This window comes from Acetobacterium sp. UBA5834, from assembly GCF_002435675.1.
Lineage (GTDB): Bacteria > Bacillota > Clostridia > Eubacteriales > Eubacteriaceae > Acetobacterium > Acetobacterium wieringae.
On sequence record NZ_DJGY01000018.1, the window covers coordinates 1 to 57,184 of the forward strand.

A 57,184-nucleotide genomic window follows, 5' to 3' on the forward strand; every position below is an offset into this window, starting at 1 on the left:
TGTGGCGTTTTGCAAACGCCTAATAATCTCGAAAATACGGAGGAAAAAATCCCCTTGTTTGAAGAGGTGCTAAGCATGGTTGATGGACAGGTTCCATTGATTGTCGAACTGAAAAACACCAAGAATCTCAACGAGCTGTGCTCAAAAACGGCCGAGTATCTGGATCAGTATGAGGGCTTATATTGTGTTGAATCTTTTCAGCCGTTGATTGTCCGGTGGTTTTATAAAAACCGGCCCGATGTGGTCAGAGGTCAGCTATCGGTGGGGCGCAAAAGTCTCAAGGGATTGGATGTCAAATTGTGGCAATGGTTGCTAATCATTTCATTTGCAACCAATTTTATCACCCGACCACATTTTATGGCCTTCCACCATGGCGATGCCCGGCGTAAACTGGGGCTTAGTCTATTTCATCTGCTGACTGGCAGATTGGTTGGATGGACAGTCCAGGATACCGATGACATTGAGTATTGCAAGAAAAAATTTGATGCAATCATTTTTGAATATTTTGAGCCATGAGTTTTAGTAAAGGTCTGTGCATCTCAAGAAGAGCTGCGGGGCCTTTTTTCAGGTTAATGCAGAAGAAAGAGGAGATTTTAAAAGAATCGCAGAGGATTTGCAAATGAAAATAGACCGACTCATTGGAATATTATCCATCCTGCTACAACAGCAACAGGTAACTGCCCCCTACCTGGCTGAAATATTTGAGGTCTCCCGTCGAACCATTAACCGGGATATTGAAGACATCTGCAAGGCCGGAATTCCGCTGACAACGACTCAGGGAGCGAATGGCGGTATTGCCATTATGGAAGGTTATAAGATCGATAAAACGCTGCTGTCATCAGCAGAACTACAGTCGATTCTGACCGGACTGAAAAGTCTGGACAGTGTGGCCGGAACCAATCAGTATCGGCAATTAATTGATAAACTGGCAGTGGATCGGGGAGCGGCCCGGCCGTCTAACCACATTGTCATTGATCTGTCCTCGCACTACAAAAATTCGTTGGCACCAAAATTTGAAATGATCAAACAAGCCATTGACCAGCGGCGGATGATTGCTTTTTATTACTACTCACCCAAAGGCGAAAGTGGCCGACAGATAGAACCATACTTGATTGTTTATCAATGGTCGTCCTGGTACATCTGGGGCTATTGTCGGGAGCGGTCCGATTATCGTCACTTTAAGCTTAACCGGCTCTGGGATTTGCAGGTGCTGGACGCAACCTATGAACCCCGGGATCTGCCGGAATATAACAGCCAGGAGCAATTGGCCATGCCCAGTCAGATTCAATTGGTGGCAGACTTTGACCCCGCAATGAAATGGCGGCTCATAGACGAATATGGGATAAATTGCTATCAGATAACCACAACGGGCAAACTTCGTTTCGAATTCTGTTTTTCCAGCCGGGAGAATCTTTTTAGTTGGCTGCTGAGTTTTGGTGATGGGGTCGAATTAATTAACCGGAAGCGCTGAGAAATGAATTTTTGATGATCACAAAAAAAATCAGTAAAAAATACCAATGATTGAGTTAAACATGACAGACAGGTGTCGTGATTGTGGAGCTATAATGATTAAAAAACGAGGAGGAAGTAGTTATGAAATTTGAAGCACCGATGCTGGTAGTGAATGATATTAATCATTCCCGGGCTTTTTATTGTGATGTTTTTGGTTTGGAAGTGGTGATGGATTTTGGTGAGAATATTACTTTTAATGCCGGGTTTTCGCTTCAGGATAAGGCCCTTTGGGCAAAATTTATCCATCGGGACGAAAAAGAGATTGTCTATCGGGGTAACGATATGGAACTTTATTTTGAGGAAGAGAATCTGGATGAGTTTTTAGCACATCTAAAAAATTTTCCGGAGATTGAATATTTGCACGATGTGGAGGAAGCGGCTTGGGGTCAGCGGTCCATTCGCTTCTATGATCCGGATTATCATATTATTGAAGTGGGTGAAAGCATGGCCATGGTGTGTCGGCGTTTTTATGACCAGGGGATGACCGAGGCGGAAATTGTCGAGCGAACCATGATGCCGGAGGAAGTGGTTAAGAGTTTTATAAAATAAAGTTGAAAACAAAATTCGGTTGAATAAAAATGTAGATTTTAAAAGTAGAGAAGCCCTTCATACACAAAATTTGAAGGGCTTCTTTTACGTTAGTTTTAATAATGATATAATAAATCAGTTAATATTGAGAAAAGAAGGTTATAAATATGAACACAGACATCACTATCCGTTGGGCAGAGCTAGACGATGCGCAAGCATTATTAAATATTTATGCGCCCTATGTCCGGGAAACGGCCATCACTTTTGAATATACCGTGCCGACGCTTTTAGAATTTAAGCAGCGCATGCAAAAAACCATGATGAAATATCCCTATCTGGTGGCCGTTCGGGGAGCTGAAATCCTCGGCTATGCCTATGCTTCCGAGTTTAAAAACCGGGCGGCCTACGACTGGGCGGTGGAAACCACCATCTATGTTAAACAGCACAGCCGTCAAAGTGGGGTGGGTAAAAAGCTCTATCAGGCGCTTGAGGCAGTTTTAAAAAAGCAGAACATCACGAATCTCTATGCTTGCATTGCCTATCCCAATCCCGGCAGTATCGGTTTTCATGAACACCTGGGCTATCAAACCATTGGTCATTTTTCTAAATGTGGCTACAAGCTGGAAACCTGGTATGACATGATCTGGATGGAAAAAATGATTGCGGCCCATGGCATTAAGCCAGAACCGTTTATCAGGATCGGTGATTTAACAAAAAATGAGAAGTGGAAGCCAGAAATTATAAAAAACAGCAAAAGCTAAAAAGTGCAGTGGTTTTAACAAAAAAGCAATAGACAAAACCGTAAAAAAAGAATACACTGTGAATAAAAAAATTACGAAAATGCGGATACAATACAAATAAAGTGAATAAATTGAACTGGAGGCACATAGTGAAAACGATCAACTTGAAACTGATGCTGATTCATCGAGGAACCCGAACGCATTCGATCACCCAAATTGAGCCGATTGGCCATATGTCACTGGCGGAAATGATGGCGAGTAAAGGGATTGAGGTGGCGGTTTTTTCAGGGGAGCTGTTAAAAGGGCTGGAGTTTTTGGCAGCGACTGGCTCAGATGGCAATACCGTGGTCGGTTTATACTGTGATTATGAGAATCAGTCGGCGGTTGAAAGTTTTTCCCGGGAGATCAAAAGGCGTTACAGCGCCACTGTCCTAGTCGGCGGCCCCCAGACCGTTGGTTTAGGGGAGGATTTTTTGCGTGCCAGCCAGGCTGACGCAATTATGCGGGGTGAAGGAGAATACTCGCTTTTTGAGGCCATCCACGCCCTGCAAAATGAAACGATCGAAAAGTGGGAGAGCATTCCGGGACTCTGTTCACTTAGAAGTGACGGCAGTTATTATGATAATGGCATTTATCCGGCCATTGAAAATCTCGATGCGCTGCCGATTATTACCGGGACAATTAAATCCGCCCAGCATCAGGGCATTAATCATATGGCAGTCATGTCAGGACGAGGGTGTCCTTTCCACTGCTCTTTTTGTTATGAGGGCGGAAACAGCAAAAATGTAAGACGTCGCAGTGTCGCAAATGTGATGCAGGAAATCCGCTGTCGGCTGAAACAAAACCCCAACGTGAAGTACATCTTTTTCGGCGATGATACCTTCACTCTGGATAAGGAACGGGTGCGAAGTTTTTGCGAACAATTAAAAGAACTGCGGAAGGAACATGATTTTGTCTGGTTTGCTGATGCCCATGTCAACATCGTCATTAAATACCCGGAAATTGTCAAAATGATGGTCGATGCCGGGCTGGTACGGATGCAGATCGGCATTGAAAGCTGTAATCAGCATATTATTGATATCTATAATAAAAAGATCAAACGGGAAGGCCTCTTTGAGGTCATTGAAATCTGTCAAGCTGCCGGACTGCCCCAGCTGGTCGGCAACATTATCATTGGCGGCGCTCTGGAAACCCGGGAAAGTCTGGACTATACCTTTGATACCGTCAATCAAATGATTAAAGCCGGTCGCGGGATGGTGGAGGTGGTCAGCACTTTCTATATGCCATTCCCGGAAACGGCGATGTCCAAAAATCCCCAAGCTTTTGGTATTTATGTCAAGGATGAAGGGGCTCTGACCTCAGTGGGGGATTTTCCGGTGATTGAAACCGCCACCCTGAGCATTGAAGAAATCTGTGCCGCCCGGAATGAATTTTTCGAAATGAACACCCGGCTGATGCGCAAGATGCTCAGTGACGGTGAAATTCCCGATGAAGTGATTCTAAAAAGCTATGCCCTCAGTGAAAAATATGGCCTCAGCGGCATGTGGCAGGGACTGGCTTACTCCCGCTACCCCTATTTTGATGCCCAGTACAAGGCCCGGATCCGGGGTGACAAGCTGACCAAAGACTATGACGAGGAGACGGTGTTTGCGACTCATCCCCAGCGGATTGCGCTACTGTCGCTAACCCCCGAGCTGGCGGCCGAGATTCCGGTATTAAATGGCTTTGTCTATTCCCCCTTTGAATTTGAAGTATTAAAATACAGTTCTGGCAAAGTGTCCATGCTGGAGATGGCCGAAATACTTTTCCCAGCCTATCAGCACAGTTTTGAAAACTTTGAAGCTTTTAAAGAGCATTTGTTGCAGACGATTAAAAAACTGGAGCAGGTCGGTATGTGCGTTTTATCGGGGGCACTGACCGCCCAGACAACCGATCAGCAGTGGCAGGTTCGGGAAACAACCGGGGAGAACATTGTGAAAAATAAGTTCATACTTTTTAAATTATCAACAATTGGGATGGAAATCGCTGGCTTCAGCCGAAATGGTGCCTTTCTGGGCATTTATGGCCTGGCCAGCTATCTTGATGCCAATGGCTATGATGCCATTGTCTGTGAATGCCGACCCGATCAGACCATCGATTACCTGAAACGCTACCCCTTTCATGAAATTTGTGGAATCGGCTTTTCGGTGGATTTTGAAAACAAGCACGTGGTTAGAAAAGTCAGTGCGGCCATTACCGAAACCTATCGGATTCCGGTGCTGATAGGCGGACCGGAAGCAATTTCTCTGGATGAAGACTATCTGCGCCAGTCACAAGCCACCGCCATTGTCAGGGGTGAAGGCGAGTTGGCGATGGTGGCGGTTTTGGAGGCCTTAAAAAAACAGCAAAGCCTGGCCGGGATTGCCGGAATCTTTTATCTCGCCGAAAACGGCGACTGTATCGATATGGGCGAAGGTCCGGTGGTGGAAAATCTTGATGAACTGACCTTTCCGGCCTATGACAAAAGCATCACCCCGATTGACTTTTCCAGTCTCTATCTGATGAGTAGCCGGGGCTGCCCCTACCACTGTGTTTTCTGCCATGAAGGGGCCTTAAAACGGCCGATGCGACAGCGCAGTGTGGCCAACGTCATCGCCGAAATGAAATATTTTCTGCAAAAATACCCGGAGCTGAGTTATTTTAAATTCTGTGATGATACCCTGGTCACTAATCCCCAATGGCTGGATGCGTTTTGCCGGGAAGCCAAAGCCTTGCAGGCAATCCGGCCCTTCCAGTTCTATTGTGAGGCTGATGTCGTGTCTTTAAGCCGCCGCCCGGAAGTATTAAAGGCGATGGTGGATGCCGGTCTTAACCGGCTGCAAATCGGTATTGAAACGGTGGATAAAGAGATGCTCAAAGTTTACCGCAAAAATATTTCCCCGGAAATGGTCGAAACCGTTGTGAAGGCGGCCTATGATGCCGGGGTGCAACAGGTCTTTGGGGCGCTGCTGGTGGGTGGGCCTTTTGAAAACCGGGAACATATTGAAAAGAATAAGGCTTTTGGAGCCAAGCTGTTGCGATTGGGCCCGGGGATGATGGAAATTGCCCCCAGTATCGTAATGCCTTATCCGATGACGGATATCGGCCTACACCCTGAAAAATACGGCCTGACAATTTATGACCGGCAGGGGCTGAGCAGCATTTCTGATTACCCGATGATGGACAGTGAAACCATGGATCGCCGGGAGATCATGGGGGCCTATCAGGAATATCTTCAGAGTTTTGTCGATGAAGTCAAAATCATGCTGAATGATGGGGAGCTCACACATGAAGATATTTTAAGATGCTACCAAACAGCGCTGGCGGTAAATGGCCCTAAATATTGGATTAATATTATATCGCATCATAAACCGACCTTAACGGCCTACTACACCATGCTGGCCCGGGAGGCTGCCAGTCGGATCGTCGATGTGGATCGCCAGGAACTGCCGCACTGGCGGCCCCAGCGGTTAATTGAGATGTGGCGGGATGTTGATTTCTCCCAGGGCTATCCGCTGTTGTGGGGGGAGGCACTATCACCCTTTGAATATGAAATCATGAAATACGCAACCGGCAAAAGCACCATTGCCACGATGACCGAGCTGCTTTATGAGCGTTTTGGTAAACCATTTGGCGAGGGGCAGGATGAATTAATGGAACGGATCATTGAAACCCTGAAAATTTTTGATAAAAAATACTGGCTTCTTGTTGTTCCGTTCTAGAAAAAGGGTAATAAAATGAAGATACTCCTTTGTAATGTGTCAAAGAAATATGAAACCCGGGCTCACGACTATCTGGGGCTCTTTTATCTGGCCGGAGCCCTGGAAGCGGCGGGCTTTGAACCCCTGGTTTTTCATGGAAAACCGGAAGATCTGATCGAGCAAGTCAAACAGAACCAGCCGGATGCCGTGGGCTTTTCCTGTGATTTTGATAATGTTTCGCTGATTGCTGATTTGTCCCGAAAAATTAAAAAAGGCTGGGAGATCCCTGTTATTGTCGGCGGCCCCCAGAGCATCGCACTGGATGGGCAATTTCTTAAAGAAAGCCAGGCCGATTATATTTTAAGAGGCGAGGCTGAAGTGTCACTGCCGCTGCTCTTGAAAGCGGTGTTAAAAGAAGAGGGCGAATTAAGTGAGATTAGCGGACTAGCGATGATCAGGGACGGGGTTTTTACGGTCACCCCGCCGGAAATTATCAAAGATCTGGATGCCCTCCCATTGCCAGCCTACCACGCTTCCCTGCATATTGACCACGCCTATGGCAAACTGATCTTTACCGGTCGGGGCTGTCCCTACCACTGCGCCTATTGCGCCCCCAGCCCCGGCAAACAGCAGGTGCGGTTGCGCAGCATCCCGCTGGTTCTGGAAGAAATTAAACTCAACTTAGAAAACAATCCGGAACTTAAATACATTATTATTATGGATGACGCCTTTACTCTCAGTCGGGAACGGATTGAAGAATTCTGCCGGGGGATGAGGGAAATCCGCAAAGACCGCGACCTGGTCTGGTATTGCGAATGCCATGTCGGCCGAATCAAAAACTGGATGGACATTCTGCCAACGATGATCGATGCCGGATTGGTTCGGCTGCAGATTGGGATTGAGTCGGGCGATCAGCAGGTTATTGATGCCTACAACAAGCACGTCAAGATTGATGACATCGTTGAATTTGTCACCTACGCCGCTGCTTGTGGGCTGACCCAGATTGCCACTAATTTTATTGTCGGCGGGCCAGCGGAAAGCCCGGGGGCAACCGCAACCCTGATAAAAACCCTGATCGATCGGGCTCCGGGTATTATTGATATCATCACTGGCTTTTTAAGAGCCTATCCGGGTACCGAAATCATGGATAATCCGGAGAAGTTTAATTTAGTACTGCATGATCAGTCGGGCCGCTTGTCCGGCGATGATTATCCCTTTGTCACCCCAGTAGGATGCAGCCAGGATCAGATCATGAACATGCGTCAGGAACTCAACAAGGTGATCCGCCAAAGTATGCAGAATAAAATCAAAAATCATGAGTTAAAAAATGAGGTGGTGCAAAAGCAATTTAATGCCGCCCTGAAATATGGCATCCGCAGCCGCTGGTTTGAGGAAATTGCCGCTAATCCCAGAGCCTATGAATACTATTATGTGCTGTATTTAAAGGAAGGGCAGGCCTTTGAAAGATCGATGGATTTTTCCAGCGATTATCCCCAACGCACCTTTGAATTATGGCGCACGATGACCTTTACCGAAGGCTTTCCCAAACTGGATGGGATGGCGCTATCACCGCTGGAGTATGAGCTGCTGCTGCGTTGTGCCGGGAAAAGAAGTCTGGCCGAGATCGAAGTCGAATTATATGAACATTTCGGTGGCCCGTATCACGATCCGGCTGAATTCCATGGAAAATTAGTTGATCTACTGGATCAATTTAATTTTAAATATTGGCTGACACATTTTGTGATTTAGCCAAAATCTTTTAAAAGGAGGAAGAAAATGAGTATTGATGGTGCAAAAGCATTGGCCGCAAAAGTATTAACCGATGAGGCTTTGGCAAAACAACTTGATGGTGCTAAAACTGAAGCAGAATTTGATGCAGTGGTTGCAAAATTGGGTTACAGCTGTACCGCAGCTGAATTTGATGCTGCTTTTAAAGAAGCACAGACAAAACAACCAATCAGCGATGATCAACTGGATCAGGCTGCTGGTGGCTTAAGTATTGTTGGCGTAGACTACGCATTCACAGCAACACAAACCGCTCGAGCTTAGTAAAAAGAAGGGGTTCTGCCCCTTCGAAGTGTTGACTTTATGCTTACAGTCAGCACTTCAAAGGGGGAAGAAAAAGTTATGGATATATTGCTTGTCAAATCACACCGCTATGTCAGCGGTTATATTCCCGGCAGTAATCTGGGGATGAATATACTGACCCAATTATTAAGACAAAAGGGCTATCAGGCCGAGATGTTTCAGGGGTATGCCAAAGAAGCCCTGGATTATGTGGTCGCATTGATGGAAACAGCGGAAAAACCCAAAATTATCGGCTTCTACTGTGATTTTAACAATATTCACTGGATCAAAACCTTTGCCCAGGAAGTTAAAAAGCGCTATCCCGAGGTGATTCTGTTGGCTGGGGGTCCGCAGACAGCCGGGATGGACGCTGAATTTTTAAGGGATACCGCCATCGCAGCAGCCTGTATCGGTGAAGGGGAAGAGACGATCCTGGAGCTGATGGATTATTTTATAAGCAGGAAGGGTTCGCTCGAAGCGATTCAGGGAATTGTGTTCCCTGATGAAACGGGCGCCCTGGTGGAAAATGAGCCGCGAAAGCCGCCGGAAGAACTTGATGCAATTCCCTGGCCCGACATCACCCTGACCAATGATTACAAGCATTTCGGCCTACTGCCGATTTTAACCGGTCGGGGCTGTCCGTTTGGTTGTACCTTCTGCTATGAAGGGGCCAATGCCAAACGGGTTCGCCGTCACTCTGTGCCATCCTTGATGGATGAAATCAGAGCCAACTTCAAACGCAACCCGGCCATTAATTATATTAACTTTCTCGATGATACCTTTACCCTTGATCATAAGCGGGTCGATCAGATTTGTGACGAAATAAGTGAAATCCGCACAGACTACGATTTTGTCTGGTTTGCCAGCGCTCACATTTCGACCATTGATAAGCATCGCGAGATGGCTAAGCATCTGGCTGATGCCGGTCTTGTCAAAATCTTTTTTGGGCTGGAATCCGGCAGTGACCAGGTGTTAAAAAGCTATAATAAAAAAATCACCCGGAAGATGGCGGTGGATGTTATCAATCACTGTGTTGAATCGGGGATTCACGGGATCTCCGGCAATATTATTCTGGGCGGCCCCCATGAAACCCGGGAAACCATCGCCGAATCGGAGTCATTGATTATGGAACTGCTCTATAATGCCCCGGGTCAGTTTGAAACCGCTTATTTTTCGTTTCTGCCCTACCCCAAAACCCCAATTACCCTTCATCCGGAGAAATTCGGGATGGCCATTTATGAGAATTTGATTGACTGCTGTAATGAGGATATTCCCCTGTCCCGCACCGAAACACTGGATTTTACCGATCTGACAACGATTCGCCTGCAGGCGAATAAGCGGTTACAGAATGAAATGCGTAAAATTTACTTTGACGGAAAAATTCCCGAAGCGGTAATTCTCGATTCGTATCGTCTCGGTCGACAATATGGCGTTTTTACCCGCTGGAATGATTATGTCTATAAAAATATTCCGATTGACGATGCCTACTGGAAAATGCGGGCCTCGGAGGAGTACCTTCTTCATGCTCAATTGGGAAAAAATGATGAAGATGCTGTCGTTCACCGCACCTTCGAACTATGGCTTTACACTGATATCAGCGGCGAAAAGCCGCAGATATTTAATCAGGTGCTGGATGAAATCGACTATACCCTGCTAAAACTTTGCAATGGCAAACTGTCAAAAAAGGAAGTGCTGCGGCAGGGCAGAATGAAGCTCGATCCCCTGGGCAAAAATCCTGATTTTTACAATCAGGCCCAGCAGGCCCTGAATAAAATGGAGGGTTATAAGTGGATTTTATACCGGAAACCATAAGCAGTAAACCCGAAGTTTTACTCATTTATACCCAACGGATGATTCGGGGACGAACCTTTGAAATGATTGAAAACCTGGGGATTTTAACCCTGGCGGCCCAGCTCAATGCCAATGGTTTTAAGGCCAAAGCCTACACCGGCATTACAACCGATGTGGTAAAAACCATCAAAAATCTGAAAGACCGCCTCTTTGCGGTCTGTTTCTACTGTGATTTTGATAATCGTTCGGCAGTGGCGGCGATTTGTAGTGATTTAAAAAAGCATGAGCACTTTTATGTGGTGGTGGGTGGTCCCCAAACCCTGCATATGACGAAAAAAGATCTAAAAACATATCAGGCCGATGCGATTATTAAGGGCGAAGGTGAAGAAACCCTCTTAGCCTGGCTAAGTGCCAGGGCTCGGGGTGAAGATGTGCTTATCCCGGGCGAACTTCGGTCAGATGAGAACGCCGATTACGTCTATCTGGAGGATTTCGCCAAATATGAATGGCCCCGCAACGAAGATGTCCTTGAGTTTCAGGAGCGGCCGCTGTTGTCAGTAATTACGGCACGCGGTTGTCCCTATCGCTGTGCCTTCTGTTTTGAGGGCGGAAATTCCAAAAACCTGCGGCTGCGTCGGGCCGAAGATGTTCTGGCTGAAATTGAAGAACGACTCAAAAGAAGCACCCGCCCCCGCTACCTGTTTTTTTGTGACGATACCTTTACTACCCATCCGGTCAGACTGAAGCAGATCTTAGCTGGCTTGAAAGCGCTTAGGGAAAAATATGATTTTGTCTGGTTTTGTGAAGGCCATCCCGGATTCCTGGTCAAACACCCCGAGCTGATCCGGGAAATGATTGACAGCGGCATGGTGCGGATGCAGATCGGGATGGAATCTGGAGTGGCTGATGTGCTGAGAGCCTATGGTAAACAGGCCAGCCCCGCTGATATCAAAAAAGTGGTCGAGCTTTGCTACGCCGAGGGCTTACCCCAGCTAACTGGCAACTATATTATTGGTGGGGCCTTTGAAAGCCCTGCTAGCCTGGCTGAGACCACAAAGACAGTGCTGGCGCTGCTGGAGCTGGCACCGGGGATGCTCGACATCTCAACTACCTTTATTATGCCCCTGCCCGGTACCGAGATTTATCAGCACCCCGAAAAATTTGGAATCACGCTGGAAGATCGCGAATGTCTGACCAACCTCGAGGATTTTCCGGTCAACCATACCGAGGCCCTGTCATTACCGGAAATCTGCATGGCGCGTTCCCGATTGATTACGGCGGTTTCTAATAAAATGAAACAGCAGTTTAAAGAGGGTTTGATTCCTAAAACACGGATTTACACGGACTTTAAGCTGGCCTTTAACTATGGCATTGCCGCGGGCTATCTTAAATTTATCTATGCCAAAGACCCGATTATGGTGGCCTATTATCAAAAACTGATCGAGTATCAAGGCCTGTTAAAAGAATGGCATGAACTGAGTGAGTGGGAGAAAAATAACGCAGTGATCCAGATGATTCCGGATTTTTCGCTGCTGGATATCAATCACTTCAGCCCGGTTGAACTTGATATTCTGGCTGGAGCTGGCCGCTTTACCATCGCAGAAACGGTAGCCAGGCTAAACTGTACCCCGGCGGATCTGAACATACCGCTAAAAAGCCTTAGTGACCGCTATCTGATTTTATTTTCAGCGTTTATTTAGACTAAGAATTATCCCAACGTAAGGAGAAGGTTATGAAAAAACACCTGATGGTATTATCGATACTGGCTATAATAGTCAGCGGTGGATTGCTTTGCTTTGGCTGTGCAACAGAAACCACCAAAACCAGTACACTGTCAGTGGATGTGGTTTATCCATTCTCGGAAGATTATAGCCAATCCTTCAAAAATGGCATTGAACTGGCCGCCCGGGAGATCAACGATCAGGGCGGAATTCTTAATCAGGCCATCGAAGTAAACTACAATGATGATGGGAACAACACCAATACAGCAGTAGAGGTGGCCACCCGAATCGCCGAAAATCCGGGTTTTCCAATTGTCATCGGCCATCGCAGTACCGACGATGTGCTAAAGGTGGGCAGCATTTATCACCAGAACAACAAGCTGCTTTTTGCCCCGATTATTGCCAGCTCGAAACTGAATCTGGCTCAAAATCCGGGGGCTTATCTTTGTGCGCCGTCCGACGATGCCATGGCCAGTGATCTGGTTGGCAGCATCGCGGCTCAGGGAATCAGCCGGATTGCGGTCGTTCATAGCGCTGGCAATACCTATGGCAAAGACTTTATTCAAAAGGTAGAAGAACATGCCAATGCGATGGGAATCGAAATTGTCGATGCGGTTTCGTATCTGCCAAATCTCGATTATTTCCGCTATTATGTTAAAAAATGGGACAGTATGGGGGCTCAGGCGATTGTTAGTGCCTGTGTCGGCAATGACATCACAGCGCTTTATGAGTACCTGGAGAAAACCGGCAATACCCGGCCAGTCTTTGCCAGTTATGACATTGAGGTTCAAGCGTATACCATTCCCCAAAGTATGAAAAACCTGATCCAGGTAACCAGTTACTTTAACAATACCGCCACCGCTGGTGCTGAGGCCGCATTTATTCAGACCTATCAGCAGGCTTATGGCCAGAATCCGGATCTACCAGCCGCCCAGGCCTATATGACCATGCATCTGGCAGCCGATGCGGCCAACCAGGCCCAAAGTCTGGAAACGGAGGCGATAAAAAAAGTGTTGGCCGAAAACAGTTTTGAGACCGTCTATGGTAGCTTAAGCTTTGATAAACGGTTAATCGGTGGGATACCGGTATTTCAGAAGATCTATTTAAACGATCAATTGGTGCCCCGTAATAATATCACAGGGGGAGGTAACGGTGGTGAATAAATCAATCTTTCGGAATAAAGCGGATAAAGGCACTCCCAAAAGTGAACATGCAGCTCTGATGACGGTCATCGGTCCGGGAAATCTGCTGATTTTATTGGGCATTATTATTTTTCTGGTGGGTGTGATGATCTATGCTGTGACCGTTCCCATTAATATTACCACCACCACCGATGCGGTGGTGGCCTATGGTGAGGGAACCATGGATGTGGTAGTTGAAAACGAAGGAATCCTCTCGCAACTGGCCGTCTCCAATGGCGATTATGTCACCCGGGGGGATTTGCTGGGGGTATTGACCACCGAAGCAACGGCAACATCGATCAATAATGGCGCTGTCTTGACCGATCAGCAAAAAAGTCTGGTGAAACGGCAAACCATGATTGTGGCCATGGAAAGTGGTGTGATCTCCGATCTGAATTTTCAGGATGGGGCATATATTCCCAAAAACTCGACCCTGGGCAAAATTGTCAAACGGGAGAATGAAGACACCACGGTGGTGGTTCAGGCCTATTCCAGCTATGAAGGGGCGGTTAACGTCAAACAGGGGGATAAGGTTTTTGTTGATCTGGAATCGGTCAACAGTGATCAGTACGGGTATTTAAGAGGGATTGTCCGCAGCGTTACGCTCAGTGGTTTGTCCCAGGATGAAGAGAGCCCCATCGAAATGCTGATTATTATTGATCCCAAGGTTGATGATCAGGGGAATTATATCTGGACCAAAGAAAACAATGGCTTTAACGGTGAAATTACCGCCGGAACCTCCGGTACGGCGACGATTTTCACTGATCAGCTTTATCTCATTGATCTGATTATTTCCTAGAAAGGCGGCTTACGGATGACGAAATCAGAAACTGAAAAAAGTCGGGATGAGCATGGAAAACTACCTAAAATAGCCAAGGTTCCGGTGGTATTGCAAATGGAAGCGGTGGAATGCGGGGTCGCTTCACTATCGATGATTTTGGCTTATTATGGACGCTACGAAACCCTGGAAACGCTGCGGATCGATTGTGGCGTATCCCGGGACGGTGTCAAGGCCGGGAACATTGCCAGAACGGCCCGGCTTTATGGTCTGGAGTCCCAGGGCTTTGTCTGCACCGTTGATAAGTTAAAAGAAATGGAAATGCCTGTGATCATTCACTGGGATTTTAGTCACTTTGTAGTGCTGGAAGGGTTTAAGAACGACAAGGTTTATCTGTGCGACCCGGCTTCGGGACAACGGGTGATCACCAACGAGGAACTGGGGCAGATGTTTACCGGAGTCGTCATTGAATCCCGCCCGGGACCGGAGTTCACGCCAGCTGGAGAAAAACCCAATGTTTGGAAGGCCCTCTATAAACGGCTTTCCCAAACCGGCGTGTCGCCGCTTTTCTATGCCCTGGTGCTGGGGGTGCTGCTGGTCATTCCCGGTCTGATCATCGCCAATTATGCTAAAATTTTTGTCGATTATTTCCTGAACAACACCGAAAAATTTGATATTCTGATCTTTATTTTTATCCTCTTAAACACGGTGGTGCTCCAGGCGATCCTCAACTGGCTGAAGGAAAATGCGCTGGTGCGGATGGAGAACTATATTGCCATCGACAGTGCCGGGGCTTATCTGCGGCACGTGCTGCGGTTGCCGGTGGAGTTTTTTAATCAGCGCCAATCCGGGGACATCAACAGCCGGATGCAAAGCATCAATACCGTGGCCACCGCCTTATCTTCCAATCTGGCCCGGATCCTGGTCAATCTGGTCACGGCCTTTTTATACCTGATTCTGCTGTTTCAATATAATGTCATCTTGACTCTGATCGGGATTGTCATCACTGCAATCAATATTTTTCTGCTGCAGTACACCGCCAAGAAAAATGCCGATAACAACCGGGTGCTGCTGCAGTATCAGGGAAAATCAATTGGCTGGATCATGGTCAATCTAAAATCCATCGAAACCATTAAATCAATTGGTGAAGAAGACAATTTTTTTACCCGGATCGCCGGACTCAGTGCTGAAACCCTGGCGGTGGAACAGAAAATGGGCCGGATGGAAGCGATTATTTCGGTGCTGCCGACCCTGATGACCAGTGTTTTAACGGCCCTGATTTTTACCATCGGCAGTGAATATGTCTTAATGGGGGCCATGACCATCGGTACCTTTGTGGCCTTTAACACCCTGATGACCGGTTTTACCCAGCCAATGAGCGAGCTGGTCAGCACCAGCGCTGCCCTGCAGGGGATGATCGCCGATATTTCACGCCTCGATGATGTTGAAAAATATCCGGAAGATGTCGCCCTGGAAGCCGAAAAGCTTTCATTGGAGGGGTTTGACTGCGATCAATTGGAAGGTGAGATTGAGATCCGGGATCTGACCTTTGGTTATAACCGCTTATCGGCTCCGATTATTCAGGGCCTGAACCTGACACTCCGGGCGGGCGGCTCGATTGCCTTGGTGGGTTCGTCGGGCAGCGGTAAATCGACCATTGCCAAAATGATAACCACCCTTTATCAGCCCTGGAGCGGCGAAATTCGCATCGATGGCATGGATATTAAAGCGATTCCAGCTGAGCTGCGGGTCAATACAATGAGTTCGGTTGACCAGGAAATCGTCATGTATTCAGCATCGGTGCTGGATAACATTACCATGTGGGATGAGACCATCGCCGTCGAGGATGTCATCCAGGCCACCAAAGATGCTTGTATTTATGAAGATATTCTGGCCCTGCCCAATGCCTTTGACCACATCTTAAGTGAGGGTGGAAAAAACCTGAGCGGCGGCCAGCGGCAACGCCTGGAAATCGCCCGGGCACTGTGCAAAAACCCGAAAATTCTGATCATGGATGAGGCCACCAGTGCCTTGGATACCGCCACCGAAGCTGCGGTTAGTGAAAACATTCGGCGTCGGGGCATCAGCACCATTCTGGTTGCCCATCGGTTGTCGACAATTCGGGATTGTGACGAGATTATCGTGTTAAGCGGTGGTGCCGTGGTTGAACGGGGCACCCACAAAGATTTAATGGCTTTAGGCGGCGAATATGCAAGTCTGATCAGAACTGAGGGATAAGATGGCCAAAAAATTAGAAGAAATCCGACAGCTCAATAAAAAATATAATAACAGTGCCAAAAAAGCCTTCGACAGCGTGTTATCGCCCCAAAAATCGGCCGCCACGCTGGACGACAATCCCCTGATTGCCGCTGTGGCCAGAGTCGCTGAAGCGATGGGGATTGCCGTTAAAATCCCGCCGCTTAGAAAGCTTAGTGGCGGCGATCCCTTTAAACTGATTGCCGATGAATCGGGTTTTCGCTTTCGGCAGGTGGAATTAAAAGCGGATTGGTATCAGCGCGATAACGGCCCGATGCTGGCTTTTACCAAAGACGGGGAGCCGGTGGCTCTGATTCCCAAATCCCCCAGCCGCTATCGGTGCTGGCGGGGTGATGGGGGCTTTCAGGAAGTGGATGCCCAGTCGGAATTCGACCGGGCCTATGTTTTTTACCCGCCCCTGCCCAAGGAACCAGTGACCTTTTGGGAAATGGTAAAGCTGGGTTTAAAACTGTTCCGTCGTCGCGACCTGGTCTTAACGCTGGTGCTGGCGCTGGCGGCAGCGCTGCTTTCGCTGTTGCCGGCGATGGCGATGCAGGAGACTTTCAACGTCTGGATTCCTCAGAATCAGTCGGTGACGATTCTGGTAGTAGGCTTTATTCTGGTGGCGGTAGCCATCAGTCGGGGGTTGTTTGCAATGGTGCAAAACATCTGTGTGCTCCGCATTCAGGGGAAATTGTCAATTTTGCAGAATTCCCTGCTGGACAAACTGTTATCCCTGCCAGCCTCATTTTTTAAACAGTACTCTTCGGGTGCATTGGCGATGCGGGCCACTGGCTTTGCAATGATCCAGAAAATTTTATCGGTGAATGTCATTACGATGATCATCACCAGCTCATTTTCATTGGTTAACGGATTGTATATCTTCACCATCAATACCACCATTGGATGGATTGCCATGGCTTTAACGGCGATCAGTGTGGCCATCACCCTGGTCATCGGAAAAGCGCAAATGAAATGCCAGCGGATCTCACTGGAAATGTCCAATGATATTTCGGGGATGGTGTTTGAGCTGATCACCTCGGTTTCCCGACTACGGGTGGCTGGGGCTGAAAGTCGCTCTTATCTGAAATGGGTCCGGGAATATGCCAAGCAACGGAAGGTGGAATATAAGCGTGGTCAGCTGATGGCCTTGCTGCGGTTGATGACCATTGCTCTGCCAACCCTGTCAATGTGTGTAATCTACTATTATGTCAGTGTCAATAGCATTTCCTCTGGGGGTTTTGTGGCCATCAATTCGGCCTTTGTCATTTTTATCTCGTCGCTGCTGGGACTGGTGCAAACATTGATTTCGATCAATAGTGTGGTGCCCCAGTATGAAAATACCAAACCGATCATCGACGGTGTGCCCGAAGTGGATAGCTTTAAAACCACCCCTGGCAAGATTCAGGGGGATATTGAAATCAAGCACCTGTACTTTTCCTATTATCAGGGCGGGGCCACGATTCTGGATAATATTTTTCTCCATATCAAACATGGCGAGTATGTGGCTATTGTTGGGGCTTCCGGCAGTGGCAAGTCAACCCTGTTGCGGCTGCTTTTGGGCTTTGAAAAACCCACCAGTGGCAGCATTTACTGTGGCGGCTTTGATCTGGAAAGTGTGGATATCCGGGAAATCAGAAAGCAAATGGGGGTGGTACTCCAGGACAGCCAATTGATCCCCGGGGATATCTTATCAAACATTGCCGGTTCAAAAAAAGAACTGTCGGAAGATGAAGTCTGGGAACTGCTTAAAAAAGTCGGTATGGATGAGGAAATCCGGGAAATGCCCATGGGTCTGAAAACCATGGTGGCGGAGGGAGCCGGTACCCTGTCCGGAGGCCAGCGCCAGAAGTTGCTGATTGCCAGAGCCATTGCCGCCAATCCGGCCATACTCTTTTTCGATGAAGCGACCAGCGCCCTGGATAACCGATCCCAGAAGATTGTTTCTGAAAGTTTGAAAAACCTCGACGCCACCCGGATTGTGATTGCCCATCGGCTTAGCACGATTATGGATTGCGACCGCATTCTGGTACTGGAAAAGGGCAGCATTGTTGAATCCGGCACCTATGACGAACTGATGAAAAAAGAAGCCTATTTTTATAAGTATGCCAAGCGTCAGCTGGTCTAAGAACACAGACTTCTGCATCATCGCAAATAAGCGATGACGCAGAAGTCTGTTTTTTGTCGAAATAACAAGGTATGTAGGAAAGATCAAGGAAGCAATAATTATTTACAAATATTTCTGCTGTAATTTTAAGTATCTATTTGCATATTATCGTGACATAGAGTTATAATATAGTGCATAAAACATAAACGATAATCGATTAATTGAAAAGGAGTAAGAAGATGGAGAAAAGCAACAGAGGTATAACAAAGTGGTTAGTAGCAAAGCAGCAGGAGGAATTGTTTGATGAGTTTGTTTAAGCAATTACTAGTTTTTATATCGATACTGCTTATTGCAACATCGGTGTTAATAATGATGGTGTCATTTAGTTTTAATTTAGTTTTAAACCAAATCAGTGTGCTTCTGATTACGTCAGTCGGGTTTGTATTAGTGGGTTTGTGCATAACCTATTCATTTTTAAAGAGTAGGTTGATGGCATTAAGTGAGCTGAATAAAACTATTAATAGAATAAATAGAATTTATTCAAAAAAAGAAATTGAACAAACTGCTTCGAATGAAAATGAACAGATGATAGTGAATCTGAACCAGTTGGCTGAGTATCTTGAGATGGATCTGGTGGAGCGGATTAAAAGAATTGGCGAAGGTGATTTAACTATCGATTCTAAAAATCAAAATACCCAATCGCTAATTAGCGACGAATTACTGTCTATAGCAGATTCGATAGAAGGCCTGTATTCTGAAATCGATGGTATTGTTAAGGCCTGCCAAGAAGGTAAACTCAATACAAGAGGCGATGTGGCGCATTTTAATGGAAAATACAAAGAAATAATCATAGGTGTCAATAGAATGCTTGATTCGCTTACCGTTCCAGTAAGTACTTTCTCTGAATATATCTATCAGATTGGAAAGGGCGATAAGCCAGACGTTATAACTGAAACGTATGATGGGGAGTTTGAAGTTCTGAAAAATAATATTAACTCCTGTATAAAAGGGATGACAGCCTTAGAAGAATGTAATCGAATTCTCTCACTGATGAGTAAAAATGATTTTACCCAGAATATTGAAGGTGATTTCGTAGGGATATACTCCGATCTGGCAAGATCAATTAATTTGGTAAATATTAAACTTGTTCGTGTTGTAGAAATATCAACTAACATTGGAAATGGAAATATGTGTGATTTGGAGGCTCTGAAAAAAGTTCCTCGACAAAGTGAAAATGATCAGATCATACCCTGTTTGATTCGGATGATTGAAAATATTATCCAGTTGGTGGATGAGACAAAAATTATGACTGATATTGCAGTTGAAGGGGATCTTAGCAATCGGGGCGATGTCGAGAAATTTAATGGCGAATACGCAAAGGTCATCAACGGCTTTAACCAAATATTGGATGCAGTTATTGCCCCAATTCTGGAAGCATCAGATAGCTTAAAAAAGTTGTCACAAGGAGATTTAAATGCAGAGATGGCTGGTGATTATAGGGGCGATCACGCTCAAATTAAAAATGCATTAAACCAGACCATTACTTTTTTGAAACAATATGTGTCAGAAATTACCATGACACTGGAAGAAATAGGAAAAGGAAACTTAAATCAAAAAATCACAGCCGAGTATTGGGGAGATTTTCTGCCGATCAAGAATTCATTAAACCAAATCACAGAAAGTTTGAGTGAAACCATTTTAGAGATAACTTTGGCGGCCAGCCAGGTTGATGTGGGAGCCCAGCAGATTTCAGACGGGGGTCAGGCATTGGCTCAGGGAGCCACCGAACAGGCCAGTGCTATTCAGGAACTTACGGCGTCGATAGAAGACGTTGCAGGAGAAACCAGACAGAATGCTGTAAATGCCAATGAGGCGAATGAACTGGCGTTGGCGGTTCGCCAAAGTGCAGAAACAGGGAATGAACAAATGCGTAGAATGGTTACTGCCATGGTTGAGATTAATGAATCTTCAAATAGCATTTCAAAAATTATCAAAGTCATTGACGATATTGCCTTCCAAACAAATATTTTGGCTCTAAATGCTGCGGTAGAGGCGGCACGGGCCGGTCAGCATGGCAAAGGTTTTGCAGTTGTTGCGGAAGAAGTCAGAACCTTGGCGGCAAGAAGTGCTGAGGCGGCGAAGGAAACAACCGGTCTAATTGAAGGGTCCATTGAAAAAGTAAAAGTTGGCAGTAGCATTGTTGATGATACATCTAAAAGCTTGAATAATATTCTAAGTAGAATCGAAAAAGTTGCAAATATAATCGGCAAGATCGCTTTGGCGTCCAATGATCAGGCACTTGAAATTGCTCAAATCACTCAGGGGATTGAACAGGTTTCAATGGTAGTACAAACCAATTCTGCAACGGCTGAAGAAAGTGCGGCAGCCAGTGAAGAACTCTCGGGACAGGCAGAACTCCTTAAAAAAATGGTAGACACGTTTGAATTAAAAATTTAGTGTAGTGCGCTGGTAAAAGAGCGTATCACGATTGAAAAATATGATCCAGATAAGCTCGGTTAGTATAAGTGATAATCGCAATGAAGACGGATCAAATAAAAATGCAAAAAAAATGATTGACGTTTACATCAACATACTGTATATTACATATAATCGATTATATGTAATATAGCACAATTGATCCAGGCTAGAATTAATGCTAAATGAATCATGTGTCGAGACTTATGCGATTCGAAAAGGACACCAGGAGCAATCAGATTAGTATTATTACATTACCGAAATGGTAAAATTGAAAGGTGGAATTATAATGGGTTATTTAGTAGCAATTGGTCTAACCGCAGGAATTATTGCAGGGGTATTCTCACATTTGGTTTTTATTGCGGGAGTATTGCCTGTAATTGTATGGGTTGCTTTTGCTGGTGAAGCAACATTCTTTGCAGCTGGCGGGAAAAATATGGGTTTCGTCAAGGGACTTGCTTCAAACCTAGCCGGAGTATTCTGGGCGGCGGTTATCTTTTTTATTGTTGGTGCATGGGCTTCACCACTTGCCATGGGTTTAGCTGTATTTCTTGCAGTTGTAATGATGTGTATCCAGGCAAAAATTGAAATCTTATCATTTATTCCAGGAGCATTCATTGGTGCGGCGTGTCTTTTTGGCACTGCATCCGCCGATTTTCCAAGCGGAAATATTGTCGGTGTAGTCATTGCACTGGTACTGGGAGCAGTAATGGGATGGGTTGCTGAAAAAGCAGCGGGCCCACTTGCCGGTTTAATTGCAAAAAAATTTCCTGAAAAAGCAGTAGCAGAACAACAAGTGTAGAAATTCTAAAAATCAGCTGAAGTTTATAATCGCATAAGTAAAAACGATGACCGATCACAGTCAAAAAGACGTATTGCCGAATAACACGATGTTAAGAAGCAATACGTCTTTTTAATTGGGCTAATTTTCTTCGGATTTTTATGGCAAAGAACTTTTTATTTAGTAAAAAGCAAACCAGCACAGCTCACTATTGATAGCAAGAAAATTATATATATTTAACAATGTGTCGTTGATTTTGACATAAGCAATTAAATTAAGCAATCTAGGCAGATTTACAATCTTATACATATTTAAAAATCAAGAAAAGAACTTATTAACGATTATACATAATTTTGACAAGTTAAGAATTTGTGCTATAATTAAACGGTAATGAAAGTGAAAGCAAGGAGTTATTTATTGTGGTTGAAGCAGACGGTAAATTAAAAAAACGAACTTTATATAGTGATGAAATACGAGAAGTAATCAAACAGGCAATTATCAGTGAGGAGTTAAAGCCCGGAGAGCGGGTGGTAGAAACGCGCTGGGCGAAAAAACTGGGGGTTTCCCAATCACCTGTGCGAGAGGCCATCAGAGATCTCGAGATGATGGGCTTTATTGAGAACCGCCCTTATCAGGGTGCCTTTGTGCGCAAAATGGATAAGAAAGATGTGATTGATGCTTATTATGTCCGGGAAGCTCTGGAGATGGCCGCCATGCGCTATGCCGTTGAAGTCATTACCGATGATCAGCTGGAGGATATCCTCAATGTAATGGATGAAATGAAACAAGCGGTTAAAGATGGAAACTTTGAACTTTTTGTTGAAAAAGACAGCTTGTTCCACGAAAAAATTATGGAAATCTCTAATAATGAGCTGCTAATCAAGCTTTGGAATCAATGTAAAATACGGGAATATACCAGTATTAGTGCCTGGATTTCAGATCTTACTTTGGAAACATTAGCTGAACGGCATAACAGTCTTTATCAGGCATTAAAAACAAGAAGTAAAGAAATGGCCATGGAAGCGGTCACCGAGCATTTTGAAGTATTGATTGAAGAAATGAATAATATTTCCTGACAAGAGGAAGTTGAGAAGAACAATAAAAAAAATTCGAATCTGTTTAACAGAAATTCGCATAATGATTAAAGAGTAGTCATTGTGCGAGTTCTGTTAAACAGATTTTTTTTACGTAAAATTAATTATACAAAATTTGCGAAATATCATTTGACATTAGCAAAGGGAGGTGTTACTATTCATCTATAAAATATAATCGATTATATATAATATTTAAAAAAATATGCCGTACAAAGGAAAATTAAAATATTGTATGAATAGCAATGGTATGAAAACGCTAATTTTTGTAGTACTTAAAGCGCTGCTGATGAATGCTAAAAATTCTATTGTTAGTTTTTCAAGTATTTTTAAATTTTTACTTTAAATTTGGAGGTTCAATTATGTCTGATTGTGAAAAGACCAATTACATTGGAAAAAGTGTTCAAAGAGTCGACGTATACGAAAAGGCGACTGGTAAAGCAAAGTACTTTGAGGACTATCAGGTTCAGTATCGGGATTTGTTGCATGTAAAGGTTTTACGGAGTCCGCATGCCCATGCAAAAATTGTGAGTATTGATGCGAGTGCAGCTGAGGCGCTACCAGGTGTTGCAACTGTTGTAAAAGGAAGTGATCCTGATATTGCATGGGCGGATATCCCTTATGCGTCAAGTTATTATGGAAATCCGGCAAAAGATGAAGTTATCTGGGCGGGGCAGGCTGTTGTGGCGGTGGCTGCAGAAAGTATCGAAATTGCTGAGCAGGCATTGGAACTGGTGAAGGTGGTATATGAAGAATTGCCTTATGTAGTTGATCAGCGCGAAGCCTTCAAAGCGGATGCCGTATCGGTTACCAGTCCAGAATTGGGAATTGCTGCTGGCTATGGTGGGGTTCAACTAGAAGGTCCGAATGTAATGGGGAGTTACAAATTAACCCATGGTGATGTCGAAAAAGCTTTTGCTGAAGCGGATGTAATCGTTGAAGAAGAGTATCAGGCTGGTAAAAAATCAACCTCCCAAATCGAGTGTAACGGTAGCATTGTTGAATACCACGAAGGTGGTGGGGTGACTATTATTACCAATGGTTGTGGAGTTCACGGGGTTGTCAAGAATCATATTCTAACCATGTATCCACAGCTTTCATCAAATAAGGTTCGGGTTATTCAACCGGTTACTGGTGGTAGCTTCGGCAATCGTTTGTTTCCTCTGGTAGAACCCTTGGCAGTGTTGATGGCCTTAAGAACAAAAAGAACCGTTTCATATGTTTTAACCCGAAAAGAAATGTATACGTCATCACCATCGAATTGGCCGGTCTACACCAAATTAAAATTGGGAGCAAAAAAAGATGGTACTATCATTGCTGAAAAACTTGAGCTAGTAGAGGATGCCGGGGCTCAAATCCGGGGTTATTTTGATGGCCGCCTATCTTCTTCCGGTTTAATGTGTGTCTACAACATTCCCAATGTTCAATGCGATTCGTATGCAGTACGAACTAACACTATGCCATGCGCACCATATCGTGGACTGGGTTGTGCTGAATCAGAATGGGCAATGGAAAATTTGATCGATGTATTAGCTGAAAAACTGGATATGGATCCGTTGGAGATTCGCTTAAAAAATATTTTAAAGAAAGGCGAAACCAATCCTTATGGCGAAAAAGTGACCAGTATTGGTTTGGGAAGATGCCTGGAAGCAGTTGCCGATGCCATTAATATTGATGAACCTTGCCAACAGGATGGTGGTCCATGGAAATATGGAAAAGGAATTGCGGCTGCTGGAAAACAAAATACACCACTTGGGCGAGCCGAAGCGGATTGTCTGGTTCATAGTGATGGTAGCATCGAATTACTGGTCAGCTGTGATGAACAGGGGATGGGAGTTCAGACAACCCTCAGACAAATGGCAGCAACGGAATTCCAGATTGATATTGAAAAAGTAAAAGTTACCAGAGCAGACACAGCGATAACACCGTATGATAATTTTGGAGCCTCCAGTCGAACCACCTACACAACCGGGAATGCTGTGATCATTGCCTGTCAGGATGCCATCGACCAGTTAAAGGAAGCAGCTGGTCGGAAAGTTGGTCTGGCCAAGAAACAGGTGACCATTAAAAATGGTAAAGCTTATTTTGTCGGATCAAATATTGAGTCTATTGATATTGCTGATCTGTATGAACCGTTTAGTTTCTTCACTCAACAGACCTGGGGTCTTTTAAAAGGAACACCAGTCAGAGGACGCGGGGTGTTTTGTCCAGCGCCTGCAGTTGAGTGGTTTGGGCCTGGTCATGAAGATGGACGGACACCGAGAATGTGGAACTGGTATCAGTACAGTGCTTTTGGTGCTGAAGTTGCTGTGAATGAAGAAACCGGGCAAATTAAAATTTTGAAGCTGATGAGCACCGCTGATACCGGTAATCCGATTAATCCAAAACTGGTTGAAGGTCAGATTGATGGTGGTGTGATTATGGCCTTGGGATTCTCCATCATGGATCATCACATGTTCCAGGACGGTAAAATGATGAATCCTAATATGTCAGACTACCGTTTGCCAACAACTCTGGAAACACCACTTCAGAAAAACTTTATGCGGGCAATTCTTCCAGATCCATTGCCAGATGGCCCATTTAACGCGAAAGGGATGGCAGAATCGATTATGATTCCGGTTGGACCGGCTATTGCCGCAGCCATCTATCAGGCCATTGGGGTAAGACCGACAGAAATGCCAATGACAGCAGAAAGAGTATTGAAATTGATTAAAGATAAGGAGGCCAGTGATGCAAAATAGAGCAAATTATATTCAAGTTGAGTGTGAAATAAATGGAAAGGCAGTCGATTTACTAGTCTCACCAGATCGGACTGTGGTTGACGTTCTAAGAAACGAGCTGGGTTTGACAGGAACAAAGCAAGGGTGCGATGATGGCAATTGTGGTGCCTGCACCATTCTGGTTGATGGGAAAGCGGCAAAAAGTTGTTCGATGCTGATTGGACAGGCGAGAAATAAAAAAATAACGACCATTGAAGGAGTGTGCAATGGTGATGTGCTCCATCCGATGCAGCAGGCATTTATTGATCACTTTGCGATTCAGTGTGGCTTCTGCACACCAGGAATGATTATGACGGCGATTGCTATTTTAAATGAGAATCCCAACGCCACCGAAGAAGATATTCGGGAAGGTCTACATGGGAATTTATGTCGCTGCACCGGTTATGTAAAAGTGGTCGAAGCCATTGAAGATGCACGCGATAAGATTAATGCCGGGGGTGTGAACTAATGAAATTTAATGCATATTACGAACCGAAAACTGTTGAAGAATGTGTCCAAATTTTAAGCGAGCAGGGATCAGATGTTAAAATGCTGGCCGGTGGAACCGACCTGGTTATTCGCTTAAGAAGCCGTGCGCTAAAACCAAAAACAGTGGTGAGTTTAAATGCCATTCCTGAATTAAGCGAAGTTTCTTTAAAAGAAGATGGCCTTTATATCGGTGCCATGGCTCGTCTGATGGATGTTTCCAAATCAGAACTGTTAACGGGTGCCTGGAAAATTGTTAAAACCGGTGCCGGAAATGTATCCAGCATGCAGGTCCGAAATATTGCCACCCTTGGTGGAAACAGCTGTAATGCATCGCCCAGTGCTGATACCGTTCCGGGTTTGGTCGTTTCCGGAGCAATTGCCAACATCGTTGGCAAAAATGGCAACAGAAGTGTTCTTCTGGAAGAATTCTTTACCGGCCCGGGCAAAACTGTGTTAGCCGATGACGAAATGCTGGTCAGTTTTAAGATCCCTAAATATGCCGACAAAACCGGCGCTGTTTACAAAAAATATTCAATTCGGGGCGATACGGACATCGCCATTATCGGTGTCGCCGGAAAAGTCACCTTGAATGCGCAAGATGAAGTGGTGGATGTAAAAATCGCTCTGGGTGGTGTCGCCCCAACTGTCATCCGGGTGCCAAAAGCGGAAGCCCTATTATCAGGAAAGAAGCTAACCGATCAATTAATTGAAGAAGCAGCAGTGATCGCTTCAGAGTCGTGTACACCGATAACCGATGCTCGTGCGACAAAAGAGTATCGAAAAGAAATGGTCAAGGTATGGGTACGACATGTACTAAAGGATGCGGCACAGGAAGCTCAAAAAAACTAAGCCAGTTAAGGAGCAGAAATGATGCCGCAAGGCATCGCTGCTCCTTTTTTTACAAATAAATCAACCTCACCTGTTGAGAAAGGAAATTAAAATGGAAAAACTAACACCAAATGTTTATACCGAAACAAAGATTCGGGGGTGTAACCCAAGTATTGTTTTTACCAAAGAAGGATCAGTGTTTATCGATAACGCTCAGTGGTTAAGCAGTTTGCTTGAGATGATCGCCTTTGCTGAGCAAAAAGGGCCCATTAAATACATGATTAATACCGAACCACATATTGACCATATTTTTGGGAATCATTGGTTTGCCGGTAAATGCCCAATTATCGGACACGAAGCGATGAACAAAGATTTCTTTCTGGTGCCGGGGGAAATGGACGGCTATGACTACAGTGTTGATGTACTAACCCGCCAGGATCCCAAGGGGCTGGAATTAATGCCCTCCCGAGAAGATTACATTATTAACAAACCGCAGATTACCTTTTCAAAAGATCTGTCCCTGAAAGTTGGAGATCACACTTTTAAGCTGTATCACACACCAGGACACTCGGATTCGCAGATTGCCGTACATGTACCAGAGGAACGAACCGTATTTGTCGGAGATACTGTCTTTTCCGATTGTCAAATCTGGCTCCACTCGGCTAATATCGATGAACTGATTGCATCACTTAAGTTTATCTACTCTCTGGATGTGGATCACGTTGTCCCGGGACATGGTCCGGTTGTTAAAAAGTCATATATTATGAACCAGCTCTCGTTTATTTATGAATGGATCACAGCGGTTGCCGATGGTATAAAAAATGGCTGGACTCAGGAAGAGTGTATCGCACGGATCAGCTTTGCCAACCGATGCCCGGTGGATATTGGTCAGGATGAAATGATGGAATACATTCAACGAACAAATATCATCAAGTGTTACAACTACTTAACCCAGGGATAAGCGACCGAGCGTTTTTCTAAAAGAAAAAAGGAGGCTATTTTACAGATGAAATTGAATTCAATTAATAACGTTTCGATTATCGGAACTGGCATGATCGGTGCCAGTATGGCCGTGTTGTTTACCGGGAATGGCTATAAAACAACCATCCTGGCACATAATGATGCCGAAATAGAAGCCGGTAAACAACGTTATCAGGCCTGTTTTGAAGATTTAGTGCAAAAAAAGCTAGTTACCGAAAAACAATACAAGGCTTGCGAAAAACTGTTGACGATAACAACCAATTATCAGGATCTTGTTGATACGGAGCTGATTTTTGAATGTGTGGTTGAAAATCTGGCGGTTAAACACAGTGTTTATCAGGCCATTGAAGCGAACTGTCCAAACTTTAAAGCCATTGCCTCGTCGACATCAGCGATTTCAGCGGATGATCTGGCTGAAGGCTTGAAGCAAAAAGAAAAGCTGGTAGTGGCTCATCCATGGAATCCACCCCACCTGGTTCCCTGTGTAGAGCTGGTACCGAGTCAATGGTCAGAAGCAGGGGTTATTGAGGCCATTTATGAATTTCTGGAATCAGTCGGACGAAAAGTGGTGGTCATGAAAAAAGCTGCTCCCGGATTTATTGGCAACCGTCTGCAACACGCCCTATACCGGGAAGCCGTCCACATGGTAGAACAGGGCATCGCGTCACCGGAAGACATTGACAAAACCTTAAAATACAGTTTTGTACCTCGTTATACCTCCATCGGTATTTTTGAACATTTTGACTATGCCGGTTTGGATATGATCGTCAGCATTGATGACTATCTTTTCCCGGATCTTTCTAATGCCGACAAAACCCCGGATTACATCCGGTCACGCTTTGAAAAAGGTGACCTTGGGCAGAAAACTGGTTTAGGTGTCTACGACTGGTCCCAGGTGGATATGGACGCATTCCGGATGAAAGCTGCAAAACCTTATTTTGAATTTTTTAACTGGAGTTTGCCTGAGGAAGAATAAAAACAGTAAGGATTGAAAGGAGTATCAACGTGATATCAAAAGAACAAAAACTTTGGATCTACGAGATCATGAATAAAATCAGATATTTTGAATTAAAGGCTTTGCGCCTGTTTGAAGAAAATAAACTGCGTGGATCGGTTCATTTATATGCTGGCGAAGAAGCCGTTGCTGCCGCTGTTTGTGCGCAATTGACCGATGACGATTATATCACCAGTACCCATCGGGGTCATGGTCATTGCATTGCGAAAGGGGCTCAGTTGGATAAAGCCATGGCTGAACTCATGGGTAAAGAAACCGGTTATTGTAAAGGCCGCAGTGGTTCGATGCACATTGCCGATTTCACCAAGGGAAACCTTGGTGCAAATGCCATTGTCGGCGGGGGCATCCCGATTGCCACTGGCGCAGCACTGGCGGCCAAGCTTCAGAAAAATGACAAGGTTGCGGTTTCATTCTTTGGGGATGGAGCATCTAACGAAGGAACCTTTCATGAAAGTCTGAATCTGGCAGCGGTTTGGAAACTGCCCATCATTTTTATCTGTGAAAACAACGGTTTTGGAATTTCAGTACCGGTTGCACAGTCAACATCGGTTGAAAACATCAGCGATCGTGCTGTTGGTTACGGGATTCCTGGGGTAACAGTTGACGGCAATGATGTTTTTGCTGTTTATGAAGCGTTTGAAACCGCCGTTAAACGGGCTAAAGCTGGCGACGGTCCGACTTTAATTGAATGTAAAACGTATCGAACCCTTGGCCATTGGACCGGAGATCCTCAAACCTACCGGGATAAAAAAGACGTTGAGATGTGGCGGGATACCAAAGATCCGATTCAATTGTTTAAAAAAGTTCTGGTTGATGCTGGCGATTTCACGGCCGCAGAACTGGATACGATTGAAGAAGCCGCAAAAGTGGAAGCAGATGCGGCTGCCGAGTTTGCCATTAACAGTCCGAATCCGGATCCTGCCGATGTGATGGACGATGTTTTCTACGAAGCTTGAGAAAGGAGCAAAAATGAGTAAAAAAACTTACGCAACAGCCATTCGGGACGTTATTGCAGAAGAAATGCGTCGGGATGAAAATGTTTTTGTAATGGGAGAAGATATTGAGTTGCTGGGTGGTATTTTTGGATGCACTCGGGATTTATACAAGGAATTTGGCACCGATCGGATCAGAAATACGCCGATCTCCGAAGCAGCGATGATTGGAGCCGGTGTAGGGGCCGCCTGTGCTGGCATGCGCCCCATTGTCGAACTGATGTACATGGACTTTACCTTAGTTGCTGCCGATCAGATTATTAACCAGGCTGCCAAAACCCGCTATATTTTTGGCGGTAAAGCAAAGATTCCCCTGGTCATCCGGGGACAACAGGGAATTGGACGGGGAAATGCCGCCACCCACAGTCAGAGTCTGGAAACTATTTTTATGCACTTCCCCGGGATCAAGGTAGCTTGTCCGTCCAATGCCGCCGATGCTGCAGGACTTTTAAGAACCGCGATTCGCGATGATAACCCGGTAATGTTCTTTGAACATAAGGCGCTTTATGCTTCGAAATTCGAAGTACCGGATGATCCGGATTTCTGTATCCCTTTTGGTCAGGCTGAAATTAAGCGAACCGGTAAAGATGTCACCATTGTAGGTTCACTGCTTTATGTCAGCAGAGCACTGGAAGCGGCAGCTGAACTGGAAAAAATGGGGATTGATGCCGAAGTGATTGACCCCCGAACAATGGTACCTTTTGATATGGACACCATTATCGAATCGGTTAAAAAAACCGGCAAACTGGTGGTTGTTCATGAAGCCCATAAGGTCGCCGGTTGGGGAGCAGAAGTTGTTTCACAGGTGGTTGATGGCGCATTTAAATATTTAGATGCCGCACCGATTCATCTGGGTGCCAAAGCCTGTCCGCTTCCTTTTAATATTGAATTGGAAAATGCCGTGGTACCCAGTGTGCAGCAGATCGTTGAAGCAGCAAAAAAAGTATGTTATCGATAGATTCGATAGTTAGGAGGATAGCATGGCAGAATTTATAATTATGCCCAAACAAGGTCTCCAGATGACCGAAGGAACCATTATGGAATGGTTGGTTGGAGAAGGAGAAGAAGTCATTGCCGATGCGCCGTTATTTGAAATGGAGACGGATAAACTGACCATCTCCATTGACGCCAGTATCAGTGGCACCTTGTTAAAAATAATTCATGAAGCTGGCGCCGTGGTTCCAATCACCGAGCCGATTGCCATTGTTGGTGACAAAGGCGAAGATTTTTCCGCCTTATTGGATTCCATCGGGGCACCGGCAGCCGCTGCAGCGGTTGCTGAAAGTGCGGAGCCAGTGCAGATTGAGGAAGCAGCGATCGAAACAGCAACCGTTAAGGCACCACGAACTGGACGAGTTTTTGCTTCTCCCCGGGCTAAAATGCTGGCGGAAGAAAAAGGGATTGATGTTGCCGATCTTGATGGTTCTGGTCCGGAGGGACTGGTCATTGAAAAAGATGTTCTGGATTATGTGCTTAATCCGGCACAAAAAACAGCTGCAACGCCATTGGCAAGAAAAATTGCCGAGTTGGAAAATATTGATATCAATGGGGTTCAGGGATCTGGCGTCCGCAATAAAGTGTTAGCAGACGATGTGCGTTTATCGGCATCAGTCAGTCAGGGACCGATTCAGATGGTAGCGCCACTTGATGAAGAATTGATTCCCATCAAAGGGATGCGAAAAATTGTCGCGGAACGGATGAAACAAAGTCTTGGTGAAATGGCCCAGGCCAACCATCGCATCACCGTCGATATGACCAATTCGGTAGCCTTAAGAGAACAGTACAAAGCAGTAGGCAGAAAGGTCAGCTACAACGACATCGTGCTGCGCTGCGTGGCCAAAGCCTTAACTGAATTCCCAATGATGAATTCCTCCTGGACCAGTGAGGGTATTGTGCTTAAGAAATATGTGAATATGGGTATGGCGGTAGCGATTGATCAGGGTTTAATTGTCCCGGTCATTAAAAATATTCACCTCAAATCGTTGGATCAAATTTCCAAAGAATCCAGTGAACTGGCCTCAAAAGCAAAAGAAAACAGACTTCAGCCGGAAGACTATAGCGGCGGAACCTTTACCGTTTCCAATCTGGGGATGTTTGATATTGATGGCTTTACTGCCATTATTAACCCCCCAGAAGCCGGAATCCTGGCAGTTGGAAAGCTGGCCAAACAACCGGTAGTAATAGGTGATGAAATTGTTATCCGAATGATGATGCAGCTCAGTCTGACCTATGATCATCGTACCGTGGACGGTGCGCCGGCAGCACAATTTCTCAAACGGATCAAAGAATTACTTGAAAATCCAATGTTGCTGATTTAAGGAGAATGACGTTATGAAATATGATGTTGCAGTTTTAGGAGGTGGCCCCGGGGGATACGAAGCAGCGATTCGCTGTTCCCAGTACGGTCTCAAAACAGTGCTCATCGAAGCAAGAGAACTTGGCGGTACCTGTTTGAATCGTGGTTGTATTCCGACAAAAGCCTTGCTTCATGGCGCCGAATTTTACGATGAAGCAAAGGGTGCCCAGGAGTTTGGCGTGCTTTTTAACAATCTCGCATTTGACTATGAAAAATTGGCAGCCTATAAAGATAAGATCGTCAGCAGATTAAGAAAGGGCATTGAAGGACTTGAAAAAGCCCATGGCGTCACCGTCATTAAAGGTTTTGGGGTACTAAAAAATGCGAATGAAATAGCAGTAAATGGAGAAACGGTTGTGGCCGATCACATCATTCTGGCCACCGGTTCTGCCCCCTTTTTGCCACCCATTCCAGGCGTTGATAATAAATCGGTCATGACCAGCGACGAAGTTCTGGAAATGAAACAGTGTCCGGAAAGTCTGGTGATTATCGGCGGCGGCATTATCGGCATCGAATTTGCTACCTTATACGCATCGCTGGGAAAAAAAGTGACGGTTATCGAAATGCAGCCGGATATTCTGAAGGGAATCGACAAGGAAATTGTTAAGGAACTGTCCCAGATACTTAAACGAAAAGGGGTTCAGATTATCGCTGGTGCCAAAGTGACGGGGATCGAAGAAGCGGGCGAAATCACTGTGAACTATGAAAAAGATGGACAGCTGAACCATGCTACCGGATCTCACTGCATTGTCAGTGTCGGCCGAAAAGCGCAAATCGATCAGATCGGTTTGGAATCTGTTGGCATTAAGCGCAATGGCGGATTTGTTGAAGTTGATGCCTATCTGAGAACCAATATCCCTAACATCTATGCGATTGGTGATATCACCGGAAAAATCCAGCTGGCTCATGTTGCCACAAAACAGGGGATGGTTGCTGCCGAAAACATTATCGGCAAACAGCAGCGGATGAACTATGAGGTGGTACCTTCCTGTCTTTACACCAATCCGGAAATAGCCTGGATTGGCCTCAGTGAAGAGGAAGCAATCAAGGCTGGAAAGAACATAAAAATCGGACGTTATGGTGTCGGCGGCAATGGCAAGTCCAGTGTCATGGGACATAGCAAGGGACTGATCAAATTGGTCTGCGACCATGCCACTGGCGAAGTTTACGGTGCTCAGATCATGGCCCCCAGAGCCACTGATATGATCGGAGAAATTGCAATAATTATGGAATGCGAAGGCACCATTGAAGAATTATCAGACACCATTCATCCTCACCCCACCGTTTGCGAAATTATTCTAGAGGCGGCTCACGATGTGGAAGGGCTGTGCTGTAATGCACCACCAAAGAAATAAAATTCAGGAGGAAAATATAATGAAAAAAATTAAAGTAGGCGTAGCAGGATATGGCGTCATTGGTCAGAGACTGGCAGACGCAGTGGCATTGCAAGGCGATATGGAATTGGTAGGGGTTGCTGATTTAGCACCGACTCTGTCAATCCGGGCATTAAAAGAAAAAGGGATGCCTTACAACTTGTTTTTAGTGGACATGAACCGGAAACCAGAGTTTGAAGGCCTGGAAATTCCTATTGCCGGATCGTTTGAAGACCTGGTCGATCAGGTTGATATTATGCTGGATTCTTCACCAGGCGGTGTCGGCGTTAAAAACAAAGAACTCTACGCATCAAAAGGCGTGAAAGCTATTTTTCAGGGTGGCGAAAAGAATTCAGTCGCTGATGTCTTTTTCCATGGCTATGCCAATTACGAACAGGGCGTTGACCAGGATTATTTGAAACTCACCAGCTGTAATACCACCGGCCTGATTCGTGCCGTTGATTGTCTGGATCGAAACTGTGGTGGGGTCGAAAAAGTAGCCATAACCATTATCCGTCGGGTTGCCGATCCCGGTGATTATCACCGTGGTTTAACCAATGCGCTACAGGTTGACAAGGCGCCTTCCCATCAGGCTGTTGATTTAATGACCATTATGCCTCATGTTGAAGCCACAGGCGTGCTGGTTCATACACCAGTAACCCATGGGCATATTATCACCGTTCTGGCCACTGGTAAGAAAAAAATCACCAAAGAAATGGCCTTGGAAGCATTCAAAAAACATCCCCGTATTCGGGTGGTAAAAATTGATGATGGTTTCCAGGGAAATGCCTCCTTCTTCCGATATGCCAGAGATCTGGGCAATACCAGAGGTGACATGTATGAAATCGGATTATGGGAAGATTGTATCGTCGAAAGCGGAAACGATATTATGTTTGCCATCAATATTCCTCAGGAAAGCGTCACCATTCCCGAAACAATGGATGCGGTCAGAGCGGCTACCGGGATGCAGCAAACCCGAGAAGACGGTACAGCAGCTACCAACAAATATTTAAATTGTCAATGCCGTTAAGGGGAGTGAGCCAATGAAATTTGGAATTAAAACCTTGGATGATTTCCAATTCTCCGGAAAAACGGTTCTCCTCCGGGTGGATATTAACCAGCCGGTAGACAAAGAAAAAAATACCTTAAAAGATATTACCCGCGTCAAAGCCTGTGTTCCGACCATCCGGGAATTATCGGATCAGGGGGCAAAGGTAGTAATTCTGGCTCATCAGGGCAGCGATATTGAATATGAAAACTTTTATACCACCGCACCGCATGCAAAAGTTTTGACCGAACTGCTTAACCAGGAAGTGAAATTTGTTGAGGATGTCTGTGGACCCACCGCCAGAGCAGCGATTGCCGCTATGAATGATGGCGAAATTCTCTTATTGGATAATGTCCGTTTTGTCTCGGAAGAACAGACCTTGTTTGAAACGAATTTAAAATTAAGCCATGAAGACCAGGCTAAAACCCTGCTGGTCAGAAAACTGGCACCTCTGGCGGATTTGTATGTCTGTGATGCTTTTGCAGCTGCCCACCGGGATCAACCCTCCCTCTGCGGTTTTGAACAGGTGCTGCCATCAGCGATGGGAAGATTGTTTGAAGAGGAGTACAGTGTCCTGTCTGAAATCACTGAAAATCCCGGCAGACCATCGGTCTTTGTTTTAGGCGGCGCCAAAATATCCGACGCCTTTATCATGATGAATTCTGTGCTGGGAAAAGGAATCGCCGACACGGTTCTGGCTGGTGGTTTAGTGGGAAACATCATGTTGCTGGCGAAAGGATTTGACATCGGCGCAAGCTCCAAAGCCTTTATTGAAAAAAGAGGGTTTAATCAATACATTGAGGATGCCAAAGAACTGCTGGGAAAATATGGTGCAATGATTGAATTACCGATAGATTTAGCTTATCTGGATGGCGAGGCCAGAATAGAAGTAAAACTGACTGATCTGCCAGTTGATAAAATGCTGGTGGATATCGGTCACGAATCAACCCAGAAATTTCAGGAGATTATCCTTGGCGCCAAAACAGTTTTCACCAATGGACCGATGGGGATTTTTGAAGAAGAAATCACGGAATACGGTACCAAATATGTCTGGGATGCCTTGGGAAAAACCGCAGCTTATACGGTTATTGGCGGAGGTGACAGCATTACCGCCACCAATAAATACAATTTAAGCGAAAAAATTGATTATATCTGCACTGGTGGTGGTGCCCTGATCCGATTTTTAACGGGTGAAACCCTGCCGGTTGTTAAAGCATTGATGCATGGTTCAACGATAAAGGAAAAATAAAAACGCACACCAGACACTAAGAAGGAAATTTAGAGAGGTTATTAAAATGGATTATGCACAGGAATCATTAAAACTCCACTATCAATGGAAAGGGAAACTGGAAGTGAATTCCAAGGTTTCCGTAAATAACAAGGAGGATCTGTCCCTGGCTTACACCCCGGGGGTGGCCCAGCCTTGTCTTGAAATTCAAAAAGATATCAGCAAAAGTTATGAGTTGACGGGTCGTTGGAATACCGTTGCCGTCATCAGTGACGGAACCGCGGTTCTGGGTCTGGGGGACATTGGTCCGGAAGCAAGTATGCCGGTCATGGAAGGCAAATGCGTTTTATTCAAAGAATTTGGCGATGTGGATGCCATTCCCCTGTGCATCCGTTCCAAGGATGTGGATGAAATTGTTCAGGTGGTTAGTCTTTTGGCTGGTAGCTTTGGCGGCGTAAATCTTGAAGACATTGCCGCGCCCCGATGTTTTGAAATTGAGAGACGACTCAAAGAAATATGCGATATTCCCATTTTTCATGATGATCAGCATGGTACCGCGGTGGTCACCCTGGCGGCGGTGTTAAACGCTGCGAAATTAACCGGTAAAGATTTTAAAGCCATGAAAGTGGTCATGAACGGCGCCGGATCGGCGGGGATAGCCATTGCCAAGCTGCTGTTGCAGGTGGGTGTTGAAGACATTACCATGTGTGACCGGGTTGGTACCATTTATGATGGGCAGGAAGGGCTGACACCAGATAAGCAGGAAATTGCTAAAGTGACAAATAAAGCCGGAATAAAAGGGAACCTGGCCGATGCAATGAAGGATGCCGATGTATTTATTGGTGTATCTGCACCCAATACCGTCACGCCAGAAATGGTGCTGTCTATGAAAAAAGATCCGATATTATTTCCGATGGCCAATCCCATCCCGGAAATCATGCCGGAGCTGGCCTTGAAAGCTGGAGCAGCAGTAGTTGGTACCGGTCGAAGTGATTTTGCCAATCAGATCAATAACGTCTTAGCCTTCCCGGGAATTTTTAGAGGCGCACTGGATGTCAGAGCCAGCGATATCAATGATGAAATGAAAATCGCCGCAGCCTACGCCATTGCCGGTTTAGTGACCGATAGCGAACTCCGTTCAGATTTTATAATCCCCAATGCTTTTGATCATCGCATTAAAGACGCAGTCGCCAAAGCGGTGGCAAAGGCGGCTAAGGAAAGCGGTGTCAGCCGCATCTAGGGGTTGGAGTCAGTTATGAAAATAGAGATAGCAATTGGAAAAGAAAAACAATTGGTTAATATTCCAGAAAAAAATCTGGAAGCAATCTTAAAACCAAATCCCATCGCAGTGAGGACAAAAGGTGAAGAAGCTGTCTGTGCAGCGCTTAGAAATCCGATCGGGACACCTCAGTTAAAAGATATCGTTAAACAAGGTGAAAGCGTTGTGATTATTACCAGCGATATTACCCGGCCAATGCCTTCACATGTGGTCTTACCACCGATTCTTCATGAACTGAAAAAGAAGGGCGTCAAATGTGAAGACATTACCATTGTTTTCGCTCTGGGGAGTCATCGAAAACATACCACCGAAGAAATGAAAAAACTGGTGGGAGATTACATTTATTCAACCATCCGTTGTGTGGATGGCGATCCCAAAGATTTTGTCAACATGGGCCAAACACGACACGGTACCCCAGTGGATGTGACCCGGATTGTGGCAGGAGCAGACCGTCGCATTTGCCTGGGTAATATTGAATACCATTATTTTGCCGGTTACAGTGGCGGTGCCAAGGCTATCATGCCAGGCGTTTCCACCCGTGCCGCCATTCAAAAGAATCACAGCTGTATGGTCGATCCATTGGCGGTGGCTGGAAAAATTGATGACAATCCGGTGCGACAGGATCTGGAAGAAGCAATTGAATATTGTCCCATTGACTTTATTGTCAACGTCATTCTTGATGAGAAAAAAAATGTTATCCATGCCGTGGCCGGACATTATATCGAAGCCCATCGGGAAGGCTGTAAATTTCTGGATCAATTGTACAGTAAGCCGATTGATGCCCTGGCAGATATTGTGATTGTTTCTCAGGGAGGCGCACCCAAGGATTTAAATCTTTATCAAACTCAGAAAGCCCTCGACAATGCTAAACATGCCGTCAGAGATGGCGGCATCATCATTCTGGTAGGGGCTTGTGAAGAGGGCTTTGGCGAAGGTGTCTTTGAAAAATGGCTGTTGGCAGCTGAGGATTCCCAATCTTTAATTGAACGGATCAAAAATGATTTTCAATTGGGGGGGCATAAAGCGGCAGCCATTGCCATGGTTCTGGAAAAGAGCGAGATCTTTTTTGTTTCAAAAATGAAACCGGAAGTGGTTGAATCCATCTTTATGCAGCCCTATATCACCGTTCAGGGGGCCTTAAAGGCCGCCTTTAACAAACTGGGTCACGATTGTAAAGTCCTGGTAATGCCCCATGGTGGCTCAACCCTACCAATTTTAAAACAATAGCATTATCATCAAAGTTTTGTTTATTAGTATTTGTTTATAGGCCGACTCCTTCAATGGAGGAGTCGGTTTTATGCGAAAGAGGTGATTAAGTGAAAAAAATAAAGGAAGGTGCTATCATTCTGGCAGCTGGCATGTCCTCGCGAATGGGTGACTTTAAACCGGTCCTTAAAATAGGCAATTTTTCAATCTTAGAGCGAATCATTTTAACCTTTCAGGACGCCGGGATCACAGAAATTATTGTGATTACCGGAAATAAGGCCAGAATTGTGGAAGAATTGGTTAAAGAACTGAACGTTACCTGCCTTCATAATCATGATTTTGCCACCACTCAAATGTTTGATTCGGTGAAAATCGGTTTGCGATACCTGGAACATCAGTGTGAACGCATTCTCATTACGCCCATCGATATTCCTTTGTTTACGAAAGAAACGGTGATGAAACTGACGGCTTCAAAAGGGGTGTTTGTGAATCCTGTGCATTGTGGTGTAAAAGGGCATCCCTTTATGATTGACACCCGGGTTTTGCCAGAAATATTAGCTTATACCGGAAACAAAGGCTTACTGGGCGCTGTTGAGAGCTGTAATTATGAACAGATCGAGGTTGAAGTCGAAGACGAAGGCATTTTGCTGGATGCGGATACCAAAGATGAATTTAAAAGCTTGTTGGATTTATATTATAAACGAAAATTAAAACCAAAAGTTCGAGTCAGCGTGGAAAAGGAAGCATCCTTTTTCGGTACCGGTACTGAACAATTGCTAACTCTAATCAAGATCGGCGAATCGGTTAAAAGCGCCTGTGGAAAAATGAATCTTTCTTATAGTAAGGGTTGGAAAATGATTAATCAGGTTGAAGAACAACTGGGTTTTGCGGTCGTTTATCGGAAGCGTGGGGGAATGAACGGCGGAAAAACGATCTTAACGGAAAAGGGAAGCGAATTTTTGGAAAAGTATCAGAGATTTGAAAAGGAATCTCAAAAGAGCGTTAATGAAATATTTGATCGTTATTTTTTTTAAAAACGAATTGTTTTTTGAAATAACTCGATCTTAGGAGTAAGGAAAAAGTTAAATATTTGATAAGGTTTTTTTAGGATGATCAATGTTTTGAAAAAGCGCAAAACGAGGAGGTATATAATATGAAAGCTGCAATATTCGGAGCCGGTCAGGGTGGAAATGCCCTAATAAATTTAATATCCAGTGATTATGAAATCGTTGCCTGTTTTGATAATAACCCTGACAAGTGGGGGTCAATTGTTTCGGGATTAAGCGTCAAGCCGCCGGATAAACTTCTGGATGATAACCCGGAGATTATTTGGACTGGCAGTTTAAACGCTGATGCGGCAATTGATATAGAGAATCAAATTAGAGGCCTGGGGTTTGGCGGAATCATTAAACATGCCAGTGATTTTAAGACAAAATATGATCTCCGACTGGCGGAGTTGCGGCTGATTGGCGATGAAATACAAAAGCGCCGGATCGCCGGAGCCATTGCTGAATTAGGCGTCTATCAGGGAAAATTTGCCCGGGAACTGAATCAGAATTTTCCGGATCGCAAACTGTATCTCTTTGATACCTTTGAGGGCTTTAAGCCGGAAGACATTGCCATTGAAAGGGGTTTGTCCAAAGCCAAAGTTGGGGATTTTTCTGATACCAGTGAAGCAGCTATTCTCAATCAAATGCCCTTTCCGGGGCAAGTTGTGATTTTAAAAGGTCGATTCCCCGAAACTATTCCAGATCAGGAAATTCAATATGCCCTTGTCAGTATGGATGCTGATTTGTATGAACCCACTCGGCAAGGCCTTTCGTATTTTTATCCCCGGCTCAGTTCCGGTGGAGTAATGTTAATCCATGATTATAACAGTATGCAGTTTCCCGGGGTGAAAAAAGCGGTTGATGAGTATTTAAATGAGCAGAAGTTATTTTTAATTCCGCTCTGCGATTTTCATGGTACTGCCATGCTCATCAAAGCATAGATGTTGATTAAAGGACATGAGAAGCATATATCTAATTCGTCATTGCCAGCCAGCGTTTCCAAACGGGGTAAAATGTTGTCTTGGGAAACTTGATTTGTCATTGAGTGAAGAAGGGCGACTTGAGGCAAAAAAGTTGGCAGACTATTTTTCTAAGATCGCATTATCTATGATTATTACCAGCCCGCTGGCGAGGAGCCGGCAAACTGCCGAAATTATTTCAAATGGCAGATATCCTATTGTCTCTGTTGCTGAATTAGAGGAGATTGATACGGGATTGTGGGACGGATTGCCGTTTGATTTGATAAAACAAAAGTATCCAGATGATTATCAGCAGAGGGGAGAAAATTTGGCTAGAGTACCCTTTCCGAAGGGGGAATCGTATCATCAAGTTTTGATGCGGACAGAGCCGTGTATTGAGAAAATGATGAAAAAATACAATGGAAATTTGGCCATTGTTGGTCATGCCTGCGTCAATCAGGGATTGTTGAGCAAGTGGATGGGGTTGGATTTGGAGCAGGCGCTTGGGCTACACCAATCATATGGGAGCATTAGTCTGATTGAAATGGATGAACATTCTAAAAAAGTAAAGTATGTAGGAAAAAATTTAGAGGCAATTCCGGATCAAGATGAGTGCCAGGCTATTTTAGAAAGATTTCATGTCGGTGAGGACGTTAGAAATCACGGAAGATGTGTCTGCAAACTGGCATTGGAATGGACGGATCTTTTGATACAGAAAAATTATAATCTGAATCGTAACTTGATTGCTGCCGCAGCGCTGCTTCATGATATTGCCCGGGCTGAAAAAGAGCATGCACAAATTGGTGCAGATTGGATTAACAGAGAAGGTTACCCCCGTGTTGCGGAGGTGATTGAGTTTCATCATCTTCTTTCAAGTTATGATGAAGAGCGAATTACAGAAAAAACCATTGTCTATTTGGCAGATAAAAAGGTATCAGGGTGCCAACGGATCAGTATTGATGAACGGTTTAATAAAAGTAGAAAAAAATGTACTACTTTGGTAGGAAAAGTTAAACATCGTTTAGCTTATCTACAGGCAAAAAAAGTAGAGAGTCTATTAGAAGAAGCGATGGGTTATTAAAAGGAGAAGAACAATGCAATTAATTGAAACAACCAACGCTGTTGGCCATGTACTCTGTCAGGATATTACCCAGATCATTAAAGGAGTCACCAAGGATGCAGTATTTCGAAAAGGCCATATGGTTAGAGCAGAAGATATTCCGGTATTATTATCGGTCGGCAAAGAAAATCTCTATGTCTGGGAAAAAGAAGAGGGGATGCTTCATGAAAACGAAGCGGCTGAAATTCTTTATGACCTTTGTAAAGGCGAAAACATGCGGCCATCAGAAATCAAAGAAGGCAAAATCGAACTCATCGCTACCTGCGATGGGGTGCTTAAAATTGATTATGATAAAATGAATCGGGTGAATGCATTGGGCGAGATGATGATAGCCAGCCGACATGGAAATTTCCCGGTTAAAGCGGGAGATTTACTGGCGGGAACCCGGGTTATTCCGCTGGTGATTGCTGAAAGCAAAATGAATCGGGCTAAAGAAGTCTGTGGAGAAGGATCGATTTTTCAGATCCGGCAGTATGTCCATAAAAAAGTGGGGATTGTTACCACCGGCAGTGAAGTCTATAACGGTCGGATTAAAGATACCTTTACCCCGGTTATTGAAGAAAAGTTGGCTGAATTTGATGTCGAAATCATCGGGCATCAGATTACAGACGATAATCATGAGATGATTACCGAGTCCATTATGACGCTGCTAAACCAGGGAGCTGATATGATCATCTGTACCGGAGGAATGAGTGTCGATCCCGATGACCGTACTCCTCTGGCGATTAAATATACTGGCGCAAAAATGATCACATATGGGGCCCCGGTGCTTCCCGGAGCGATGTTTTTATTGGCATATTACAAAGGCAACATCCCCATTGTGGGCCTTCCTGGGTGTGTGATGTATGCCAAACGGACCATCTTTGATCTGGTATTGCCGCGGATCATGACTGACGAACGGTTGCGAAAAGGAGATTTTACTGCTTTGGGGCAAGGTGGCCTTTGTCTTTCCTGTGACAGTTGTACATTCCCGAACTGTGGGTTTGGAAAAGGCGTTTAAAAAGGTTGTGGTTTTAAAAAATGCGAAAAATAAAGACAGATAAAGAGTAGGGGATAAGTTTTGAGTAATCTATATGAACTAATTAAAAAAAGCGATGCTAACCAGAAATATCTGGTCGCAACTGTGGTGGAAGGTGAGCATTTGGGTGAAAAGGTATTTGTATCCCTGGATAAAATTGTTTATGAAACGGGAAAAAGCAGTTTTTTGAAACATCATATTAAAATAATATTAAAACAATTGGAAACAGGAGTTATTACTGTTGAAGGGAACCGGATTTTCTGCGAAATATTACAGCCGGATAAAAAGTTGGTGATCTGTGGGGCTGGTCATGTTTCCATTCCGATTATAAAAATAGGACTACTGGCTGATTTTTCGGTTAGCGTCATTGAAGATCGTTTTACCTTTGCAAATGATGCCCTTCGGGCTGGGGCAAAACAGGTGATCTGTGAACCCTTTGAACAGGGACTTAAAAAAATCGATGGGGATAAAAATACCTATTTTGTCATTGTCACCCGGGGACATCGTTATGATCAGATTTGTCTGGAAGAAATCATCAAAAAAGAGCATGCTTACATCGGCATGATCGGCAGCAAAGTCCGGGTAAAGAAAGTTAAGGATCAGTTGGCCGAAAAAGGTGTGGATATAAAAAAACTGGAAAGAGTACATACACCCATCGGTTTAAATATTCGCGCAGAAACGCCGGTTGAGATTGCGATATCCATTATGGCCGAAATTGTCCAGGAAAAGAATCTAAAAAAGCAAAGCACCGGTTATTCCAAAAAAATACTTGAGAGATTAAATGCAATTGAAGAGTCAAGCGAAAGAAAAGTCATGGCGACGATTATCAGCCGGAAAGGTTCGGCCCCCCGGGAAGTGGGAACTAAGATGCTAATCTATCCGGATGGCCGAACCGTGGAAACCCTTGGTGGTGGTTGTGCTGAAGCAGACATAAAAATAAGAGCCTTGAGTATGCTAAGCAGTGAAAAAGAAAAATCGGAGCTGCATCAAGTTGATATGACGGGATGGCAGGCAGAAGAAGAAGGTATGGTTTGCGGGGGGATTATCGAAGTATTTCTCGAAAGCATTGGGTTATAATAGCTATTCCAGAAAAATACGGATCAATGATGCGGTGACCATCGATAAAAAGAAAGTTGGATAAAATTATGCTGGATCAATATGGAAGAAAAATTGAATATATGCGGATCTCAGTGACTCAGAAATGTAATCTGAAGTGTATTTACTGTGATCCGGATGGTGAAAACTGCAAGGACAGCAAAGATGATAGTTTAACACCACGAGAATTTGAAAAGGTTGTCCGGTCCATGGTTGAGGCGGGGATTAAAAAAATCAGAATTACTGGCGGAGAACCGCTGTTGAGACGGGATATCTGCGAAATTATTTACAGAATATCGGAGATCGATGGTATTGAAGACATTGGCATGACAACTAACGGTATTCAGCTCTTGAAAATGGCGGCTGATTTAAAAGCAGCTGGACTTCACCGTCTCAACATCAGCCTGGATTCCCTGAAGCCAGAGAAATTTAAATTCATTACCGGTGGCGGAGATCTGAAAAAAACCATGGCTGGAATTGATCGGGCTTTGTCGTTAGGGATGACGCCAGTAAAGATTAACACCGTTTTGATTAAGGGGATCAATGATGATGAAATTGATGACCTCATCGAAATGACAAGGGATCGGCCGATTGAAATCCGTTTTATTGAACTGATGCCGATGGGGAGTTTTGGCGAAGATAACCGGGATAAGATTATTCACAATGATGATTTAATTGCAACAAGACCCGGTCTTCAATATCTGGAACGAACCGATAAGGGTTCACCGGCGGTTTATTATCAGATGGCCGGTTACACCGGTAAAATCGGGTTTATTTCACCCATGACCCACCAATTTTGTTCCGACTGCAACCGCATTCGTCTGACTTCCGATGGAAAAATCCGGCCTTGTCTGGGAAATAACGGAGAAGTAGATATTCGGGAAGCCCTTGACCTTAAAGCTGATAATTTCAATCAAATTGTCAGACAGATTATTTTGGATAAGCCAAAAGGACATCATTTCGGAGCGGATTTTACATCCTCACGAAGAATGAATATGATTGGCGGATGATTTAATGGAATCAAAAAATTAAATGTCATACATAACGAACGTAGGGAGAAATACGATGGAAATATTTCCGGATTTAGAACTGGTTCAGTGGCTTTGGGTTATTTTGGCGGCACTTTTAATTGGTGTATCAAAGACAGGCATCAGTGGTTTGCTTACATTGGTAATCCCGATATTAGCAGCTGTATTCGGCGGAAAAGCATCAACAGGAATCATCCTACCGATGCTGATTGTGGGAGATGTTTTTGCACTTTTTTATTATAAACATAATGCAAAACGAGAAGATATTCTTAAATTACTACCGTGGACTTTTATGGGACTGATATTCGGTTTAATCATTGGTGGGTATATCAATGATGAACAGTTCAAAAGCCTGATTGCACTCTCAGTGTTACTTTGTTTGTTTTTATTGATTTATTTCGAAAAAAAAGGCGATCAGTTGAAAATCCCCGACAAAACCTGGCTGCATGCTTCAGTGGGAATTCTTGCTGGGTTTACATCGATGATCGGAAATGCGGCCGGTCCCATTTTTAGTGTCTACCTACTGGCAAAAGGCGTGGATAAAGTAAATTTTCTGGGAATGACAGCATGGTTCTTTTTTATCGTTAACGTCACGAAACTTCCCATGCAAGTATTCATCTGGCATAATATTACGGTTCAGACCTTTTTGCTGACGGGGTTAATGATCCCCTTTATTGGCATCGGTGCGGTTTTTGGGGCTTTTATAATTAAACGAATCAATGAAAAAGCATTCCGGTATTTAATTATTGGGATGACAGCAATTGTCGCATTGAAGCTCTTTTTTTAATAGAAGTAATCCTCAAAAGTTAGACATCTGATCGTATAAAATGGTAATAAAGCTCAGTACTTCGACAATCACTTTCGGATGGCTGAGCTTATTTTACTGAGTGGTACAGATATAAAATTTCTCAATCTGGGTATGCATCAAATACTCATTTTTACACGACTGTAATTGTTTATAGTGCTCGGTTTGGGTATGTAAAGCCAAAGCTTCACCATCTTCCCAAATTTCTACAAGATATAATTGATCATCAGAATTAAGTGGATAAAAATAGTCGTATCTGATATTTCCAGATTCCTGCTTTGACTGTTCAACAACGCCAAGTTGAGTTAATGTCTTAATAAACTCGGTTCTTTTTCCCGGTTTTGTAGTATAGGTTACATTTAGTAGTAGGTTTTCTTTCGTTTTCATTTTTACCTCCATTGTTGAAAAATTTAATAAAAAGGCAACCTTGAAATACGGTTGCAGGTCTAATTGAAAAAGATTATACAGTGTTTGATTCAATAGGGATAGTTAGAACGAGAACTTTTCGGGTTAAGTATACCTTTTTATAATAAAGAACGCAAGCAATTAAACGATAATCGATTAAAAAAACCAGAAGTTCTATGCTACTCATGAGCACGATACTTCTGGTTTTATCAAGTTAGGAGATAAGAAAGACGCAGGGTTTAGTATTTAATAAAGCTGGTTCCGGGAACGCCACAAATGGCGCATTTATCAGGTACGGCTTTTTCAATATTACCGCAGAGGGGGCAGAGGTAGTAGAAAACTTCTTCGCTCTGATCGAGGTTTTCTAGGGCTTCCTGATAGAGTCGGGCATGAACCGCTTCAGCTTTCATGGCAAAGGTAAAGGTTTTAATGGCATCCTGATTACCTTCAGCTTCCGCTGTTTTTAGAAAATCCGGATACATCTCTGTAAACTCGTGGGTTTCGCCAGCCACGGCGTCTTTTAAGTTTTCAGCAGTGGTATGGATCTTTCCGGCGACTTCAAAATGTTTTAAGGCATGCAGGGTTTCAGCATCGGCGGCAGCTTTAAATAATTTAGCCGCATTGATTTTTCCATCAGCTTCAGCTTTCTTTGAGTATGCGGTGTACTTTCTGTTTGCCTGGGACTCTCCGGCAAACGCCTCCATAAGATTATTAAGTGTTTTTGATTCTGACATTTGTTTTCCTCCATATTAATATTTTAGTTAGGTAGTATAATTGATCAAGATACTGGAAAGTTAGGGGTGCAATCCAGAAGAAAATTAGATCAACTTATAAAATAATAATTACTAAACAGTAATGAATATAAATAAGATAGCATAGAATAATCAGAGTGTCAATATGATATGCAAAAAAAGCATAAAAAAACCGAGGTGATGGCCTCGGTATCGATTATTATTGGTCGCAGTCGTTTGTCGTAATTTCCTCATAGATCATCTGCATTTCCTCATCCAGTCGGGTAATTGATTCGGCACAGTATTTGAGCCGCTCCCGGAGGCCTTCGGAGATATCGCTATGACCTTTGTATTTGAGCTGATGTTCAAGACTGGCCCAGAAATCCATGGCGATGGTACGAATTTGGATTTCCACCGGAACGGATTCGGTTCGCTCGGCCAGAAAGATGGGCACCAGTACAATCAGATGAAGGCTGCGGTAACCATTTTTTTTGGGCTCATTGATATAATCATTTTTACGGATCAGGGTAATGTCATCATGGCGCAGCAACAGGTTGGCAATCCGATCGATGTCGTGTAAATAGTTGCAGATAACACGAACGCCAGCAATATCCGTCAGGTTTTTACGGATGTTTTCAGCGGTGATTTCCAGCCCTTTTTTCTGCATCTTTCCGGCGATGCTCTGGGGGGATTTCAGCCGGTACTCCATATGATGGATCGGGTTATGGTCATATCTGGCCTGGAACTCTTCATCCAAAATTTCCAGCTTAGTTTTTATTTCTTTGATGGCAGCCCGGTAAATCTGCTGCTGTAGGAGAAACTCCTTTAAACTACCATTCATGTCCAGGTCTTCAGAAAAGGGGAGTTCAGTCGAATTAATCTGCATGATTGTATTTCACTTTTATCAGTTAAGAGTAGAAAGTGCCTTTCTATAGTTAATCGTGGCTATGGTAAAGAGTGAATCGCAAAACGTGGTAATCTCAATAGAGGCTACAACTAATTATTTTAACGCTAAAAGCTTAGATGCAATTTAAGTTTAACCGACTAAAAAAGTTTTTAAATAATAGAGTGGAGAGAAAGTGGGGCAGATGAAAACGATGAAGTTGGAAGGTTTGTTTAAAGATAAGCGGGTATAATAGCAAATAGAAGTAAATTAGGTAATTGCGAAATAAAATCCAAGATGGAAGGAAGCGTTGCAAGTACCTGAAAATTAAGAAAGGATGTGATAATATGGGGTTTTTTAGCTGGATTATCCTTGGTGGTTTAGCCGGTTGGCTGGCCAGCATGCTGACAAAAAACAATGAAAAAATGGGACTCATTAAAAATATTGTCGTTGGAATACTGGGCGCCATGATTGGTGGTTTTGTATTTGGCTTTTTCGGAACCACGGGAGTAACCGGATTTAATCTTTGGAGTATTTTTGTTGCCTCAGTGGGAGCAGTAATTCTCCTTGTGATTATTAATTTGTTCACAAAATAAAATGGTTTAACTTGATGTTTTACGTGGTCGGATAAGAGATGCGGTTTATCTCTTTTCCGACCTTTTTTTGTTTGGCTAAAATCGCATCAAAATCGGGAAGGCTTTTGAAACAAAGCGTTAAAATTCAGAACCCAATCACAAAACAATCACTTTAGGACGATAGAATGCTGACAAGAACATAAAGGAGGTCAGCATTATGAAAGCTGTTGTGATTATTCCGGCTCTGAATCCGGACGAAAAATTGATCACCTTAGTTGAAAAACTAAAACACTATGACTTAACAACAATTATTATAAATGATGGCAGTGCCCCCGGGTATGAAATCATCTTTGATATTTTAAGAGAAAAGCTTGACTGTGTGGTTCGGGTTCACAGCAAAAATATGGGTAAAGGCGTCGCATTAAAAACGGGAATGGCCTATGCCGCCAATATTTATCCCGATGCGCCGGGCTATGTAACGGCGGATGCCGATGGACAGCATGCACCGGAGGACATCTTAAACGTAGCCAGGATGCTGGAAGAAAACCCGGCCAGCCTGATTCTGGGAACCCGGGATTTCAATAATGTAAAAACTCCCTTTAAAAGCAAGTGGGGTAACCGCATCACATCGCTGGCTTATTTATTGAGTACCGGAGAGCGGTGTCCGGATACTCAAACCGGACTGCGGGGAATTCCGATGAGTTGGACAAAAGAGTTACTAAAGATTCCCGGTGACCGCTATGAGTATGAAATGAATGTGCTGCTGGAAGCTGGTAAAAGCCGAATTCCCTTTGTGGAAGTCCCGATTGAGACCATTTATTTGAATGAAAACAAAGCATCTCATTTTCATGCGATTAAAGATTCAGCCCGGATCTACCTGAATATTCTAAAATTCAGTTTATCATCTTTTGTCTCGGCGATTGTGGATAACTCGGTCTTTACGCTACTGATGCAAATTGCCTTTGGAGCGACCTCACTGGGAATCCTGGAGGCAACCATTATCGCCCGGGTGATGTCCGGCGGGGTCAACTATCTGCTTAATAAGCACTGGGTTTTTCAAAATACCGATCGGGAAGGGAAGGCGGCATTGCAGTACGCCATTTTATTTATCAGTCAGATGCTGTTAAGCTGGTTCTTTGTCTCCAGTTTAAGCAGTTTACCGATTCACCTGACGGTGTTAAAAATATGCGTTGACACGGGATTATTTATCGGCAGTTACCTGATTCAGAAAAATTTTATTTTCGGGGAATCGAGGAAGGAGTATCGTCTTAAATGATCAAGTTCTTTTCAAAACCGTATCGTTGGGCAGGGATATTTTCGCTCCTGCTGGTGGGGTTGTTTACCTTTGTGCTAATGGATACTTTTGTGCTTCAGAAATCAATGGTGATTGTGGCATCAGAAACAAGTGCCGAAACGTCCACAGCGGCAGAAACCGAACCGGTGATTACCGCAACATCTTATAGTGATGAAAATATCCAGATTAGCATTGAAACCATTTTGAAATATGATTCGACCATTTATGTGGCGGATATTCAGGTTTCGGATGCGGCCTATCTGAAAACAGCCTTTGCCAATAATACCTATGGGCGAAATGTCAAGGCCAAAACGTCAGATATCGCCGCTGCTCAAAATGCCATCTTTGCCATCAATGGTGACTATTACGGCTTCCGGGACGACGGCTATGTTTTGCGTAATGGCATTATCTATCGGGATAGTGCCAGTGAGAATGAGGCCTTGGTGATTGATCAGAATGGCAATTTTTCGATTGTCGATGAAAGTGACGTCAGCATGGCATCATTAAGTGAGAATTGGCAGGTGCTATCATTTGGGCCAGCCCTGGTTGAAAATGGTGACATCATGGTTGATAGTAGCAGCGAAGTGGGGCAAGCCAAGGAAAGCAATCCCCGTACGGCCATCGGACAGATTTCAGCGGGACATTATCTGGTGATCGTTTCGGATGGCCGGACGGATGAGAGCGAAGGGCTTTCACTACTTGAGTTGGCCCAGGAATTTAAAGAACGAGGCTGCACCATTGCCTACAATCTGGATGGTGGCGGATCATCTACCATGGTTTTTAATGGCGAAGTGGTCAATAATCCCACTGATGGCCGCAGTATTGCAGAACGGGAGGTCAGTGATATTGTTTATTTCGGGTATTAAATTACAAAACAATTCTAAAAAGCTTGGAAAAACCATTGCTGTTTATTTGCTGATGACGGTTTTGACCATTGCCGTTAATCTGATCTACGGTTTGTTTGGACACGGGGTTCATTCAGCGGCCATGACCGGAATGTTCTTATACCCGTTATTGGGTGGGGCGTTGGGGTATTTGCTGATTGATCGCACCATGGCCTTCATTACCCGGTTTGTCGTTTATCGCATTGGTTATAACAGCTACAATTCGGGGCTTGCCGCTCTAACGGTGGGAAGTTTTCTTAAAGGGATTCTGGAAATTGCGGGTACGAATTCCCCATATCTGATAATTTTTTTCTTCCTGGGTTGGGTAGCGGTTGGCATCGGATTGATGGTATTTGGCTTTCTGGCAGTGACCAACCAGCGGTTGTTAAAGACTGAAAAAAGAATGAAAAAAACTGAAGAGACGGTCATTCGTGAATAAGGTGAATCCGTTTAGAATAATAATTGCAGCATCAGAAAAAGCAAGTGAGAGCGCTTTTTGAAAGCTCACTTGCTTTTTTGGTATGCAGACAAGAGTTTGCTTGATACTCGATAAACAGGGGAAAAGCGGTTATCGATCATAAAGCAGGTCGCTGCTCAACTGAATGTGGGGGTTGTTTGGAGCGACTGTTTTTGATCTCATACAATTTTTTGTCGGCCTCAATGATGACCTTTTCCAGGATCACCTCATGATGCATCTGGTATAATCCAAAACTGGCACTGATACGGATCAGGGTATCATTATATTTTATTTCGATGGTTTCAAGGACATGCTTTAATCGGGCGATCAGGATTGAAGCTTCAACATAATTGGTATTGGACATCAGCAAAACAAATTCATCACCACCATAGCGACCAAACAGATCGAAGGCCCGAATGCTTTCATTGATGGTTTTAGCCACCGTTTTTAAAACCAGATCCCCAGCATGGTGGCCAAAAGTATCATTGATCGTCTTAAAGTGATCAATATCGATCATGGCAACACAAAGATCAGCATCAAATCGTTTGGCTTTGGAAAATTCAACATTGGCCAATTGTTCAAAATACTGGCGATTGTAGATTCGGGTCAGACCGTCACGCTGTGCCAGATCCCGCAGCTTCTGGCCTTCCACCTTATCGGTCACGTCCATGCAGCTACCAATATAGCCAGCAAATTCATGGTCACCGATATAGTAGGGAACGCCCCGGTCATTGATCCAGCGATAAACACCATCCTGGCGTTTAAGCCGGTATTCCATTTCAAAGGATTCTTGTTTGGCAAAGGCTTCCAAATATACTTTCAGGCACATGTCAAAATCTTCGGGGTGAATACCTTCGGCCCAGCCATTTCCCATTTCCTGAGTCATTGTCCGGCCAGTAAATTTCAACCAGGTGGTGTTAAAATAATTACACAATGTATCGGTACCAGCCCGCCAGATCATATTGGGTGAGGACTCAACAATGATCCGGTACTGGTCATTATCCAGTTTCATGGAAATACCTCCAGAAAATTAAATATTAACGGTTTAGAGTTAATACTTATTATAGCCTGATATTGTTATCTTTGCATTTATTTTCTTTAAGGTTTGTGGTATTCTTTTACCAGTGTCAGGGAATCAGAAATTAAGAACGAGGATAGTGAGTGTAGATGAAGATACTAAGGTTTTTACTGATTTTTGTGCCGATAAGTATTGTCGGAGAATTCATGCACTTTTCACCCACCGTGATGTTTATTTTGTCAGCTTTGGCGATTATCCCCCTGGCGGGCATCATGGGTGAGGCAACCGAAGAAATTTCTTTTTATTCGGGACCCCGTGTCGGCGGCTTTCTCAATGCCACCTTTGGCAATGCCACCGAACTGATCATCGCCTTTTTTGCCATGCAGGCTGGCTTGTTTGACGTGGTCAAAGCGTCTATTGCCGGTTCGGTGATTGGTAATATTCTACTGGTGTTAGGGGCCAGCATGCTGATGGGAGGGATTAAGTTTAAATCCCAAACCTTTAATAAGCAATCCATTGAGGTGTCGTCCAGTATGCTCTTGTTTGCGGTCATTGGTTTAACCGTTCCGGCGATCTTTACTCATACCGTGGCCGCCGATCTTCTCAATACCCGTTATGAGGGTCTCAGCATTACGGTAGCAATAATCATGTTTGCCATTTATCTGATGAGTCTGTACTTTTCTTTTTACACCCATAAAGATATTTATGCGGCGATACCAGAGGAGGAAGCTACGCCCAAGTGGTCGCTTAATAAGGCGATTGCTGTTTTAATTGGCGCAACGGTCCTGATTGGGGTTGAGAGTGAGATGTTTGTGGGAGCAGTTGAACCGATGACCGAAGCCATTGGCCTCAGTGAGTTTTTCGTCGGGATTATTCTGGTGCCGATTATCGGCAATGCGGCTGAACACAGCACCGCGATTGTGATGGCTTATAAAAATAAAATGGATGTAGCGATGGAGATCGCCATTGGATCCAGTCTCCAGATGATTCTTTTTGTTACGCCAGTGCTGATTTTTTTGAGTCTGCTGTTTACGCCGATGAGCATCATTTTTAACGAGTTTGAACTGGTGGCCCTGGTATTGTCGGTACTGATTGCCAATCGGGTGGCTAGTGACGGCGAATCCAACTGGCTGGAAGGGGTTCAGCTGCTGGCAGTTTATCTGATTATGGCGGTGTCGTTTTTTATTTTATAATCAAGAAAACTGAAAATAGGAAGCCCTAAAAACAGATATGTAATAACTATCTGTTTTTTTATACGAAAAAAGGTTGATAAACTAAACGTGTTGGGGTAAAAAAGAAATAGCAGAAAAAATTGTGGATGATTTTTGAAAGGAACGGTAATGAAAAGAAGAATTTTGATCTGGGGATGTTGTTTGATAATGCTGGGATTGATGTTCTCGGGGTGTAGCTCCAAGGCAGAACCCAAAAGCTATGAAAAAACCATTGAGACGGCACGAACGGAGATCTGGAATGCCATTTCAGCAGGCGGGGCCTCCAGTGCCACCGTGGCGATTATGGACAATGGTAATCTGGTCTATGAAGAAGGTTTTGCCATGGCTAACCGGGAAGCCGGGCTTGCGGTAACCAAAGACACCCAGTTTAATATCTGTTCGGTCAGCAAGGTGTTTACCGCTGCGGCAGTCTTGCAGCTTTGCGAAGACGGAAAACTGGAGTTGGATAAACCGGTGGTTGATTATCTGCCGGAGTTTACCATGGCTGATAGCCGCTATAAAGATATCTCGGTTCGGATGCTGCTCAATCATACCGCCGCTTTGCCCGGAACCTATACCACCAATGCCGAAACAACGGAGCCGGACCCAGACTATACCCAAAAATTTCTGGCCTATCTGGCTGGTACTGAGTTAAAGGGCGATCCCGGGAAGGTAAGTGTCTACTGCAACGATGGTTTTACGCTGGCCCAAATTCTGGTCGAGAAGAGTTCCGGCCAATCTTTTTCTGATTATCTGGCGACCAATATTTTTACAAAAGCCGGGATGAAAAACAGCAGTTGTTATTTTAAAGCCGATAACACCGACATTGCCCGGAAATACAACGAAGATGGCAGCGCTGCTCCAGTGGAATATATAAACAGCCTTGGTTCCGGCGGGATAGCCGCCACCGCCGCTGATTTATGTCGTTATGGCCAGGCCCTGTTTCAGGGCAAAATTTTAAGTGAAGCGATGGTCACCGAATATACCAGTCCCCAATATGGGGACCAAACCGTGCCTGCTGGAACTCCCCTGTATCCGTATGGGTTGGGCTGGGACAGTGTGGCGGTAGCTGATTTTGAGCGCCAGGGGGTGACGGTGATTGGCAAAAACGGCGGCTCGCCTCAATATAATTCGCAGTTATATCTGCTGCCGCAGGAAAATATCTCGGTGGCCATTGTTTTTGCTGGAAATGCCGATGTCACTGGCGTTGCCAATGATATTGTCCAGGCGCTGCTTGATGAAAATGGACTCAGTGAGGGTTTGGAAACGGAGACAGCAGAACCAACGGCAGCCACCATCCCCGATGAGCTTCTGGCTTACGCCGGGATTTATGGCGATGGTGGAGCGATTGCAAAGATTGAATTCAATAACGATAAAAATGCCATGATTTATAAAAAATATGACGGCAAGACCTTTGAAACCCAGGGCACCTATCCCTATCTCAGTGATGGTTATTTTCATTTACCGGTGGGCTATCGGGCTGGTTTTGCCAAAAATTTCGGCCAGGAATTTTTTATGATCTATGATCAAAGCAGTGATGCTGGTTTTGTCTCAGGGCAGAAAATGGCGGCAGCAGCGGCACCGCTGGATACCAGCCAATTTAGCGGAAAATCATGGATTCCCACCAATCTTTCGGCCATTGACGCCAATGCGATGGGCGTAAAAACCGGGGTTGTGACAGAGCTGCCGGGTTATCTTTATCACACGGCCAATGGCGGCTACACCCTCTATGGCTTAAAAGATGCGACCACAACCCAAATGGTGCTGCCCTACGGCAGGGATCTGGCCCAGGCGACGATTGCCGAAAACAACGGCCAAAGGATCTTAACCATCATGGATTATCAGTTTATCAATACCGCTTCCGTGGCGTCGCTGCAGAACGATGAAGCGATTGTAATTGGCAGTGATGGGCAAAGTATCTGCCGCAAGCTGGATAATGATGGAACATTCAGTGCGGTTATGCCAGAAGGTGGCCGGATTGTGATTTATGGTCCCGATCTGCAGCCAGATTACGACAGCAGCAGTGGCGTCGCCGAAGAAATCCCAGTGACAGCCGGTTCTTATCTGGTCTTTATCGGTGCGCCGGGAGCGACATTCACTTACGCGTATACCGTTTAGTGGGGCAACATCGACAGGAATAATAAAAGCGGTTAAAGACTGGTATTAAAAGAGGGAACAATTTATAAAAAAACGAAAGGATAAAGAAAATGTTAAAAAAACGATTAACAGTTGTGATGCTTGGTTTGTTGTTGATTCTTGTTCCTTTGGCGGGATGTACGACCGCCCCATCCCAGAGTCAGAGCTATGAAAAAACCATCACCACGGCACGCACCGAAATCTGGAAAGCCATCGCTGGCGGTGGGGCCTCCAGTGCCACCGTGGCTATTATGGACAATGGTAAAATTGTTTATGAAGAAGGTTTTGCCATGGCCAACCGGACTGAGGCGTTGGGGGTAAATTCCAGCACTCAGTTTAATATTGGTTCGGTCAGTAAGGTGTTTACAGCTGCGGCCGTGATGCAGCTGGTGGAGGCGGGTCAGCTGGAGCTGGATAAACCGGTGGTTAGCTACCTGCCGGATTTCACCATGGCGGACAGTCGCTACAAGGACATCACGGTTCGGATGCTGCTTAACCATACCTCGGGGTTGCCGGGAACGATGATGTATAATGGCTTTGCATCGGCCAAAGATTCCCAGTTTTTGACGGAATTTATGAATTATCTGGCGGGTTCCAGTCTCAAGGCTGATCCTGGGGTGGTCAGTGTTTACTGTAATGATGGATTCACTCTGGCCGAGGTGTTAATTGAAAAGGTGTCCGGCCAGACGTATTCCGACTATCTGCAGCAGAATATTTTTAAAAAAGCCGGGATGAACGACAGCAGCTGTTCCTTTAAGGCTGGAAATCCCAATATTGCCCTGAAGTATAACAACGAGGATGGCACCGCTCTGCCAGCAGAAATCATTAATCTGATGGGCACCGGGGGAATTTCCGCAACGGCAGTGGATCTATGCCATTTTGGCAATGCTCTGCTGGAAAACATGCTGATGAGTGCCGAATCCTTTACCGAGTATACCAGTCCCCAGTATGGAAAAGAAACAGTGCCGACAGGCACCCCGATTACCAATTATGGTTTGGGTTGGGATATGGTGGACGTTGCCAGTTTTGCCGAACAGGGTGTCCATGTACTGAGCAAAAATGGCGGAACGCTGCAGTTTAATTCTCAGCTGTATGTCATTCCTGAAGAGAAACTTTCTGTGGCTCTGATCTTTGCTGGTACCGGGGATGCTTCGGGAATTGCCGAAACCATCACCCAGACACTACTGGAAGAGAAGGAAATTATTTCCGCCCCGGCAGAAGCCGAGCAAACAACCACTACCACAGCGATACCAGGCGAAATACTCAGCTTTGCCGGATATTATGGAGCCAGCGGCAGTGTCATCAAAATTGAGTTTAATCAGCAGAATAACACGCTGGAATACAAACGCTTCGATGGCAATGGCTTTACCACCGCTGGCAGTTATTCCTACAGCGGTGAGGGCTATTTTGATATGCAAAACGGATATCGAATGTCTTTTTCTGAAAGTTTTGGCAAAAAACTGGTGCTGCAGTCGATGAATACGGCCGATTATTCGCTGGTCATCGGTCAGGGTATTACGGCCAATAACCCGATCGATACCAGTCGTTTTGCCGGTAAAGCCTGGATTCCCAAAAATCTCAGTGCCATTGATTTATATGCATTTTCTGCTGTGACTGGCAGTCTGCCGGAGCTTCCGGGAACTATTTATTTTGGCAGTGACGGCAGCTTTACACCCTATCCCCTGAAAGACGAAAATACCGCCTATAACAACCTGCCCTACGCCCGGGATCTGGTTGAGCCAACCCTTACAGAAGAAAACGGAACAACCACAATGACGGCAATGGGTTATGTTTTTGTGGATGTGGCCGACATCCCCGTGCTGGCCAGTGATGAAAAAATCAGGATTGAAAAAACTGGCGAAAATATCGTCAGAAAGCTGGCGGCCGATGGCAGCTTTAGCGTCACCCTGCCAGATGGGGGACGGTTGGTGATCTATGATCCGACACTGACGGTGTTAGCTGATACCATGTATGCTACAATCGAAGAAATGCCGGTACCAGCGGGTGCTTATCTGATGTTTATCGGCAACGAAGGCGATGAATTTGTCTATCAGTACAGCTTTTAAATAGCTATTACCGCAATAAGGCTCAAAATTAATATTTTGAGTCTTATTTTTTTGTCGGAATTGGGTTACAATGAATGAAATAGAGCAATTGATCATGAGTCGAAAAATTATCCAGGATGAGTGCAGACTAGTGTAATGTATTGTTGATA

General features: G+C 44.7%; 46 protein-coding genes and 1 pseudogene. 43 read left to right on the top strand and 4 right to left on the bottom strand.

Annotation, left to right across the window (positions count from 1 at the left end):
* From B3F51_RS03955 to B3F51_RS04130, 36 genes and pseudogenes are all read left to right on the top strand, one after another.
* Positions 1–516: pseudogene (locus B3F51_RS03955) on the top strand (glycerophosphodiester phosphodiesterase); the annotation flags it as partial.
* Between the two features lie 103 nt (positions 517–619).
* Positions 620–1,471, top strand: a complete 852-nt coding sequence (locus B3F51_RS03960; protein ID WP_286945574.1) for a helix-turn-helix transcriptional regulator — start codon at positions 620–622, stop codon at positions 1,469–1,471.
* A 122-nt stretch (positions 1,472–1,593) separates the two neighbouring features.
* Positions 1,594–2,061, top strand: a complete 468-nt coding sequence (locus tag B3F51_RS03965; protein WP_148638539.1) for a VOC family protein — start codon at positions 1,594–1,596, stop codon at positions 2,059–2,061.
* 146 nt (positions 2,062–2,207) lie between these two features.
* A complete protein-coding gene (locus B3F51_RS03970) occupies positions 2,208–2,801 on the top strand; it encodes a GNAT family N-acetyltransferase (RefSeq protein ID WP_070370809.1) in 594 nt (197 codons plus the stop codon).
* Between the two features lie 128 nt (positions 2,802–2,929).
* Positions 2,930–6,520 (top strand): B12-binding domain-containing radical SAM protein, encoded by a 3,591-nt coding sequence (locus B3F51_RS03975; protein WP_286945575.1) that lies wholly within the window; start codon positions 2,930–2,932, stop codon positions 6,518–6,520.
* 15 nt (positions 6,521–6,535) lie between these two features.
* Complete coding sequence (locus B3F51_RS03980) at positions 6,536–8,248, top strand: B12-binding domain-containing radical SAM protein (protein ID WP_286945577.1); 1,713 nt, start codon at positions 6,536–6,538, stop codon at positions 8,246–8,248.
* A 27-nt stretch (positions 8,249–8,275) separates the two neighbouring features.
* Positions 8,276–8,548 carry a Nif11-like leader peptide family natural product precursor gene (locus tag B3F51_RS03985; protein ID WP_070370812.1) on the top strand — a complete coding sequence of 91 codons (273 nt, stop codon included), beginning with the start codon at positions 8,276–8,278 and terminating at the stop codon, positions 8,546–8,548.
* A gap of 78 nt (positions 8,549–8,626) precedes the next feature.
* Positions 8,627–10,378 (top strand): B12-binding domain-containing radical SAM protein, encoded by a 1,752-nt coding sequence (locus B3F51_RS03990; protein ID WP_286945578.1) that lies wholly within the window; start codon positions 8,627–8,629, stop codon positions 10,376–10,378.
* Positions 10,354–12,057, top strand: coding sequence for a B12-binding domain-containing radical SAM protein (locus B3F51_RS03995; protein ID WP_286945580.1), 1,704 nt, complete (start codon positions 10,354–10,356; stop codon positions 12,055–12,057). The genes B3F51_RS03990 and B3F51_RS03995 overlap by 25 nt, the downstream gene beginning before the upstream one ends.
* A 32-nt stretch (positions 12,058–12,089) precedes the next feature.
* On the top strand, positions 12,090–13,241 hold the full coding sequence (locus B3F51_RS04000; protein WP_286945582.1) for an ABC transporter substrate-binding protein: 1,152 nt from the start codon (positions 12,090–12,092) through the stop codon (positions 13,239–13,241).
* Positions 13,234–14,058: an HlyD family efflux transporter periplasmic adaptor subunit gene (locus B3F51_RS04005; RefSeq protein WP_286945584.1), complete on the top strand. Its 825-nt coding sequence runs from the start codon at positions 13,234–13,236 to the stop codon at positions 14,056–14,058. The genes B3F51_RS04000 and B3F51_RS04005 overlap by 8 nt, the downstream gene beginning before the upstream one ends.
* Before the next feature lie 15 nt (positions 14,059–14,073).
* Positions 14,074–16,275 carry an NHLP family bacteriocin export ABC transporter peptidase/permease/ATPase subunit gene (locus B3F51_RS04010; RefSeq protein WP_070370818.1) on the top strand — a complete coding sequence of 734 codons (2,202 nt, stop codon included), beginning with the start codon at positions 14,074–14,076 and terminating at the stop codon, positions 16,273–16,275.
* A 1-nt stretch (position 16,276) separates the two neighbouring features.
* Positions 16,277–18,421 (top strand): NHLP bacteriocin export ABC transporter permease/ATPase subunit, encoded by a 2,145-nt coding sequence (locus B3F51_RS04015; protein WP_286945586.1) that lies wholly within the window; start codon positions 16,277–16,279, stop codon positions 18,419–18,421.
* A gap of 282 nt (positions 18,422–18,703) precedes the next feature.
* On the top strand, positions 18,704–20,857 hold the full coding sequence (locus B3F51_RS04020) for a methyl-accepting chemotaxis protein (RefSeq protein ID WP_228878569.1): 2,154 nt from the start codon (positions 18,704–18,706) through the stop codon (positions 20,855–20,857).
* 307 nt (positions 20,858–21,164) lie between these two features.
* On the top strand, positions 21,165–21,677 hold the full coding sequence (locus B3F51_RS04025; RefSeq protein WP_228878566.1) for a DUF1097 domain-containing protein: 513 nt from the start codon (positions 21,165–21,167) through the stop codon (positions 21,675–21,677).
* Between the two features lie 398 nt (positions 21,678–22,075).
* Positions 22,076–22,732: a GntR family transcriptional regulator gene (locus B3F51_RS04030; protein ID WP_228878562.1), complete on the top strand. Its 657-nt coding sequence runs from the start codon at positions 22,076–22,078 to the stop codon at positions 22,730–22,732.
* A 377-nt stretch (positions 22,733–23,109) separates the two neighbouring features.
* Complete coding sequence (locus B3F51_RS04035; RefSeq protein WP_286945591.1) at positions 23,110–25,488, top strand: xanthine dehydrogenase family protein molybdopterin-binding subunit; 2,379 nt, start codon at positions 23,110–23,112, stop codon at positions 25,486–25,488.
* Complete coding sequence (locus B3F51_RS04040) at positions 25,478–25,975, top strand: (2Fe-2S)-binding protein (protein WP_286945592.1); 498 nt, start codon at positions 25,478–25,480, stop codon at positions 25,973–25,975. The genes B3F51_RS04035 and B3F51_RS04040 overlap by 11 nt, the downstream gene beginning before the upstream one ends.
* Positions 25,975–26,844 (top strand): FAD binding domain-containing protein, encoded by an 870-nt coding sequence (locus B3F51_RS04045; protein ID WP_070370830.1) that lies wholly within the window; start codon positions 25,975–25,977, stop codon positions 26,842–26,844. Before B3F51_RS04040 ends, B3F51_RS04045 begins: the two co-directional genes overlap by 1 nt.
* Before the next feature lie 91 nt (positions 26,845–26,935).
* Positions 26,936–27,784 carry an MBL fold metallo-hydrolase gene (locus B3F51_RS04050; RefSeq protein WP_228878558.1) on the top strand — a complete coding sequence of 283 codons (849 nt, stop codon included), beginning with the start codon at positions 26,936–26,938 and terminating at the stop codon, positions 27,782–27,784.
* 45 nt (positions 27,785–27,829) lie between these two features.
* Positions 27,830–28,780 carry a 3-hydroxyacyl-CoA dehydrogenase family protein gene (locus B3F51_RS04055; RefSeq protein WP_070370832.1) on the top strand — a complete coding sequence of 317 codons (951 nt, stop codon included), beginning with the start codon at positions 27,830–27,832 and terminating at the stop codon, positions 28,778–28,780.
* A gap of 23 nt (positions 28,781–28,803) precedes the next feature.
* Complete coding sequence (locus tag B3F51_RS04060; RefSeq protein ID WP_276520503.1) at positions 28,804–29,775, top strand: thiamine pyrophosphate-dependent dehydrogenase E1 component subunit alpha; 972 nt, start codon at positions 28,804–28,806, stop codon at positions 29,773–29,775.
* Between the two features lie 13 nt (positions 29,776–29,788).
* Entirely contained in the window at positions 29,789–30,769 is a 981-nt protein-coding gene (locus B3F51_RS04065) for an alpha-ketoacid dehydrogenase subunit beta (RefSeq protein ID WP_228878548.1), read from the top strand.
* A 22-nt stretch (positions 30,770–30,791) separates the two neighbouring features.
* Positions 30,792–32,129, top strand: a complete 1,338-nt coding sequence (locus B3F51_RS04070) for a 2-oxo acid dehydrogenase subunit E2 (RefSeq protein ID WP_070370834.1) — start codon at positions 30,792–30,794, stop codon at positions 32,127–32,129.
* Positions 32,130–32,142: 13 nt separating this feature from the next.
* On the top strand, positions 32,143–33,522 hold the full coding sequence (lpdA, locus tag B3F51_RS04075; protein WP_286945596.1) for a dihydrolipoyl dehydrogenase: 1,380 nt from the start codon (positions 32,143–32,145) through the stop codon (positions 33,520–33,522).
* 19 nt (positions 33,523–33,541) lie between these two features.
* Positions 33,542–34,570 (top strand): type II glyceraldehyde-3-phosphate dehydrogenase, encoded by a 1,029-nt coding sequence (locus B3F51_RS04080; RefSeq protein WP_263992780.1) that lies wholly within the window; start codon positions 33,542–33,544, stop codon positions 34,568–34,570.
* 13 nt (positions 34,571–34,583) lie between these two features.
* Positions 34,584–35,837 carry a phosphoglycerate kinase gene (locus tag B3F51_RS04085; RefSeq protein ID WP_286945599.1) on the top strand — a complete coding sequence of 418 codons (1,254 nt, stop codon included), beginning with the start codon at positions 34,584–34,586 and terminating at the stop codon, positions 35,835–35,837.
* A 46-nt stretch (positions 35,838–35,883) separates the two neighbouring features.
* The gene (locus tag B3F51_RS04090; RefSeq protein WP_286945601.1) at positions 35,884–37,056 is read left to right on the top strand and encodes an NAD(P)-dependent malic enzyme; all 1,173 of its coding nucleotides are present in this window, start codon (positions 35,884–35,886) and stop codon (positions 37,054–37,056) included.
* A gap of 15 nt (positions 37,057–37,071) precedes the next feature.
* Positions 37,072–38,322, top strand: coding sequence for a nickel-dependent lactate racemase (gene larA, locus B3F51_RS04095; RefSeq protein ID WP_286945603.1), 1,251 nt, complete (start codon positions 37,072–37,074; stop codon positions 38,320–38,322).
* Between the two features lie 89 nt (positions 38,323–38,411).
* A complete protein-coding gene (locus B3F51_RS04100; RefSeq protein WP_250934118.1) occupies positions 38,412–39,335 on the top strand; it encodes an NTP transferase domain-containing protein in 924 nt (307 codons plus the stop codon).
* A gap of 119 nt (positions 39,336–39,454) precedes the next feature.
* On the top strand, positions 39,455–40,291 hold the full coding sequence (locus B3F51_RS04105) for a TylF/MycF/NovP-related O-methyltransferase (RefSeq protein ID WP_286945606.1): 837 nt from the start codon (positions 39,455–39,457) through the stop codon (positions 40,289–40,291).
* A 16-nt stretch (positions 40,292–40,307) separates the two neighbouring features.
* Positions 40,308–41,390 carry a histidine phosphatase family protein gene (locus tag B3F51_RS04110; RefSeq protein ID WP_084633565.1) on the top strand — a complete coding sequence of 361 codons (1,083 nt, stop codon included), beginning with the start codon at positions 40,308–40,310 and terminating at the stop codon, positions 41,388–41,390.
* A gap of 13 nt (positions 41,391–41,403) precedes the next feature.
* The gene (locus tag B3F51_RS04115; RefSeq protein WP_286945608.1) at positions 41,404–42,429 is read left to right on the top strand and encodes a molybdopterin-binding protein; all 1,026 of its coding nucleotides are present in this window, start codon (positions 41,404–41,406) and stop codon (positions 42,427–42,429) included.
* Between the two features lie 60 nt (positions 42,430–42,489).
* A complete protein-coding gene (locus B3F51_RS04120; RefSeq protein WP_286945610.1) occupies positions 42,490–43,524 on the top strand; it encodes an XdhC family protein in 1,035 nt (344 codons plus the stop codon).
* A 68-nt stretch (positions 43,525–43,592) separates the two neighbouring features.
* A complete protein-coding gene (moaA, locus tag B3F51_RS04125) occupies positions 43,593–44,552 on the top strand; it encodes a GTP 3',8-cyclase MoaA (RefSeq protein WP_250934113.1) in 960 nt (319 codons plus the stop codon).
* A gap of 55 nt (positions 44,553–44,607) precedes the next feature.
* Entirely contained in the window at positions 44,608–45,357 is a 750-nt protein-coding gene (locus tag B3F51_RS04130; protein ID WP_070370845.1) for a sulfite exporter TauE/SafE family protein, read from the top strand.
* A gap of 93 nt (positions 45,358–45,450) precedes the next feature.
* Here the strand turns inward: B3F51_RS04130 and B3F51_RS04135 are convergent, their stop codons facing one another.
* The 3 genes from B3F51_RS04135 to B3F51_RS04145 form a co-directional block, all read right to left on the bottom strand.
* Positions 45,451–45,762 carry a putative quinol monooxygenase gene (locus B3F51_RS04135; RefSeq protein ID WP_228878525.1) on the bottom strand — a complete coding sequence of 104 codons (312 nt, stop codon included), beginning with the start codon at positions 45,760–45,762 and terminating at the stop codon, positions 45,451–45,453.
* A gap of 257 nt (positions 45,763–46,019) precedes the next feature.
* Complete coding sequence (locus tag B3F51_RS04140; protein ID WP_250934111.1) at positions 46,020–46,514, bottom strand: rubrerythrin family protein; 495 nt, start codon at positions 46,512–46,514, stop codon at positions 46,020–46,022.
* A 217-nt stretch (positions 46,515–46,731) separates the two neighbouring features.
* Positions 46,732–47,397 (bottom strand): GTP pyrophosphokinase, encoded by a 666-nt coding sequence (locus tag B3F51_RS04145; RefSeq protein ID WP_070370848.1) that lies wholly within the window; start codon positions 47,395–47,397, stop codon positions 46,732–46,734.
* A 344-nt stretch (positions 47,398–47,741) separates the two neighbouring features.
* Between B3F51_RS04145 and B3F51_RS04150 the strand changes: the two genes are divergently transcribed.
* The 4 genes from B3F51_RS04150 (at position 47,742) to B3F51_RS04165 (ending at position 50,586) form a co-directional block, all read left to right on the top strand.
* On the top strand, positions 47,742–47,990 hold the full coding sequence (locus tag B3F51_RS04150; protein ID WP_070370849.1) for a GlsB/YeaQ/YmgE family stress response membrane protein: 249 nt from the start codon (positions 47,742–47,744) through the stop codon (positions 47,988–47,990).
* Positions 47,991–48,186: 196 nt separating this feature from the next.
* Positions 48,187–49,245, top strand: a complete 1,059-nt coding sequence (locus B3F51_RS04155; protein ID WP_148638208.1) for a bifunctional glycosyltransferase family 2/GtrA family protein — start codon at positions 48,187–48,189, stop codon at positions 49,243–49,245.
* Positions 49,242–50,129 carry a phosphodiester glycosidase family protein gene (locus B3F51_RS04160; protein ID WP_286945616.1) on the top strand — a complete coding sequence of 296 codons (888 nt, stop codon included), beginning with the start codon at positions 49,242–49,244 and terminating at the stop codon, positions 50,127–50,129. Before B3F51_RS04155 ends, B3F51_RS04160 begins: the two co-directional genes overlap by 4 nt.
* Positions 50,104–50,586: a hypothetical protein gene (locus B3F51_RS04165; RefSeq protein WP_228878517.1), complete on the top strand. Its 483-nt coding sequence runs from the start codon at positions 50,104–50,106 to the stop codon at positions 50,584–50,586. The genes B3F51_RS04160 and B3F51_RS04165 overlap by 26 nt, the downstream gene beginning before the upstream one ends.
* Positions 50,587–50,722: 136 nt before the next feature.
* Here the strand turns inward: B3F51_RS04165 and B3F51_RS04170 are convergent, their stop codons facing one another.
* Entirely contained in the window at positions 50,723–51,616 is an 894-nt protein-coding gene (locus B3F51_RS04170) for a sensor domain-containing diguanylate cyclase (RefSeq protein ID WP_286945618.1), read from the bottom strand.
* Between the two features lie 155 nt (positions 51,617–51,771).
* Between B3F51_RS04170 and cax the strand changes: the two genes are divergently transcribed.
* The 3 genes from cax (at position 51,772) to B3F51_RS04185 (ending at position 57,035) form a co-directional block, all read left to right on the top strand.
* On the top strand, positions 51,772–52,815 hold the full coding sequence (gene cax / locus B3F51_RS04175; protein ID WP_070370857.1) for a calcium/proton exchanger: 1,044 nt from the start codon (positions 51,772–51,774) through the stop codon (positions 52,813–52,815).
* Between the two features lie 147 nt (positions 52,816–52,962).
* Positions 52,963–54,951, top strand: coding sequence for a serine hydrolase domain-containing protein (locus B3F51_RS04180; protein WP_286945620.1), 1,989 nt, complete (start codon positions 52,963–52,965; stop codon positions 54,949–54,951).
* 89 nt (positions 54,952–55,040) lie between these two features.
* A complete protein-coding gene (locus B3F51_RS04185; protein WP_250934106.1) occupies positions 55,041–57,035 on the top strand; it encodes a serine hydrolase domain-containing protein in 1,995 nt (664 codons plus the stop codon).
* Positions 57,036–57,184: the final 149 nt, after the last annotated feature.

Coding starts and splice junctions, on each gene's coding strand:
- B3F51_RS03960 (WP_286945574.1), top strand. CDS start 620: ATGAAAATAGACCGACTCATTGGAATATTATCCATCCTGCTACAACAG.
- B3F51_RS03965 (WP_148638539.1), top strand. CDS start 1,594: ATGAAATTTGAAGCACCGATGCTGGTAGTGAATGATATTAATCATTCC.
- B3F51_RS03970 (WP_070370809.1), top strand. CDS start 2,208: ATGAACACAGACATCACTATCCGTTGGGCAGAGCTAGACGATGCGCAA.
- B3F51_RS03980 (WP_286945577.1), top strand. CDS start 6,536: ATGAAGATACTCCTTTGTAATGTGTCAAAGAAATATGAAACCCGGGCT.
- B3F51_RS03985 (WP_070370812.1), top strand. CDS start 8,276: ATGAGTATTGATGGTGCAAAAGCATTGGCCGCAAAAGTATTAACCGAT.
- B3F51_RS03990 (WP_286945578.1), top strand. CDS start 8,627: ATGGATATATTGCTTGTCAAATCACACCGCTATGTCAGCGGTTATATT.
- B3F51_RS04000 (WP_286945582.1), top strand. CDS start 12,090: ATGAAAAAACACCTGATGGTATTATCGATACTGGCTATAATAGTCAGC.
- B3F51_RS04010 (WP_070370818.1), top strand. CDS start 14,074: ATGACGAAATCAGAAACTGAAAAAAGTCGGGATGAGCATGGAAAACTA.
- B3F51_RS04015 (WP_286945586.1), top strand. CDS start 16,277: ATGGCCAAAAAATTAGAAGAAATCCGACAGCTCAATAAAAAATATAAT.
- B3F51_RS04020 (WP_228878569.1), top strand. CDS start 18,704: ATGAGTTTGTTTAAGCAATTACTAGTTTTTATATCGATACTGCTTATT.
- B3F51_RS04025 (WP_228878566.1), top strand. CDS start 21,165: ATGGGTTATTTAGTAGCAATTGGTCTAACCGCAGGAATTATTGCAGGG.
- B3F51_RS04035 (WP_286945591.1), top strand. CDS start 23,110: ATGTCTGATTGTGAAAAGACCAATTACATTGGAAAAAGTGTTCAAAGA.
- B3F51_RS04040 (WP_286945592.1), top strand. CDS start 25,478: ATGCAAAATAGAGCAAATTATATTCAAGTTGAGTGTGAAATAAATGGA.
- B3F51_RS04045 (WP_070370830.1), top strand. CDS start 25,975: ATGAAATTTAATGCATATTACGAACCGAAAACTGTTGAAGAATGTGTC.
- B3F51_RS04050 (WP_228878558.1), top strand. CDS start 26,936: ATGGAAAAACTAACACCAAATGTTTATACCGAAACAAAGATTCGGGGG.
- B3F51_RS04055 (WP_070370832.1), top strand. CDS start 27,830: ATGAAATTGAATTCAATTAATAACGTTTCGATTATCGGAACTGGCATG.
- B3F51_RS04065 (WP_228878548.1), top strand. CDS start 29,789: ATGAGTAAAAAAACTTACGCAACAGCCATTCGGGACGTTATTGCAGAA.
- B3F51_RS04070 (WP_070370834.1), top strand. CDS start 30,792: ATGGCAGAATTTATAATTATGCCCAAACAAGGTCTCCAGATGACCGAA.
- lpdA (WP_286945596.1), top strand. CDS start 32,143: ATGAAATATGATGTTGCAGTTTTAGGAGGTGGCCCCGGGGGATACGAA.
- B3F51_RS04080 (WP_263992780.1), top strand. CDS start 33,542: ATGAAAAAAATTAAAGTAGGCGTAGCAGGATATGGCGTCATTGGTCAG.
- B3F51_RS04085 (WP_286945599.1), top strand. CDS start 34,584: ATGAAATTTGGAATTAAAACCTTGGATGATTTCCAATTCTCCGGAAAA.
- B3F51_RS04090 (WP_286945601.1), top strand. CDS start 35,884: ATGGATTATGCACAGGAATCATTAAAACTCCACTATCAATGGAAAGGG.
- larA (WP_286945603.1), top strand. CDS start 37,072: ATGAAAATAGAGATAGCAATTGGAAAAGAAAAACAATTGGTTAATATT.
- B3F51_RS04105 (WP_286945606.1), top strand. CDS start 39,455: ATGAAAGCTGCAATATTCGGAGCCGGTCAGGGTGGAAATGCCCTAATA.
- B3F51_RS04110 (WP_084633565.1), top strand. CDS start 40,308: ATGAGAAGCATATATCTAATTCGTCATTGCCAGCCAGCGTTTCCAAAC.
- B3F51_RS04115 (WP_286945608.1), top strand. CDS start 41,404: ATGCAATTAATTGAAACAACCAACGCTGTTGGCCATGTACTCTGTCAG.
- moaA (WP_250934113.1), top strand. CDS start 43,593: ATGCTGGATCAATATGGAAGAAAAATTGAATATATGCGGATCTCAGTG.
- B3F51_RS04130 (WP_070370845.1), top strand. CDS start 44,608: ATGGAAATATTTCCGGATTTAGAACTGGTTCAGTGGCTTTGGGTTATT.
- B3F51_RS04135 (WP_228878525.1), bottom strand. CDS start 45,762: ATGAAAACGAAAGAAAACCTACTACTAAATGTAACCTATACTACAAAA.
- B3F51_RS04140 (WP_250934111.1), bottom strand. CDS start 46,514: ATGTCAGAATCAAAAACACTTAATAATCTTATGGAGGCGTTTGCCGGA.
- B3F51_RS04145 (WP_070370848.1), bottom strand. CDS start 47,397: ATGCAGATTAATTCGACTGAACTCCCCTTTTCTGAAGACCTGGACATG.
- B3F51_RS04150 (WP_070370849.1), top strand. CDS start 47,742: ATGGGGTTTTTTAGCTGGATTATCCTTGGTGGTTTAGCCGGTTGGCTG.
- B3F51_RS04155 (WP_148638208.1), top strand. CDS start 48,187: ATGAAAGCTGTTGTGATTATTCCGGCTCTGAATCCGGACGAAAAATTG.
- B3F51_RS04160 (WP_286945616.1), top strand. CDS start 49,242: ATGATCAAGTTCTTTTCAAAACCGTATCGTTGGGCAGGGATATTTTCG.
- B3F51_RS04170 (WP_286945618.1), bottom strand. CDS start 51,616: ATGAAACTGGATAATGACCAGTACCGGATCATTGTTGAGTCCTCACCC.
- cax (WP_070370857.1), top strand. CDS start 51,772: ATGAAGATACTAAGGTTTTTACTGATTTTTGTGCCGATAAGTATTGTC.
- B3F51_RS04180 (WP_286945620.1), top strand. CDS start 52,963: ATGAAAAGAAGAATTTTGATCTGGGGATGTTGTTTGATAATGCTGGGA.
- B3F51_RS04185 (WP_250934106.1), top strand. CDS start 55,041: ATGTTAAAAAAACGATTAACAGTTGTGATGCTTGGTTTGTTGTTGATT.